The sequence below is a fragment of the Acinetobacter sichuanensis genome (assembly GCF_003024515.2).
Classification (GTDB): domain Bacteria; phylum Pseudomonadota; class Gammaproteobacteria; order Pseudomonadales; family Moraxellaceae; genus Acinetobacter; species Acinetobacter sichuanensis.
The window spans coordinates 115,343-173,013 of record NZ_PYIX02000003.1 but is presented as its reverse complement, the minus strand read 5'-3'; the positions used below and the strand labels follow the sequence as shown (position 1 = coordinate 173,013).

The 57,671-nt window shown below is 36.9% G+C and carries 48 protein-coding genes and 1 tRNA gene; 22 read left to right on the top strand and 27 right to left on the bottom strand.

Annotated elements, in window-relative coordinates:
* Positions 1-34: 34 nt before the first annotated feature.
* The 5 genes from cysT to C9E89_RS03690 all read left to right on the top strand — a co-directional run bounded on the left by cysT (position 35) and on the right by C9E89_RS03690 (position 5,209).
* Positions 35-868 carry a sulfate ABC transporter permease subunit CysT gene (cysT, locus tag C9E89_RS03710; protein WP_107007082.1) on the top strand — a complete coding sequence of 278 codons (834 nt, stop codon included), beginning with the start codon at positions 35-37 and terminating at the stop codon, positions 866-868.
* Positions 865-1,758, top strand: a complete 894-nt coding sequence (gene cysW, locus C9E89_RS03705; protein WP_107007081.1) for a sulfate ABC transporter permease subunit CysW — start codon at positions 865-867, stop codon at positions 1,756-1,758. Before cysT ends, cysW begins: the two co-directional genes overlap by 4 nt.
* 11 nt (positions 1,759-1,769) lie before the next feature.
* Positions 1,770-2,831, top strand: a complete 1,062-nt coding sequence (locus tag C9E89_RS03700) for a sulfate/molybdate ABC transporter ATP-binding protein (RefSeq protein WP_107007080.1) — start codon at positions 1,770-1,772, stop codon at positions 2,829-2,831.
* A 53-nt stretch (positions 2,832-2,884) separates the two neighbouring features.
* Positions 2,885-3,814, top strand: a complete 930-nt coding sequence (locus C9E89_RS03695; RefSeq protein ID WP_107007079.1) for a CysB family HTH-type transcriptional regulator — start codon at positions 2,885-2,887, stop codon at positions 3,812-3,814.
* A gap of 177 nt (positions 3,815-3,991) precedes the next feature.
* On the top strand, positions 3,992-5,209 hold the full coding sequence (locus C9E89_RS03690) for an outer membrane protein transport protein (RefSeq protein ID WP_107007078.1): 1,218 nt from the start codon (positions 3,992-3,994) through the stop codon (positions 5,207-5,209).
* Between the two features lie 81 nt (positions 5,210-5,290).
* On the opposite strand, the gene carO is transcribed toward C9E89_RS03690, so the two are convergent.
* Positions 5,291-6,034: an ornithine uptake porin CarO gene (gene carO, locus C9E89_RS03685; RefSeq protein ID WP_107007077.1), complete on the bottom strand. Its 744-nt coding sequence runs from the start codon at positions 6,032-6,034 to the stop codon at positions 5,291-5,293.
* A 299-nt stretch (positions 6,035-6,333) separates the two neighbouring features.
* Here carO and dapD point away from each other — a divergent pair, with 299 nt between their 5' ends.
* The 6 genes from dapD (at position 6,334) to C9E89_RS03655 (ending at position 10,428) form a co-directional block, all read left to right on the top strand.
* Positions 6,334-7,155 (top strand): 2,3,4,5-tetrahydropyridine-2,6-dicarboxylate N-succinyltransferase, encoded by an 822-nt coding sequence (dapD, locus tag C9E89_RS03680; protein WP_107007076.1) that lies wholly within the window; start codon positions 6,334-6,336, stop codon positions 7,153-7,155.
* A 115-nt stretch (positions 7,156-7,270) separates the two neighbouring features.
* Positions 7,271-7,981, top strand: a complete 711-nt coding sequence (queE, locus tag C9E89_RS03675; protein WP_107007075.1) for a 7-carboxy-7-deazaguanine synthase QueE — start codon at positions 7,271-7,273, stop codon at positions 7,979-7,981.
* A 119-nt stretch (positions 7,982-8,100) separates the two neighbouring features.
* A complete protein-coding gene (gene queC, locus C9E89_RS03670; protein WP_107007074.1) occupies positions 8,101-8,769 on the top strand; it encodes a 7-cyano-7-deazaguanine synthase QueC in 669 nt (222 codons plus the stop codon).
* Between the two features lie 16 nt (positions 8,770-8,785).
* Entirely contained in the window at positions 8,786-9,193 is a 408-nt protein-coding gene (locus C9E89_RS03665; RefSeq protein WP_107007073.1) for a hypothetical protein, read from the top strand.
* A 72-nt stretch (positions 9,194-9,265) separates the two neighbouring features.
* Positions 9,266-9,967 (top strand): Dph6-related ATP pyrophosphatase, encoded by a 702-nt coding sequence (locus C9E89_RS03660; RefSeq protein ID WP_213069626.1) that lies wholly within the window; start codon positions 9,266-9,268, stop codon positions 9,965-9,967.
* 2 nt (positions 9,968-9,969) lie between these two features.
* The gene (locus C9E89_RS03655) at positions 9,970-10,428 is read left to right on the top strand and encodes a peroxiredoxin (RefSeq protein WP_107007071.1); all 459 of its coding nucleotides are present in this window, start codon (positions 9,970-9,972) and stop codon (positions 10,426-10,428) included.
* A 51-nt stretch (positions 10,429-10,479) separates the two neighbouring features.
* Here C9E89_RS03655 and C9E89_RS03650 read toward each other — a convergent pair whose 3' ends face one another.
* From C9E89_RS03650 to C9E89_RS03615, 8 genes are all read right to left on the bottom strand, one after another.
* Entirely contained in the window at positions 10,480-11,721 is a 1,242-nt protein-coding gene (locus C9E89_RS03650) for an alpha/beta hydrolase family protein (protein ID WP_107007070.1), read from the bottom strand.
* A 125-nt stretch (positions 11,722-11,846) separates the two neighbouring features.
* A complete protein-coding gene (gene ubiA / locus C9E89_RS03645) occupies positions 11,847-12,734 on the bottom strand; it encodes a 4-hydroxybenzoate octaprenyltransferase (protein ID WP_107007069.1) in 888 nt (295 codons plus the stop codon).
* A 14-nt stretch (positions 12,735-12,748) separates the two neighbouring features.
* Positions 12,749-13,249: a chorismate--pyruvate lyase family protein gene (locus C9E89_RS03640; protein ID WP_107007068.1), complete on the bottom strand. Its 501-nt coding sequence runs from the start codon at positions 13,247-13,249 to the stop codon at positions 12,749-12,751.
* A 186-nt stretch (positions 13,250-13,435) separates the two neighbouring features.
* Positions 13,436-14,281: a diaminopimelate epimerase gene (gene dapF, locus C9E89_RS03635; protein WP_107007067.1), complete on the bottom strand. Its 846-nt coding sequence runs from the start codon at positions 14,279-14,281 to the stop codon at positions 13,436-13,438.
* A gap of 13 nt (positions 14,282-14,294) precedes the next feature.
* Entirely contained in the window at positions 14,295-15,539 is a 1,245-nt protein-coding gene (gene lysA, locus C9E89_RS03630; RefSeq protein ID WP_107007066.1) for a diaminopimelate decarboxylase, read from the bottom strand.
* A gap of 34 nt (positions 15,540-15,573) precedes the next feature.
* On the bottom strand, positions 15,574-15,792 hold the full coding sequence (gene lptM, locus C9E89_RS03625) for an LPS translocon maturation chaperone LptM (RefSeq protein WP_107007065.1): 219 nt from the start codon (positions 15,790-15,792) through the stop codon (positions 15,574-15,576).
* 118 nt (positions 15,793-15,910) lie between these two features.
* Positions 15,911-17,476 carry a hypothetical protein gene (locus C9E89_RS03620; protein WP_107007064.1) on the bottom strand — a complete coding sequence of 522 codons (1,566 nt, stop codon included), beginning with the start codon at positions 17,474-17,476 and terminating at the stop codon, positions 15,911-15,913.
* A 165-nt stretch (positions 17,477-17,641) separates the two neighbouring features.
* Positions 17,642-19,039 (bottom strand): amino acid permease, encoded by a 1,398-nt coding sequence (locus C9E89_RS03615; RefSeq protein WP_107007063.1) that lies wholly within the window; start codon positions 19,037-19,039, stop codon positions 17,642-17,644.
* Positions 19,040-19,457: 418 nt separating this feature from the next.
* Between C9E89_RS03615 and C9E89_RS03610 the strand changes: the two genes are divergently transcribed.
* The 3 genes from C9E89_RS03610 to C9E89_RS03600 all read left to right on the top strand — a co-directional run bounded on the left by C9E89_RS03610 (position 19,458) and on the right by C9E89_RS03600 (position 23,450).
* Positions 19,458-20,813, top strand: a complete 1,356-nt coding sequence (locus C9E89_RS03610; RefSeq protein ID WP_107007062.1) for an alanine/glycine:cation symporter family protein — start codon at positions 19,458-19,460, stop codon at positions 20,811-20,813.
* Between the two features lie 132 nt (positions 20,814-20,945).
* The gene (gene radA, locus C9E89_RS03605) at positions 20,946-22,334 is read left to right on the top strand and encodes a DNA repair protein RadA (protein WP_107007061.1); all 1,389 of its coding nucleotides are present in this window, start codon (positions 20,946-20,948) and stop codon (positions 22,332-22,334) included.
* 120 nt (positions 22,335-22,454) lie between these two features.
* The gene (locus tag C9E89_RS03600; RefSeq protein ID WP_107007060.1) at positions 22,455-23,450 is read left to right on the top strand and encodes a Tim44 domain-containing protein; all 996 of its coding nucleotides are present in this window, start codon (positions 22,455-22,457) and stop codon (positions 23,448-23,450) included.
* A gap of 71 nt (positions 23,451-23,521) precedes the next feature.
* Here C9E89_RS03600 and C9E89_RS03595 read toward each other — a convergent pair whose 3' ends face one another.
* Both C9E89_RS03595 and C9E89_RS03590 read right to left on the bottom strand, forming a co-directional pair.
* Positions 23,522-24,214: an aspartate/glutamate racemase family protein gene (locus C9E89_RS03595; protein ID WP_107007059.1), complete on the bottom strand. Its 693-nt coding sequence runs from the start codon at positions 24,212-24,214 to the stop codon at positions 23,522-23,524.
* Between the two features lie 134 nt (positions 24,215-24,348).
* Positions 24,349-25,524, bottom strand: a complete 1,176-nt coding sequence (locus C9E89_RS03590) for a S1C family serine protease (RefSeq protein ID WP_107007058.1) — start codon at positions 25,522-25,524, stop codon at positions 24,349-24,351.
* A 249-nt stretch (positions 25,525-25,773) separates the two neighbouring features.
* Here C9E89_RS03590 and C9E89_RS03585 point away from each other — a divergent pair, with 249 nt between their 5' ends.
* Together C9E89_RS03585 and C9E89_RS03580 are read left to right on the top strand one after the other, a co-directional pair.
* Entirely contained in the window at positions 25,774-26,532 is a 759-nt protein-coding gene (locus tag C9E89_RS03585) for a Nif3-like dinuclear metal center hexameric protein (RefSeq protein WP_107007057.1), read from the top strand.
* Between the two features lie 216 nt (positions 26,533-26,748).
* Positions 26,749-27,375 carry a superoxide dismutase gene (locus tag C9E89_RS03580; RefSeq protein ID WP_107007056.1) on the top strand — a complete coding sequence of 209 codons (627 nt, stop codon included), beginning with the start codon at positions 26,749-26,751 and terminating at the stop codon, positions 27,373-27,375.
* Between the two features lie 143 nt (positions 27,376-27,518).
* On the opposite strand, the gene C9E89_RS03575 is transcribed toward C9E89_RS03580, so the two are convergent.
* The 6 genes from C9E89_RS03575 to greB all read right to left on the bottom strand — a co-directional run bounded on the left by C9E89_RS03575 (position 27,519) and on the right by greB (position 35,367).
* Entirely contained in the window at positions 27,519-28,406 is an 888-nt protein-coding gene (locus tag C9E89_RS03575; protein ID WP_107007055.1) for a metal-dependent hydrolase, read from the bottom strand.
* 114 nt (positions 28,407-28,520) lie between these two features.
* Positions 28,521-29,702, bottom strand: a complete 1,182-nt coding sequence (locus C9E89_RS03570) for a lipid-transfer protein (protein ID WP_107007054.1) — start codon at positions 29,700-29,702, stop codon at positions 28,521-28,523.
* Positions 29,703-29,785: 83 nt separating this feature from the next.
* Complete coding sequence (locus tag C9E89_RS03565; RefSeq protein ID WP_107007120.1) at positions 29,786-32,809, bottom strand: peroxisomal multifunctional enzyme type 2; 3,024 nt, start codon at positions 32,807-32,809, stop codon at positions 29,786-29,788.
* A 278-nt stretch (positions 32,810-33,087) separates the two neighbouring features.
* Positions 33,088-34,263, bottom strand: coding sequence for an acyl-CoA dehydrogenase family protein (locus C9E89_RS03560; RefSeq protein ID WP_107007053.1), 1,176 nt, complete (start codon positions 34,261-34,263; stop codon positions 33,088-33,090).
* A gap of 429 nt (positions 34,264-34,692) precedes the next feature.
* Positions 34,693-34,782, bottom strand: a tRNA-Ser gene (locus C9E89_RS03555).
* A gap of 90 nt (positions 34,783-34,872) precedes the next feature.
* Entirely contained in the window at positions 34,873-35,367 is a 495-nt protein-coding gene (greB, locus tag C9E89_RS03550; RefSeq protein WP_107007052.1) for a transcription elongation factor GreB, read from the bottom strand.
* Between the two features lie 362 nt (positions 35,368-35,729).
* Here greB and C9E89_RS03545 point away from each other — a divergent pair, with 362 nt between their 5' ends.
* Positions 35,730-36,842: an MltF family protein gene (locus tag C9E89_RS03545; protein ID WP_107007051.1), complete on the top strand. Its 1,113-nt coding sequence runs from the start codon at positions 35,730-35,732 to the stop codon at positions 36,840-36,842.
* Positions 36,843-36,913: 71 nt separating this feature from the next.
* Here C9E89_RS03545 and C9E89_RS03540 read toward each other — a convergent pair whose 3' ends face one another.
* Both C9E89_RS03540 and ttcA read right to left on the bottom strand, forming a co-directional pair.
* Entirely contained in the window at positions 36,914-37,297 is a 384-nt protein-coding gene (locus tag C9E89_RS03540) for an SCP2 sterol-binding domain-containing protein (protein ID WP_107007050.1), read from the bottom strand.
* A 221-nt stretch (positions 37,298-37,518) separates the two neighbouring features.
* Positions 37,519-38,427, bottom strand: a complete 909-nt coding sequence (gene ttcA / locus C9E89_RS03535; protein ID WP_107007049.1) for a tRNA 2-thiocytidine(32) synthetase TtcA — start codon at positions 38,425-38,427, stop codon at positions 37,519-37,521.
* A 489-nt stretch (positions 38,428-38,916) separates the two neighbouring features.
* Here ttcA and C9E89_RS03530 point away from each other — a divergent pair, with 489 nt between their 5' ends.
* Both C9E89_RS03530 and htpX read left to right on the top strand, forming a co-directional pair.
* Entirely contained in the window at positions 38,917-39,798 is an 882-nt protein-coding gene (locus C9E89_RS03530) for a lytic transglycosylase domain-containing protein (protein WP_107007048.1), read from the top strand.
* Between the two features lie 255 nt (positions 39,799-40,053).
* On the top strand, positions 40,054-40,959 hold the full coding sequence (gene htpX / locus C9E89_RS03525) for a protease HtpX (protein ID WP_107007047.1): 906 nt from the start codon (positions 40,054-40,056) through the stop codon (positions 40,957-40,959).
* A 105-nt stretch (positions 40,960-41,064) separates the two neighbouring features.
* Here htpX and C9E89_RS03520 read toward each other — a convergent pair whose 3' ends face one another.
* The 3 genes from C9E89_RS03520 to C9E89_RS03510 all read right to left on the bottom strand — a co-directional run bounded on the left by C9E89_RS03520 (position 41,065) and on the right by C9E89_RS03510 (position 46,355).
* Complete coding sequence (locus tag C9E89_RS03520; RefSeq protein ID WP_107007046.1) at positions 41,065-41,655, bottom strand: DUF4112 domain-containing protein; 591 nt, start codon at positions 41,653-41,655, stop codon at positions 41,065-41,067.
* Positions 41,656-41,765: 110 nt separating this feature from the next.
* On the bottom strand, positions 41,766-43,118 hold the full coding sequence (gene mgtE / locus C9E89_RS03515) for a magnesium transporter (protein ID WP_107007045.1): 1,353 nt from the start codon (positions 43,116-43,118) through the stop codon (positions 41,766-41,768).
* 138 nt (positions 43,119-43,256) lie between these two features.
* Positions 43,257-46,355, bottom strand: a complete 3,099-nt coding sequence (locus C9E89_RS03510; protein ID WP_107007044.1) for a multidrug efflux RND transporter permease subunit — start codon at positions 46,353-46,355, stop codon at positions 43,257-43,259.
* 250 nt (positions 46,356-46,605) lie between these two features.
* Here C9E89_RS03510 and C9E89_RS03505 point away from each other — a divergent pair, with 250 nt between their 5' ends.
* Positions 46,606-47,760, top strand: a complete 1,155-nt coding sequence (locus tag C9E89_RS03505; RefSeq protein ID WP_107007043.1) for a glycerophosphodiester phosphodiesterase — start codon at positions 46,606-46,608, stop codon at positions 47,758-47,760.
* 128 nt (positions 47,761-47,888) lie between these two features.
* Positions 47,889-48,263, top strand: coding sequence for a diacylglycerol kinase (locus C9E89_RS03500; RefSeq protein WP_107007042.1), 375 nt, complete (start codon positions 47,889-47,891; stop codon positions 48,261-48,263).
* 373 nt (positions 48,264-48,636) lie between these two features.
* On the opposite strand, the gene C9E89_RS23750 is transcribed toward C9E89_RS03500, so the two are convergent.
* Entirely contained in the window at positions 48,637-52,539 is a 3,903-nt protein-coding gene (locus C9E89_RS23750; RefSeq protein ID WP_228198973.1) for a YadA-like family protein, read from the bottom strand.
* Between the two features lie 359 nt (positions 52,540-52,898).
* On the opposite strand from C9E89_RS23750, the gene C9E89_RS03490 reads away from it, so the two are divergent.
* A complete protein-coding gene (locus C9E89_RS03490) occupies positions 52,899-53,261 on the top strand; it encodes a hypothetical protein (RefSeq protein ID WP_107007041.1) in 363 nt (120 codons plus the stop codon).
* A gap of 331 nt (positions 53,262-53,592) precedes the next feature.
* Here the strand turns inward: C9E89_RS03490 and groL are convergent, their stop codons facing one another.
* The 4 genes from groL to C9E89_RS03470 form a co-directional block, all read right to left on the bottom strand.
* Positions 53,593-55,227 carry a chaperonin GroEL gene (groL, locus tag C9E89_RS03485; protein ID WP_107007040.1) on the bottom strand — a complete coding sequence of 545 codons (1,635 nt, stop codon included), beginning with the start codon at positions 55,225-55,227 and terminating at the stop codon, positions 53,593-53,595.
* Positions 55,228-55,298: 71 nt separating this feature from the next.
* Positions 55,299-55,589 (bottom strand): co-chaperone GroES, encoded by a 291-nt coding sequence (locus tag C9E89_RS03480; protein WP_107007039.1) that lies wholly within the window; start codon positions 55,587-55,589, stop codon positions 55,299-55,301.
* 203 nt (positions 55,590-55,792) lie between these two features.
* On the bottom strand, positions 55,793-56,551 hold the full coding sequence (locus C9E89_RS03475) for a metallophosphoesterase family protein (protein ID WP_107007038.1): 759 nt from the start codon (positions 56,549-56,551) through the stop codon (positions 55,793-55,795).
* The gene (locus tag C9E89_RS03470; protein WP_107007037.1) at positions 56,532-57,470 is read right to left on the bottom strand and encodes a diacylglycerol/lipid kinase family protein; all 939 of its coding nucleotides are present in this window, start codon (positions 57,468-57,470) and stop codon (positions 56,532-56,534) included. Before C9E89_RS03470 ends, C9E89_RS03475 begins: the two co-directional genes overlap by 20 nt.
* Positions 57,471-57,671 lie beyond the last annotated feature (201 nt).

Here is a 57,671-nt window from a genome sequence, read left to right as displayed (position 1 = left end):
ACTTCAACAAGCTTTCTCTCTTTGAGGAGTAGTCATGTCGCAGCGATCCCGAGTGCTGCCAGGATTTGGTCTTTCACTAGGCTTCACCCTTGCGTATTTGTCTTTAATAGTACTGATACCATTATCTGCTGTATTTATAAAATCATTAGGTGTAGGTTGGGACGGACTTTGGGAAATCCTAAGTTCTGAACGTATTTTAAAATCTCTACAACTCAGCTTTAGTACAGCAATTATTGCAGCCTTAATTAATGTTGTATTTGGCTTGTTACTGGCTTGGTGTTTGGTTCGTTACACCTTTCCTGGTAAACGCATTGTTGATGCTCTCGTTGATTTACCGTTTGCATTACCCACTGCTGTTGCAGGGATTGCCTTAACTTCTCTTTATGCACCTACAGGATGGATTGGTCAATATCTAGAGCCTTTAGGAATAAAAGTTGCGTATACTCCATTAGGTATTACTTTAGCATTGATTTTTATTGGAATTCCATTTGTAGTACGTACAGTACAACCTGTTTTAAGTGATTTTGAAACAGAATTAGAAGAAGCAGCTTCTGCTTTAGGTGCAAACCGTTTTCAAATTATTACTAAAGTGATTTTACCTGTGCTCTTTCCTGCACTATTAACAGGCTTTGCTTTAGCATTTGCTCGTGGTGTTGGTGAATATGGCTCTGTTATTTTCATTGCGGGTAATCAACCCTTTGAAACTGAAATTGCACCATTAATGATTATTTCTCGTTTAGAAGAATATGACTATGCAGGTGCAACAACAATTGCTGTGGTCATGTTAGTCATCTCATTTTTTATCTTGTTCTTAATTAACTTGATTCAAGCTTGGGCAAGTCGCCGTACAGGGAGAACTGCACGATGAGCTTAACAACAAATAGTCAGGCTTTAGCTGAAAAACTGCAGTCACGAGACGCAACACGTGAACCAAAATGGGTACGTTATACGCTTTTAACAATTGCCTTGGTTTTCTTCTTAAGCTGTCTTATTTTGCCATTAATTTTGGTTTTTGTTGAGGCGTTTAAACAAGGTCTCACGGTTTATTTTGAAGCTTTGGTAAATCCAGATACATTATCAGCCGTTAAATTAACCTTATTAACTGCTGCAATTGCAGTACCTCTTAACGTCATTTTTGGTGTTGCTGCTGCATGGTGTGTTGCGAAGTTTAACTTCCGTGGCAAAGCCATTTTAACCACGATCATTGATACACCCTTTTCAGTTTCTCCTGTGATTGCAGGTTTAATGCTAGTCTTGATCTTTGGTTCGCAAGGTTGGTTAGGTGGCTGGCTCATGGATAATGATATTAAAATTTTATATGCAACACCTGCCATTGTTTTAGCTACTGTATTTATTACCGTTCCTTTTGTTGCACGTGAGCTCATTCCACTCATGGAAGCACAAGGAACAGAAGAAGAAGAAGCCGCTATTGTTTTAGGTGCTTCAGGTTGGCAAACTTTCTGGAAAGTCACTTTGCCAAATATTAAGTGGGGTCTAATCTACGGTGTGATTCTATGTAATGCTCGTGCAATGGGTGAATTTGGTGCAGTTTCAGTTGTTTCTGGGCATATTCGTGGTGAAACCAATACGCTACCGCTTCATGTAGAGATTTTATATAACGAATATACCTTTAGTGCCGCATTTGCCGTGTCATCATTATTGGCTTTATTGGCAATTATTACCCTTATTCTTAAAACATGGGTCGAGTTCCGCCAAGAAAGACTCAACCAAAGTAAAGATGATTCAACAGTTTCTTAAGGAATGACCTCATGAGTATTCAAGTTAAAAATATTGAAAAACATTTTGGTGCATTCCATGCACTAAAAGATATCACTTTAGATTTTCCAGATGGTCAATTGGTCGCATTACTTGGTCCTTCTGGCTGCGGTAAAACCACTTTATTACGTATCATTGCTGGCTTAGAGTCCGCAGATCGTGGGCAAATTGTTCTTGAAGGACAAGATGCCACCAATGTTCATGTTCGTGAACGTCAAGTCGGTTTTGTATTTCAGCACTATGCGCTATTTCGTCATATGACTGTGTACGATAATGTCGCTTTTGGTTTACGTGTTCGTCCACGCGCAACGCGTCCTAGCGAAGCAGAAATTAAAAAACGTGTCACGCGTTTATTAGATTTAGTTCAACTTGGTTTTTTAGCTGATCGTTATCCTGCACAGCTTTCAGGTGGTCAACGCCAACGTATTGCTTTGGCACGTGCCTTAGCTGTAGAGCCTCGTGTATTATTACTTGATGAACCCTTTGGCGCATTAGATGCTAAAGTACGTAAAGAATTACGTCGTTGGTTGCGTACTTTACATGATGAATTACATATTACCTCTATTTTTGTCACACATGACCAAGAAGAAGCGTTAGAGGTTGCTGACCAAATTGTTGTGATGAATAAAGGTGATATTGAACAAATCGGTTCACCTCGTGAAGTTTATGAAAGACCTGCAACGCCATTTGTTTTTGACTTCTTAGGTCAAGCAAACCGCTTTGAAGGTGAAAATCGTCAAGGTGTTATTCATTTAGGTGAAGATACGATTCGACTTGCAGCAGCGCAAAATACAGCAAATGGCAAGATTATTGCTTTCGCTCGCCCTGATGAACTCATCATTCATACTCAACCTACAGAAAATGCCATCCAAGCAACATTTTTACGTGAGGTTTGGATTGCAGGAAAAATTATGGCTGAGTTACATGATCGTCAAGGTAATCTCATTGAAATTTCTCTAAATTCTGAAGAAGCTAAATTACACAAATTTCGACCAAATCAAACTGTTTGGGTCAGTCCGTCTACTTTACACTTATTTGAAAATCAAGTTGCATAATGCGCTATACGGGTGAGTGATCTACACTCATCCATGATTGAGGTATCCACACAATGAACTTTCAACAATTACGAATTATTCGAGAAACGGTTCGACAAAATTATAATTTAACTGAAGCTTCTGCTGCTTTATACACCTCACAGTCAGGTGTAAGTAAACACATTAAAGATTTAGAAGATGAACTCGGTGTGCAATTATTTGTACGCAAAGGTAAACGTTTATTAGGTTTAACTGAACCTGGACAAGCTTTACTGAGTATTGTTGAACGCATGCTCATCGATGCAGATAATATTAAACGTCTTGCTGATGATTTTAATAAAGTGGATGAAGGCACATTAACTATTGCAACAACACATACACAAGCACGTTATGTGTTACCTCCAATCGTTAATTTATTTAAAAAAGCTTTTCCTAAGGTTCATCTGATTTTACAACAAGCGAGCCCTGTTGAAATCTCTGAAATGTTACTTCTTGGTTTAGCTGATATTGGTATTGCAACTGAGTCTCTCACCACCGAAGATAATTTAGGTAGCGTTCCATTTTATGAATGGAAACACAGTATTATTACGCCACAAGATCATCCTCTGAGTAAACTTGACGCGAAAGAAATCACACTAGAAAAATTGGCAGAATATCCAATTATTACCTATCACGGTGGGTTTACAGGTCGTTCTAAAATCGACAAAGCCTTTCAAGATGCCGAGTTAGATGTTGATATTGTGATGTCCGCACTAGATGCTGATGTCATCAAAACCTATGTTGAACTAGGTATGGGTGTCGGTATTGTCAATGATGTCGCTTATGACCCAGAACGCGACCATCGTTTAAAACAAATTGATACCGATATTTTTGGAATCAATACGACATGGATTGCTGTACGTAAAGGGCATTTGCTACGTGGTTATGGTTATGAGTTTATTTCTCTATGCTCACCTGAAGCTGATATTAAAGCACTCAAGAAAATCGCCTACCCTGAAGACTAAATAGACGCATAGTAAACAGATTTATATAAAAGAGAGCACTATTGCTCTCTTTTTAATTTTCACATTCAAAATCATACAATTATTCATTCTAATTATTGCGCATTATAAAAAATAGACCTAAAATATTTGTATAAAAAAAAACCAATTTACTTTTTAAGATAAGGTCAAGGTCATTACATGAATATTCAGTGGTTAGGGACAGCTTCGTTAGGAATGCTACCTGTATTTTGCATGGCTGCTGGATTGGAAAAATCAGACCAATCTATTCATGCCTTTTTAGAAGGTGGTAACTATTTAGAATTATCTTACGCACAACTGCATGCCAATGTATCAGGTCAAGTCAGTCATCAAGAAGAATTACAAAAAATTGGCGTACAAGATTTTTCAACAGGTGACTTAATTCAACCTTATTCTATGCTCAATGCCGCAATCAAAATTCAATATCAACCTAAATTATCCTTGGCTTTTATTTATGACCAACCTTACGCAGCAAACTTAAAATATGATTATTCACCACATACAACACTTGGAAAACAGTCTTTAGAATCCGCTCAATTCGATGTTAATAGTCATAACCTTTCCAGTATTTTTGGCTATCAACCCACACCGAATTGGAATATTTATTCAGGCTTTGCAATTCAAGATTTTAAAGGTTATTTAAATCTAAATGGCTTATCCTATTCGGTGATGAGTGGTTATGAGGCTCAATTTAAACCTGATACAGCCTTAGGTTGGATTACAGGCTTAAGTTATCAGCGACCAGAATATGCCTTACAAGCAGCGATTACTTATCGTTCTGAAATCAAACATCAATCACATATTAATGAAAGTATTCAGGGGCAAACTTTGCTCTATACTCCAGAGCAATCAACAACAATTAAAACACCACAATCTATTAATATTGATTTTAGGTCAGCACTTAATAAAAATAACTTGCTCTATAGTTCATTACGTTGGGTTAATTGGAAAAATTTTGAAATCCAACCCACTCAATTTGACGCCATTTTAAATACAGTGGTAGAACAATATCCAGATTTAGTACAACATTTTAACTTAATTGATTATCAAGATGATCAATGGTCTGCGAAGTTAGGTATTGCGCATCGTTTTACTGAACAATGGGTCATGTCTACAGATGCTTCATGGGATTCAGGGACAGGAAATCCCGCAGGAACCTTAAACCCATCAGATGGTTATTATGCTTTTGCTTTAGGTGTTATGTATTACCCACGACCTAAGAGTTTCATCGCAACAGGTGTTAAATATTTTAAACTACAAAAAGCTGATGTAATGAATCAATCGACCTTAATTACAGGTAATCAAAATACCAACCTAAACACTGTCAATAACAATGATGCTATTGCCTATGGTTTACGTATAGGACATTTTTTTTAATTATCGAATATTTAAGATTGAATGCGTAAAAATCAAAAAACGAGCCGAAGCTCGTTTTTTATGTATGAAAGAAGGCTTGTTTTACCAGTGGTAACTCACACCAACTTTACCTACAGGCATCCATTCATATTTATCATCATTTGCAATTTTATTAGATTCATTTGCAAGTTCTTGATCTAAATTATGACCTACAGTTGAGCTAGCTGAACCAGATACTGCTTGAAGGTTTACTTTTGGATTACCTGTATAGTAAGCACCTACTTCACCAAAAACGCCAATGTTTTTAGTAATTTTTGGCGCAAAACCAAGACCAACATAAGGTGCTATATCATTATCATATGATAAATTACCTTTAATTTGTGTACCATTAGGACCTGCTTGGAAGTCTTTATGATTCACAGTAAAATTACGACCAGCGTTTACATTACGGTTTAGATCATAATCATTATCAACATAGCCTACACCCGCTGCTACATATAAACCTTGAGCCCATACATTTTGACTTGCACCCCAAGGGCGGAATTCAGCATTTAAATAAGCAAGGCTGTTATCCATATCCATATCATATGTTGAGCCATTTACTTTAACATCATCTGACCATGAAATATCACCGCCATTATAACCTAAAGCCAAACCTACGTATGGATTAGCAGTCCAAAGTAAGGCACCACCATAACCTGTTGTACCAACTTCAGCACGTACACCTGTTGGAATGAGTTGGCTTTTATCAAATGTATAACCACTATGTACAACTTGGTCATCAGCCATAGCAAAACAAGATGCAGATAATGCTGTTGCTACCGCTAATACTTTTAACATTTTCATAGATGTCTCCTCAGAAAGCATTTCTTCTTTAATCATTCGTATATTTTTGACTCAAATTTATAATATGTAAAAATTACCTATCAAAAAATATGCATATTGATTAACTTTTGTTAACTTTTGATACAATTATGCATAATTATTTGTTTTTAGGTGCTTTACATCTATACAAAACTAGTATTTTTATGCTTATGCAATACAACCTTTTTCCAGTATGATATTTTTCTATAAAAAGCTGTTTTTTTATCTCATTTAATCACTTTTGGTGTAGAATCTTCGACAAACTTTTTTGGAAAAAGATCATGTCTCAGCTTTCCACTCTTATTGAGCAAGCATTTGAAGACCGTGCTAATTTCACTGCTGCAACATGTCCAGCAGAAATTCGCCAAGCAGTTGAGGAAGCAATTGCAGGTTTAGATAATGGCTCACTTCGTGTAGCAGAAAAAATTGATGGTGAATGGGTTGTTCACCAATGGCTTAAAAAAGCTGTTTTATTGTCATTTAAAATCAATGACAATAAGCCAATTGAATCTTGTGATCTGCGTTTTTACGACAAAGTTGATACTAAATTTAAAGGCTGGACTGAAACACAATTCCAAGAAGCGGGTGTTCGTGTTGTTCCTCCTGCTGTTGCACGTAAAGGCTCTTTCCAAGCAAAAAATGTGGTCTTGATGCCTTCTTATGTCAACATTGGTGCTTATGTAGATGAAGGCACAATGGTTGATACATGGGCAACTGTAGGTTCATGCGCTCAAATTGGTAAAAATGTTCATCTTTCTGGTGGTGTAGGTATTGGTGGTGTATTAGAGCCACTTCAAGCAAACCCAACAATTATTGAAGATAACTGTTTTATTGGTGCACGTTCTGAAATTGTTGAAGGTGTTATTGTTGAAGAAGGTTCTGTGATTTCAATGGGTGTCTTCATTGGTCAATCAACGAAAATCTATGACCGTGCAACTGGTGAAATCCATTATGGTCGCGTACCAGCAGGTTCAGTTGTTGTTGCAGGTAGCCTACCTTCTAAATGCGGTACTTATAGTTTATATGCTGCTATTATTGTGAAGAAAGTTGATGCTCAAACTCGTTCTAAAACCAGCTTGAACGACTTACTTCGCGAAGACTAAGTTTCTATTCATTTTTAAATAAAATTTAGTCCTTCCTCATCTCTACGCTCAGTGATGAGCGTGGAGATTTTTATTTTGTAAGCTGTGGTACTCTTTGTAATCTGTGGTAAAAGTCATGAATTCTCTACGTTCTTCAACTATTCCTGTTTCTGATCCGTCTGCGGGGCTACGTATCACGGAGATTTTTTATTCTTTACAAGGTGAAGCCAATGCTGCTGGTTTGCCTACGGTATTTATTCGCCTCACAGGTTGCCCATTACGTTGCACGTATTGTGATACAACGTATTCTTTTGAAGGTGGCGAACGTCAATCTTTAGACCACATTATTCAAACCACTTTAGATTTTAAAACACCTTATATTTGTGTTACTGGGGGCGAGCCACTTGCTCAACCCAATGCACTTCCCTTAATGACTCGTCTTGCTGACTTAGGCTGTCATGTATCGCTAGAAACCAGTGGCGCCTTAGATGTATCTAAAGTAGATGCTCGTGTATCTAAAGTGCTTGATCTAAAAACACCAACATCAGGTGAAATGCAGCGTAATTTAATCAGCAATCTTGATCATTTAACCCAACTCGACCAAATTAAATTTGTTATTTGTAATCGTGAAGATTATGAATGGGCAAAACAGCAAGTGGCAGATTTTGCTTTAAACCAAAAAGTGAGTACTGTTTGGTTCTCGCCCGCTTTCGCTGTAGAAAAAGGTGCTGTCCGTTTACCTCAATTGGCACGTGACTTGGCACAATGGATTTTAGAAGACCATCTCCCTGTACGTTTCCAATTACAATTGCATAAACTGCTTTGGAATGATGAAACTGGTCGTTAATACCTTTATTTTTTGATGCATTACTTTTTCTGATGATTGTTATTTTTCAATAAATGTGTAATTTCATTTTGAAGTAATAATCTATCTTTTTGAAAAAGTTCAATATTTGGAGTTAAAATATGCGCTCTCGTGCCGTAGTCTTATTATCTGGTGGCTTAGACTCAACAACCTGCTTAGCTTGGGCGCAAGCAAATTATGACTGTATTGCGCTAAGCTTTATGTATGGTCAACGTTCAACAACCGAGTTAGATGCGGCTCGTGCCATCGCTCAACAAGCGGGTGTTGAACATCGTGTGATTAACATAGATTTAGGTAACTTAGGTGGCTCAGCCCTTACAGACCATAACATTGACATTCCAGATCATGAAACCGATGGTATTCCTGTAACTTATGTTCCAGCACGTAACACTATTTTCCTTTCATATGCACTCGCTGCCGCAGAAGTTTTCGACGCTCAAGCCATTGTCATTGGAATTAATGCTGTTGATTATTCAGGATATCCTGACTGTCGCCCTGAATTTATTGACGCTTTTGCTAACATGGCACGTCTTGCAACTAAAGTGGGTGTTGAAGGAAAACCACTTAAATTTGAAACACCTCTGTTACATTTATCCAAAGCGAATATAATACGCTTAGGCATAGAACATGGCGTAGACTATAGTCAAACGGTCTCATGTTATCAAGCAGATGACCAAGGACGTGCTTGTGGAATATGTGATAGCTGCCGCCTTAGAAAACAAGGTTTTAATGATGCAGGTGTTACCGACCCAACACGTTATATACAGTAATAACAAGGTACAGTTTATGAAAAACTTAAAATCGGGTCTCATTCTTTCAACTTTATTTTCTACAGTAGCATTGTTTGGTACTACGGCTCAGGCAGACAATAATGCATTACAACAAGCATATAAAAGCAGCAACGTAAAGTCTGCATTGATTGGTGTATGTAAAACTGAAACTGCAAAAGGCGGTAAGTTAACCAGTGCTGAAGTCAGCAAATATTGTTCTTGTGCAATTGAGTCCGATGGTAAATTAACCAATGACCAAAAATGGCAAATTCAAAGTGCCATCAATCAAAAGAAAAGCCCATCAACTTTAGCTTTTGTTCAAAAACAAAATCAAGAACTTCAATCATGCTTTGGTCCTCAGTTAACAGGTAAATTAAAAACTTTAACTGAAGCTGCAATGAAAGCTGCTCAAGCACAAAAATAAAATTTGGTATGTGTAAAAGCCTGCTTTATGCAGGCTTTTTTATCATTTGGAGTCAATCAATTAGATCATATTATGCACAAATTTATTCCAAAACCCTTGCAACAGCGTAAATTTGTTGCTTCTTATAGTGGTGGTAAAGACAGCAGCCTTGCGCTTTATCATGCAATGCAAACAGGTACGCCTGTTGCCTTAATGATCATGCTAGAAGAACAAGGTCTACGTTCACGCTCCCATGCAATGCCTCTTGAGATTATTGATGCGCAAGCTGCAGCATTAGGTTTGCCTATTTTAAAAGCAGCTGCCACATGGGAAAATTATGAGCATGAATTTTTACACATGCTAGATGAAGCAAAACAATATGGCGCTGAGATTTTAGTAACAGGAGATATTGATTTACTTGGACATGCACAATGGAATCAATCTATTTGTGACCGTCAAGATATCGAGTTATGTATGCCTTTATGGCAAAAACCACGTCTTGAGGTTGTAAAGGAACTTATTTCATTAAATTTTAAATGCATTGTGGTTACTATTAACTTAAATCTAGGTATGAAAGTTGAAGACCTTGGGCGTGTTTTAGATCAAAGCTTTGTTGATGAGTTATTAGCACGTCATATCGACCCGTGTGGTGAAGCAGGTGAATTTCATACGACTATGATTGATGCACCTATTTTCAAACAACCACTTTCTGTGGTTAAAGGTGATATTCTGTATCATGAAAATTATGCTTTTTTAACATTGAAACTAGAGCATGAACAACATTTTAAGGAATGAGCATGACTGAAACGATTCAACTCCCAACACAAAATTTTTTAAGTACAACAGGCGAAATTAACCTTTCTGAACAATCAACGGATTGGTTAATCATTTATTTTTATCCAAAAGATAATACGCCAGGTTGTACGACACAAGCCGTTGGATTTTCTTGTTTAAAAGATCAATTTGATGCTTTAAATACTACAATTATTGGGGTTTCTCGTGACTCAGTAAAAACGCATCAGAACTTTACTGAAAAACAGGCTTTAACGATTGACTTGATTAGTGACAAAGATGAAGTGTTATGTCAGCATTTTGATGTCATTAAAGAAAAAAATATGTATGGTAAAAAAGTCATGGGTATCGAACGCTCTACTTTTATTTTCCATAAAGGTCAATTGGTTAAAGAATATCGCAAAGTCAAAGCAGCAGGACATGCTGAAATTGTTTTAGAAGATTTAAAAGCTCTACAGAAGTAGTTTTTAAAAGGGCTTAAAATAAAATTTTTAAGCCCTAACGCCCTTAAATGATTATTTTGCAGGCATTTTTTCTTTAATAAATTTTACAAGTTCAGGATTCATTTTTACAATCGCTTCTGTGTGGCTCGCACCTTCTACAGGCAAGAAAGTAACATCTGTCCCTAATGCTTTTAGATTTTTTTGCAATTGATCTGTAACTGCATAAGGTACCGCCCTATCCTGTGTTCCTTGGATAATCATGACAGGCGTATTAATTTTTTTGGTGGCTGGTTGGTTATCTGCTAAAAACTGTTTAACAGTAGCATTATTTTGAAAATCTTTTACTAAGCTTGGATAATCAAGCACAGTTTTTGTCGGATTACTTGATAAATAAGCTTTAATATCATCTGCAAATTTATTATGTAAATCTATCAAACATAAGCCATTTTCACCAGTTGTTCCTTCTGCAAATTCTGCTACTGTACGTGAGCGTTCTTGGAATAATTCACGATAATTAAACTTAGGCTCATATGCAGTAATACCTACCGTTGTATACGCCGCATATGCTAATAACTCTGCTTGAATATCAATCGCTGTGCCTTTAGGAACTGCACCTACAGCTTCACCTAGTAATACTTGTTGAATTGCTTTTGGTGCAACTTCCGAAATAATATAGCCAAGACTTGAAGCAGGTGCACCTGCGACTGCACCTTTATAATTAACATCATCAGCAGCAAATTCAGCCGTACCTAAAGAAGCATGCCCTCCTTGAGATTGACCAACAGACATCCATTGACCATTTATACGATTTGTATACTGTTCTTTATATGCCTTAACTGCATAAATTGCTGAATTAGCTGCACTCTTTAAATTAAGATATGGATGTATACCTGCTGTACCAAGACCTTCATAATCAGGTGCAACGATTACATAGCCTTCTTTTAATAAACTTTCAGCCATTGTTTTAAAACGTGGATTAAAAGCATTATTACTTGGTGCACAACTGTCTCCAATACCTACTGTACCATGCTCCCAAACAACGACACGCCAACCATCTTTTGGTTGTGCTGTATTAGGCACAAAGACCATTGCTGTAGCTTCTTTTGTTTGTCCTGAGGCTGTTGGCATTTTATAAGACATAACCTTCACAGAAGCCGCATTTGAAATTTTATCTAAGTTATATGTCTTTTCTGAAACATATGTTTTATTACTTGACCATGAATAATCATCGTCATCATCGTCATTACACCCCGCAAAAAAGAGAACCGAACTACAACTCAGTGCGATAAGTGATTTTTTAAGTAAGTGTTGCATAGTTACATCCTCATTGTTGTTTTTTCGCCCTTCATGAGCACTTACCTAATAAAACACAAAAAAAAGTACCTTACTAGGGTACTTTCCATGAAAATGTAATGTTTTCATCGTTTGTCTTTAAATTTTTAATTTTTAAAATATAAAGCAATAAATATACCGACAAAGATAATAAAACCCACCCAACGATTATGACGAAATGCCCAAAAACAGCGTTGTGGGTCGCGGTCATTGGTTTTTGTCCATTGATAAATAAAATCTGCAACAACAATAATTAAAGCAATCAAGCCATAAGGAAATAATAAATTTTCTAAATATAAAGTTGCACCAATTAAAAGTACGCTGATTGCTTGTAATAGTGAAATAATTTCGATGTCATATTTACCAAATAAAATGGCTGTTGACTTCACACCAATTTTTAAATCATATTCACGGTCAGTAATCGCATATTGTGTATCATAAGCCACTGTCCAAGCCAAATTACCAAAATAAAGTAACCAACATGACCAATCCAAAGGCTTGCCCATCGCTGTAAAAGACATTGGAATACCCCATGAAAATGCCATGCCTAAAACCACTTGTGGTAAATGCGTATAGCGTTTCATAAATGGATAAATAAATGCCAATACCAAACCTGCCAATGCACAATAGAACGTTGCAATCGGTAAGAAAAACAATGTACAAGCACTTGCAACCACCAAAGCAATAAAAACCCAAATTGCTTCTTTGGCTGAGATTACACCTGTGGCTAAAGGTCTATTTTTGGTTCGTTCTACATGCGCATCCACCTTGCGATCTGCAAAATCATTAATTGCACAACCTGCTGCACGCATGAAAATCGTACCTAATACCATAGCAGTTAATGTCACAAGATCAGGAATTCCCCCTGCTGCAATCCATAACGCCCACATCGTTGGCCAAAAAACCAACTCTGTACCAATTGGTTTATCAAAACGGCACAAATAATAATAAGCTTCTAAACGATCACGCCATGAGGTTTGTTGCAGAGTTCTCATGAAAATATAACACCTTATTTCAATGACTTACTTTCAATAAACTGCTCAAAAGTAGGTAAAAAAGTTTCTTGCACAATAAATTTACAGCCATGCCAAATATAACAACTTTGACGTGTCCAGCCATCTTCCAAAAATAACACTCGACGTTCACACGCTGGTTGTGTACGTTGAAATAAAAATCGACCTATAGGTTGTCGCCCAATATGCTGAAATAAACGAGCACGTTTTTGTAAGCTTAAAATCGGGAAAATACTTTTTGCTTTCACCCAAGCATCTGCATCACAACCATATAAAAGGCTTTCACGTACCCATGCTGTATGTTGATACGGCATCTGCATCCATTGACTATCAATAAATGTTAAACGTTGAAAATGTTCCTGAGTAGGCACAACCTTAAATACACCACCTGCAAATTCAGTCAGTTGTTGTGTAAGCGAACCTTCAGCATAAAGCCATTTTTTTAAATGTTCAGGAATATCAGAAATCTGTTTGGGACAGGAAGCAATCAATGTCATTTCCTTGAAATGTTAAATAAAGAAAAGCATCATTTAGAATAATCACAAAATAATGTCAATTTTTATAAAGTATATCAAGATGGTGACAAGCTGTGTTGTTATTGCCCGATTCTCATAAAAAATCTAGGCAATAACACAGTTTTGTAGGGTTAAATGATCTTTAACCTAAAGAAAAATAGATAAAACTTAACCTTGGAAATAACGTAAATCTAAACGACCTTCATAAACATTTGCAGTTGGACCTGTCATCCAAACCACATCGCCTTCTTTCCATTCAATGTGTAATGTACCGCCTGCAAGCTCAATTTCCACTTGATTAGACAATAAACCGCGACGTATGCCCGACACTGCTGCAGCACAAGCACCTGTGCCACATGCCATAGTTTCACCTACACCACGTTCAAAGACACGCAAACGCGCATGTTTTTCATCAATGATTTGCATAAAGCCTGCATTTACACGCTGAGGAAAACGCGCATGTGACTCAACTTGACGACCAATATTTTCAACATCAGCCGTTAAAACATCAGAAACCACGGTGACTGCGTGCGGATTTCCCATGTTGACAACATCAATCGTCAACTTTTGTTCATTGGCTAAATCGATGTCATATAAAGCATCTGCTTCTTCCGCAACAAATGGGATTTCCACAGGTAAAAACTTCGGATAGCCCATATTGACACGTACCCAACCATTTGCACCAATCTCAGGCTCTACAATTCCTGCACAGGTTTGCACCTTAAATTTGGTTTTATTGGTTAACTGACGCTCATGTACAAAACGCGCAAAACAACGTACACCATTACCACACTGTTCGACTTCAGAACCATCTGCATTGAAAATACGATATTTAAAATCGACATTTGGAAAATCAGGTGGTTCAACGATCAATAGTTGGTCAAAGCCCACACCAAAATGACGGTCAGCCAAACGACGAATTGTAGCGGTATCAAAAAAAGCACGTTGGCTGATCAGGTCAACCACCATAAAGTCATTGCCCAAGCCATGCATTTTAGTAAATTCTAATAACATCTTCATTTACTCCTTAAGGCAATAACTGTTCATTTTCCCAAAGTGATTCAATGGTTTCACGCTGACGAATCACATGTGCTTGATCGCCATCCACCATGATTTCAGCAGCACGTCCACGACTGTTGTAGTTTGAGCTCATCACAAAGCCATAAGCCCCTGCACCCATAACTGCCAAAATATCATTTTCTTGTAATGCTAAATCGCGCTCTTTTCCTAAGAAATCACCCGTTTCACAAATTGCACCGACAAGATCCCATGTTTTTGTTTCAACATCGGTATGAGGTGTAACCGCTTGAATGTCCATCCATGCTTGATATAAAGACGGACGAATTAAGTCATTCATTGCTGCATCAATAATTGCAAAATTACGATGATTGGTCGGTTTCAACAAATCAACTTTGGTCAGCAATACACCTGCATTGGCAGAGATACTACGACCTGGCTCCATATACACTTTTAAGCCAAGTTTTTCTAAAGCAGGACGCATTGCATTGGCATATTCAGTCACTGTAGGCGGTGTTTCATCTTTATAGGTCACACCTAAACCACCACCAATGTCGATGTGTTTTAGATTGATGCCAAGTTCTTTTAACTGTTCAATCATGGCAATCACACGATCAAGTGCATCGACAAAAGGCTGCGTTTCTGTCAACTGTGAACCAATATGACAGTCGATGCCCACAACATCAAGATTTGGTAAAGACGCTGCATATTGATAGGTTTCAAAAACGACATCTGAAGGAATACCAAATTTATTTTCTTTTAACCCTGTTGAAATATACGGATGTGTTTTCGCATCTACATCTGGGTTTACACGTAAAGAAATCGGCGCTTTTTTGCCAAGTTGTGCTGCAACTTTTTGAATACGATCAAGTTCAGCATAAGATTCAACATTAAAACAAGCAATGCCCACTTCTAAGGCTTTTTGAATGTCTGCTTCTTGTTTACCTAAACCAGAAAATACGATTTTTGAAGCATCGCCACCTGCGGCTAACACACGTGCAAGCTCGCCACCTGTCACAATATCAAAACCTGAACCTAGTTTTGCCAGTACATTCAATACCGCAAGATTTGAGTTTGACTTCACCGCAAAACAAATTTGATGATCGATAAATTCAAAAGCTTTATCCATATCTAAATAATGTTTTTCAAACGTTGCTTTAGAGTAGACATAAAGCGGTGTGCCAAATTGCTGTGCAAGCTGATCTAAAGAACATTGCTCTGCATGCAATACCCCATTAATGCGGGAAAAACTCATGAATGTATCCTTTCAATAAAAAACTATAAAAGCTTTAGTTAGTGGTGACTTCTGATGCAGCAGCAACATCGACTGAATCTGTCACCTTACGATCTGAATGAGATGCCTTAGGCGCTGCATTTGGATAAAGCAAATATTTTGCACGTTGATCGTAATTTGGGTCATTTGGAAGTTGTAAAGCGCCTGATTGACCACACGCTGTTAATAAGAGACTTATTGACAACAAAGCGATTTTGTTTGAAATAGCGCGCATCTGTATATCCAATACAATGTTTGACCAAAGTATAGCGTGATCATTCAGATGATAAAAGTCAAAGCCTATGATTTACTCATCGGCTTTTAACATAAGTGAAATTGATAAATTTGCTAAATTATTCTGTATGCTCTCCAACACTGTCTAATGCTTTTTGAATCGCATTTTTAGCAATGTCATAAGATAAATGCCCGTATAAATCATGTAAGGCTTGTCTGCCACTTTCACCATGCTGTAATAATATATAGATGGCTGTATTTGCTAAATTGGTGCTATTTGCACCGATCCCCGCAATTTTACGATAACCAATCTGTACAACACGACTTAATAATGCAATCACTTCTGGTTGTGTAGGCAATAACAATAAAAACCACAACACGCCTTTCAAGGTATTTTCATTTTTACTGTCAAATATACGCATATTTCGCGGTGAATTTTGCTCAATCAATGTCATCCATCCTGACACACGCTGTACATAAGCATCCTGAATGGATGACTGTAAAATTTCTTCGGCTTTTTTTAACCATTTTTGACTGGGTTTTTTCGCACCTACATTGTCTACATGCTGCCAAAATATCTGCCAATCTGCTTTTTTGTGTGTATCAAAAGCTGAAAATTCTTGTTGTAAAATATCCACCCAAACCAAAGGCATCTCACTATAAAATGCCCTGCTTGGCGTCACCGCAGATAACGGTAATTGATATTCGATATCTGCATTTTGCGCAGAACTGAGTGTATTTTGCTGCGTAAATGCTACTGCCAACTCACTGACTTTGTGTTGAATTTGTTCCAAACGGCGCATAGCTATAGATTGGGTACTATGTTTGGTAAACTGAATCTGTACCATCGCATCTACAATGACACGATTCAATTGTTGCGCTTTGGCAACTTTTTCAATTGAAAATGCTAAATGTAAAATAAAAGGTTTGGCATAAATCATTTTTTGAATAATTAAATCAAAATTTTGCACTAATTTTTCTAAAATTTCAGCTTGATTTAAACGTTTGTCTTTTTGCTCCATTAACACAAAAAATAACTGCTTACTGACCCAATAGTGAAAATACGCTTCTTTTTCAATCGCAAATAAAAATAAATTTAAAATTTCTTCAGGATATGTTTTCACGATCTGCAATTGTAAGTCTTTGATTAAAGGCTCACGCTCATCATAATTCAAAGCCTGATAAGGACCTAAAAGGTCAATATATGCATCCAATAAATCAAGTAAGCCTGCTGGAAAATGAAAATCCCCCTGATGATAAAGCTGTTGTAAATCCCATAATTCTTGTGTTTTTTCTAAAATCTCTTTGAGATTTAACAGACCTTTTACCAAATATTCATGATAGGTATGCTGCCTTACAAAATAGGGTTTACCCAAATCATATAATTCATTCAATAATGCAATGAGTTGTTGCCTTTGCTCAGGATGATCTCGATAAAAATTCGCAATCGCTTGTGCTCTTGGTACATAATGAATTTTATATTCAGAAATCGGCAAAACTGCTTCTAAACTTTCGATATAGTCAACACACAATGCCAACAATGCTGAAGGCTGCTGCTGATATTTTTCCTGAATTAAGCTTAACCATGTTTGATATCCTGCTCTAATTTCATGATTATGTGCCAGTCCATGCACACGTTGTATGTCTTGCAAATGTCTTTGTAAATATTCTTGATCATGACTCATGTTTATTTTCCCCCTTTTTATTTTGAATCAATATTTTAATATAGAGATTTGTTACCTTCTAGAACAAAAAATAAATCATAAATAGTATAACGACATTCTTCATCGCATAAAAAATACCCTATGAAAACATAGGGTATTTTAAAATTTCATTACGAAGAATAAGCACTATTTTTTCTTATAAAAAAAGAAATAACCGATGGCTAAAATCACCAACCATATTGGACTAACACGTAGAGCTTGTGCAGTAACTTCATCTTTTGATAGGACATAAATCATTCCAATAAAGAATAAAATCACCACATAACACGTTAGAGGACCACCGGGTAATTTGAAAATAGATTTTTGATGTAATTCTGGGCGAGTTTTATAATAAACCAAATAACTCCACAAAATAATAATCCAAACCAAGATAAATAAAATTGTAGATAAGGTTGTTGCTAAGGTAAATGCTTTCACAGTATCAGGTACAACATACTGTAATCCAGCACCTAACAATAAACATACACCAGAGAAATACAAAGCATTCGCAGGAACAGCACGACCATTCAACTTGCCAAAAGCTTTCGGACCTTGTTCTTCACGAGATAAACCAAACAACATTCGACTTGTAGAAAAGACACCGCTGTTCATTGATGACATCACAGATGATAACACCACTAAATTCATAATAATTGCGGCTGCGGCAATACCAGCTTGACTAAATAAATTAACAAACGGGCTGACTTGCGGATCAATCAAATCCCATGGCGTTACTGACATCACAATAACCAACGCCAATACATAAAAAATAATGATACGGACTGGAATTGAGTTCACTGCTTTTGGTAAATTTTTCTCTGGATCTTTGGTTTCTGCGGCTGTAGTCCCGACTAATTCAACACCAACAAAAGCAAAAATTGCAATTTGGAAACCCGCAAGAAAACCATCAAAACCTTTAGGGAACATTCCACCATGATCCCATAAGTGTGTAAATGAAGCGACATGCCCTGTTGTAGATGTAAAATCAGTAAAAATCATCCACAGACCTACAGCAATCAAAACTAGAATGGCGATAATTTTGATTAAGGCAAACCAAAACTCTAACTCACCAAAAAGTTTTACTGTCACCAGATTCAGCCCCATAATGAAGAAAATTGCAGCAATACTGATCATTGCCCCTTCAATAGGTGAAAATGCTTCACCACCATTAAAAAATTGTAAATAATAAATAATGGCTGATAAGTCTGCGATTCCGATTGTGATCCAGCACAACCAATACGTCCATCCAACAAAATAACCTGCCCAAGGACCAATTAAATCAGTGGCAAAATCAATAAACGACTTATATTTCAAGTTAGAAAGTAATAATTCGCCAAGCGCGCGCATGACAAAAAACACCATCAAACCAATGATCATATAAATAAATAAAATCGAAGGACCCGCTTTACTAATGGTCGAACCAGAGCCCATAAATAGCCCCGTACCAATCGCACCACCAATTGCAATCAACTGCAAATGACGGTTGGATAAACTCCGTGCGAGCTCCCCATTTTCATTGGAGGAAGTGTAATTTCCGTTTGACATTTTTAATTCATCTTTCGTGTTAACTCGCACAAATTAGCTTAATTTTGCAAAAAAATAAAAAAAAATATTCGACTTGATTACTTATTGCACATCTGGTTTTTAAAGTGTTTTCCATTTTTTACCAATCAATAATTTACTGATTTTATTTCACTTTACGAATTACTATAAAAATCAACCATTAAAACTGACTGCATTTCTACAAAATTTAAAATCTGAAATGACTTGTAACTTAAATAAATCTATGTCAAAAAAGAAATCATTGGAAAAAACAATATGTCCTTATGCGCTTGTTTTATAAAGTTCATATTATTTCAGTGATATGAATTCAAAGATAATAAGTAACAAAACACGGATGGCATAGCTTTTGCTTTTTAGAGCTAAGCTAAATTCAGAATGGAAATAACAAAGAAGAAGTATTATGCAAAATTTACAATCCCTGATGGAAACACTTAGCGGCTGGGTATGGGGTCCATACATGCTCATTCTTATTGTGGGTACAGGTATTTTCCTGACATTTCGGCTACTGTTTTTACAATTTCGTTTATTGCCTTTGGCATTCAAACAAGTTTTTGGCAAACATGACAAAGCGAAAAGTGCAGATGGCGACATTTCTCAATTCGCCGCCTTAATGACCGCATTATCTGCCACTATCGGTACAGGTAATATTGCAGGGGTTGCAACTGCATGCGTACTTGGTGGACCAGGCGCGGTTTTTTGGATGTGGATCACTGCTTTAGTCGGTATGGCAACAAAATATGGAGAAGGTGTTTTAGCTGTTAAATATCGAATCAGCAATGAAAAAGGCGAAAAATCAGGCGGTCCAATGTACTACATTGAACGTGGCTTAAAATGGAAATGGTTGGCTTTAATTTTTGCACTATTTGGTACTTTAGCTTCATTTGGTATTGGTAGTTCAGTGCAATCGAATACTGTCGCTTTAGCTGTAGAAAATAGCTTAGGTATCCAAACATGGATCACGGGTATTGCCATCACTGCTTTTTCTGCTCTTGTGATTTTAGGAGGAATTAAATCCATTGCTAAAGCAGCATCTTTTATTGTGCCTATCATGGCTATAGGCTATGTACTGGGTGGTTTAGTAATTATTTTATCCAATCTTGATTTGGTTATGCCTGCTTTAAGCCTGATTTTTCGTGATGCATTTACAGGTGAAGCCGTTGCTGGTGGTGCAATTGGTGCTGTGATTCGTTATGGTGTTGCCCGTGGTGTCTTTTCCAATGAAGCAGGTATGGGTTCTGCGCCTATTGCTGCTGCTGCGGCAAAAACTGATCATCCTGTACGTCAAGGTCTAGTTTCAATGACAGGTACATTTATTGATACCATCATTGTATGTAGTATTACAGGCATCGTGTTGGTCATGGGTTATATCATGGCAGGCAACAGTTTTGGTGCTGAAACAGGTGCTGTACTCACCACACAGATTTTTGACCGTCTTCTACCGGGTGTTGGTGGTTGGATCGTGACATTTGGGATTATTTTCTTTGCTTATTCGACTATTTTAGGTTGGTGCTATTATGGTGAAAAATGTGCGACCTATTTACTTGGTGAAAAATTTGTTCTGATTTATCGCATTATTTATATTGCCAGTGTTTTCGTGGGAACTGTGGCTACACTCGATCTGGTTTGGCTATTTGCAGATACATTTAACGGTTTAATGGCTGTACCGAACTTAATCGCATTACTGTTACTTTCTGGTGTGATTGCCAAAGAAACCAAAGATTTTATTGCTAAACGTAAATCGGGTGAGTTGTATTAAATACTTCAAAATTTAATCCCCTATTTCCACATAAGAGCGACTTAAATAGTCGTTCTTTTTGATTGGCTGACTGTGGAATCAACAAAATCTATTGTATAGTCAAAATAATTTTCATGTGTACTGAACTTATTTATGGCTAAAGTTAAAACTGTTTATCGTTGTGAACAATGTGGTACAGACCATTCTAAATGGGCAGGTCAATGTTCAGACTGTGGTGAATGGAATTCTTTAACTGAAGTACGTATTGAACCTGCTGTAACACATCGTGCCAAACCAATGGGCGGTGGTTATACAGGACAAGCGGCAAATGTTACTTTACTCAATAAAATCACAGTATCTAATGAAACACGCTTAGCAACGGGAATTAGTGAATTTGATCGTGTTCTTGGTGGTGGTCTGGTCACAGGTTCAGTGGTATTAATTGGTGGTGATCCTGGTATTGGTAAGTCCACCATTTTATTACAAACAGCAACCCACATGGCGGCTGTAAATAACTCTGCTTTATATGTCACAGGTGAAGAATCACTCTCTCAGGTTGCCCTGCGCGCAAACCGTTTAGATTTGCCTACAGATAAATTACAAGTCATGGCAGAAACCTGTGTAGAGCGTATTTGTGAAACCTTGGCGCAACTGCGTCCATCCGTTGCAATTTTAGACTCAATCCAAACTTTATATACTGAAACGCTACAATCTGCACCTGGTGGTGTTTCACAAATCCGTGAATCTGCCGCACTCCTCACTCGTTTTGCTAAAAATAGTGGAACTGCTTTATTTATTGTGGGTCATGTCACTAAAGAAGGTTCTCTTGCAGGTCCTCGTGTACTTGAACATATGGTTGACTGTGTCCTGTATTTTGAAGGTCAGTCTGACTCACGTTATCGTATGATTCGTGCCGTGAAAAACCGTTTTGGTGCGGTGAATGAACTCGGTGTGTTTGGTATGACAGACAAAGGGCTAAAAGAAGTTGCCAATCCATCAGCAATTTTTCTTAGTCGTTATGATGAAGCCATTCCTGGTTCTGTAGTCATGATCAGTCGTGAAGGTACACGCCCACTTTTGGTTGAAGTGCAAGCCCTAGTAGATGATGCTCACGGTCAACCCCGTCGTGTCGCCTTAGGCTTAGAGCAAAACCGTTTAAATATGTTACTTGCTGTGATGCACAGACATGGTGGTGTACAAACTTCAGGACAAGATGTTTATGTCAATGTCGTCGGTGGCTTAAAAATCACTGAAACAGGCTCTGACTTGGCTGTATTACTGGCATGCGCTTCTAGTTTACGTTCCAAAGCACTTCCCCAACAATTAGCCGTATTTGGAGAAGTTGGCTTATCAGGTGAAATCCGTCCTGTACCGAATGGTCAAGAACGCTTAAAAGAAGCCATCAAACATGGCTTTAAATTTATTATTGTGCCACGTGCCAATGCACCACAAAAACCTATTGCTGGTGTACAGATTATTGCTGTTGCTCGTTTACATGAAGCTTTAACTGAAGCGATTCAATTAAGTGATGAACATAGTTAAAGAAATCGTTGTTTTTATGTGAATAACTGTGCAAAAAACTGTCGATCATTCTTGATATTTCTCCTAAAAGGCGTCATATATAGAAGTTATATTTCTCGTTATATTGAATAGGAAAACGCAATGGAAGTTCGACAGCGTAGTTTAATGGCTGGTGTATTAATGGCAGCATTGGTGGTTGCACCTTTAGCAGAAGCTAAACGAGCAGGTGGTGGTAAAAGTCATGGCATGAGCCGTTCCGCTACGCCAAGTCAGTCTTATTCACAACCGCGACAAGCTACGCCTGTACAACAACCGATGCCTGCTCAAAATACTCAACAGAAGTCAGGTTCTGGTGTAGGTAAAATGGTTGCTGCTGGTGTTGCAGGTGCAGCAGTCGGTGCAATTGCCGCAAATGCAATGGCGGATGACAACAATACAAATCCTCAAGCACAAACCAATGATGCCGAGTTAGCAAAACAACAAGCTGCTGCTCAGCAAGAAGAGGAAAAAGGTGGAATCCCAAGTTGGATTTGGCTCATTCTCATTGCGGGTGGTGCTTTCTTCTTGTTCCGTAAATTTGGTGCAAAAAAAAAATTAGCAGCAACTAATCCATACGCACCAAATAATGCAGGTTCAACAAACGCTCCTTTTGGTAAATCAACTGCACCAAATCACCAAGACAATACCAATATTTTTGGTCAGTCGGTGGCAGGTGGTGCAGCAACTCAAGCACCGTTTGGTTCTGCATCAACACAAAGTGGCAATCAACTTCCAGATGGTACTGAACCTGCGGCATTTTTACGTATCGCACGTCAACGCTTCAACCATATTCAGTCTATGAATACAGCAAGTAATATTAGTGAGATTCAACGTTATTTAACACCTGATCTTTATCAGTCTATGTATAGCGATATCATGGCAAATCAAGATCAAGACGTTGCTGAATTCTCTAATTTAAATGCAATGGTGACAGATTCTGCGACTGAAAATGGACAATACATTGTCAGTGTTCGTTTTACAGGTACAGTGAGTGAAGACTTAAATAGTCAACCTGTGCCTTTTACTGAAATTTGGCATTTTGTTAAACCAGCAGGTTCTACACAAGACTGGCTCGTTGGTGGTATTCAACAAGCATAATTTTAATTTTCCAATCAAAAAACCAGTGCTCGCCACTGGTTTTTTATTTTTAAAACAATCATTTATAAAAATTAATTCGATAAAGAAAACTCAACCAAAGCATCAACATGAATATGTGTAGTATCAAAAATAGGAACTTGCAAATCTTGTTGTTGAATCAGTAAACCAATTTCTGTACACCCCAAAATAATACCTTCAGCACCTTGCTGTAACATCGTTTGAATGATCCTTAAATATTCATGTTTAGATGATGCATTTATTTTGCCACGACATAATTCCTGATAAATGACATCATGAACAATCATTTGATCGGCAAGTGTTGGCGTTAAAACCTCAATGCCTTGTGCAATGAATCTAGCCTTATAAAAATCTTGCTGCATAGTGAATGCAGTGCCCAATAAACCCACACATTGAATATTTTGTTTTTTGATGACCTGAGTGGTTGCATCAACAATATGTAAAAAAGGGACTTGAACTGCACTTTCGATTTGTTCAGCAACTTTATGCATCGTATTGGTACATAGCGCAATCACCTCTGCGCCAGCGAGTTCCAACTGCATTGCGAGTTGTGCAAGATATTGCCCTGCTTCCTCCCAACGATTTTCTCTTTGTAATTGTTCAATTTCATGAAAATCAACACTACTTAAAATCACTTTTGCAGAATGTAAACCACCATATGACTGCTGAATTTTACGATTGAGTTGTTGATAATAAATATCTGAAGATTCCCAACTCATTCCACCAAGTAAACCAATTGTTTTCATTTTCAGTTCATTCATCGCATTTTATGGTTAATTTTTTAACATAAATGCTTTAGAAGACCAAACAAATCGTGAGACAGTAATTTAAAAGCCAACAAAAAGCCCTGAAAAATCAGGGCTTTTTAGACTATGTCATGTTAGCGTTTAGGCAAAGGAATATATTGTGAATCAGTTTGCTCAATCTGACGTTCACCCACTTTCACATTTAAATCAAGTGTTTCTTGTCCACGTACAACTTCAACTTTGATATGTGAATTTGGTGCTTGTAAAGCAACGTAATTAATTAAATGTGATGTTGAAGTAATCACTTCATCATTGACTTTAACAATGCGATCGCCAATTTTTAAGCCAGCATCGGCAGCAGGTCCTTGTTTCAGTACGTCTGCAACCACTACACCTGTTTGACGTGGAGCAAGAACATCGACTTGCGCTGGTGGAACTAAACTAATTCCTAACCAACCACGAATTACTCGACCATCTTTTAAAATAGAATTTAAAACTTGTTGACAAATTTTTGCAGGAATCGCAAAACCAATGCCTAAAGAACCACCTGATTGTGAGAAAATCGCAGTATTTACCCCAATCAAATTACCTGCAACATCAATCAATGCCCCACCAGAGTTTCCAGGGTTAATAGCTGCATCTGTTTGAATAAAGTCTTCATAAGTGTTAATTCCTAAGTCAGAACGACCTGTTGCAGAAATAATACCTTGTGTGACGGTTTGCCCCACCCCAAAAGGATTACCAATCGCAAGAACAACATCACCAACTTCATTACCACTGAGTTTAAACGGTAATACAGGCAAACTCTCTAATTCAATTTTAATAACAGCCAAATCTGTATCAGGATCAGTTCCAATGACTTTAGCCTCAGCCCGACGACCATCTTGCAATGCAACCACAATTTGATCTGCTTGTGCAATCACATGATTATTCGTCAAAATATAACCATCAGGACGAACAATCACGCCTGAACCTAAACTATTTTCATTTTGCCCTTGAGACTGTTCAGGAATTTGATTACCAAAAAACTCACGGAATGCAGGATCATTTAACAATGGATGATTTTGTTTTACTTTTTGTGTTGTAAAAATATTAACCACTGCTGGCGCTGCGACTTTTACCGCAGCATTATAGGAAACCACACCACCCGTACGAGATGTATCAACTAATGGTTCAACCTTTTCAGCTGGCATTTTTACACCATCTGATGCAATTGGTGCTTTTGGTTGTTGTAATTTTTGCCATACAGCAAAACTAATAATTACTAGGATGAGTAACACCCAAGGTAGCCATGTAAAGGTGCGGCGCACTTTTTCGCTCCTCTTCAGAATTTTTTAATTCATTGATGTGAAAGTATTTTCAATATTGTAATCTAATTCAATAAATAAACCTAAAAAACACAAAGAGTTTTGTTCAGCTTTAGTTACAATTTACAGTTAGGTTTAACCTTATGTTTGTTTAGTCATGATTTATATTTCATATAATCAAACTCAGCAATGTACATTCCCATATCATCTAAGTTAAAAACTTTAATTTTCACTCAATTTAATCAGAGTCATATGGCAAATTTAAATGAAATAATCCAATGGTGTAACCAAACTTTAAAAACGCATGAATTTAAAGACTATGCTCCTAATGGTTTACAAATCGAAGGAAATATCGAAGTCAAAAAAATTCTTTGTGCGGTTACTGCATCACAAGATGCCATCAATGCAGCAATTGAACAAAAAGCTGATCTTCTCTTGGTTCATCATGGCTATTTTTGGAAAGGTGAACCTTACCCAATTACGGGTATGCGTGGAAAACGAATTAAAACATTGATTAAAAATGATATTTCTTTATTGGCTTATCATCTTCCTTTAGATTCACATCCAACACTTGGCAATAACGCAGCAATTGCTGAAATTTTAGATTTAGAAAATTTAGAAGCACTTGACCCAACTGAACGCAACCCAATAGGTAATATTGGTGATCTAAAAACTGCAATGTCACCAGATCAATTTAAAAATTATGTTTCTGAAAAATTGGGTTTTGATGCGATTCATTTGCCTGCTGAAAAGACCCAAATTCAAAAAATAGGCTTTTGTACAGGTGGCGCGCAAGATTTTATCTCTAAAGCCGCGGCAATGAATTGTGATGCTTATATTTCAGGTGAAGTGAGTGAACGTACTTTTTATGAAGCACAAGAATTAAATGTACATTATTTTGCCTGTGGACATCATGCAACTGAGCGTTATGGCGTACAACGATTAGGCAAAGCTATTTCAGAACACTTCAATATTGAGTATAGTTATTTCGAATTAAATAATCCGATTTAATGGCGGCTCAAAAGTTAAATTTGAATGAACATAAAAACATTCAAATAGAAAGCTTTTTTGCCAAAAATAATGGCTGTTTTTTAACATTTTCTTTATACGTATTAAATCGAAATAAATTGTGTATTGTTATTTAACAAGCTGCGCAATTATTTGAAGAATCTATTACAATAAAGCCACTTAATGTTAAAACCCAGCAAAATGCAAGGAATTTAAAACATGACAACCATTACTTTACCTGCGCTTCCATACGGTTATGATGACCTCGCTCCGCACATCAGCAAAGAAACTTTAGAGTTTCACCACGATAAACACCACAACACTTATGTTGTTAACTTAAACAACCTCATTGCTGGTACAGACCTTGAAGGTAAATCTTTAGAAGAAATCATCACTGCTGTTGCAGGCGATGCATCTAAAGCAGGTGTTTTCAACAATGCGGCTCAAGTTTGGAACCACACTTTCTACTGGAACTGTATGGCTAAAAATGGTGGCGGTAAAGCGACTGGCGCTTTAGCTGCTAAAATTGATGAAGCTTTCGGTTCTTACGAAAAATTCGCTGAAGAATTTGCTGCTGCTGCAACAACTCAATTTGGTTCAGGTTGGGCTTGGTTAGTTGCTGACAAAGTAAATGGCGACCTTTCTATCCTTAAAACTTCAAATGCTGATACTCCACTTGCTCATGGTAAAGTTGCTGTACTCACAATTGACGTTTGGGAACACGCTTATTACATCGACTTCCGTAATGCACGTCCTAAATATATCTCTACTTTCCTAGAAAGCTTAGTGAACTGGGACTATGCAAATGCTAAATATGCTGGTCAAGAAGCTGGTGTAGAGAAATAATTTACTTTTTTATAAAGTAGATAAAAAGCCAGTCGGTGCAAACTGACTGGCTTTTTTAATGCATTTTTACATCTGTGGATTCAAAAGTTCAGTAAACTTGATTTAAGACTTAGAATGTCTTTAAGATCTTTGTGTTGAACGCATTAGACCTTTTTATTTTTCACTGATTCATCAGCCAATTTATAAATCAGATCTTGCATTGCAAGCATTTTGTCACGATTAGCATGATCCCAAGGATGAAAATTCGGACGGAAATAATCAATATAATTACCCAATTGCTTTCTTAAAGCACCCACTTCACCAAACGTATATTTGTACGCTTTACGCCAACTAGAAAGGTCAGTCAATTTTTTCTCATCCATCACGATCTTGGTAAAGACAGGTAGTACAAGCCCCCAGAATACAATTGTTGCAAGTACTAAACCTAAACTACGGACTGCGTAGGCATAAGGTCCATGTCCCATAGCAGTATTCCATACATCGAAAGCAACGGCTTTATGTTCAGTTTCTTCAAAGGCATGCCAACGCCAAATATTGGCATAATTTTCTTCAGCACCATCAAAGAGTTCAGGAATTTGCAACACAGAATCTGCTAATAGTGCAGTAAAATGTTCTAATGCAATTGTCGCACTCAGCCAAAAATATTCTGGTGTATGCTTTTTGATTAAACCAAAAATATCCAAGACAAAAGCTTCAAATTTTGGTGCAATGGTATTTCGGTCAAACAAGGCACTATTATAGTCTTCATGCTCACGACCATGCATCGCTTCCTGACCAATAAAAGCAGTCACTGCTTTTTGCAAATCAGGGTCTTGCACTAGATCTCGATGCGCACGCACAGCATCAATAAAGAAACGTTCACCGATAGGTAGAACAATTGAAAACGTATTTAACAATGCGGTAAAAATTGGTCCCGCAGAAGTATGCCAGTCCGCAATACGATCGGCTGGTAAATCAAATCGTACATCACGACGAATGGGTAATGGCTCATGATATACGGTGGATTTTATAAGTTTCTGTAAAATGCCCATAGCTTCATCCTATCTATTTATTTGAATAAGTGTGATGTCCTAAACAAAATTGTACTCTTTTGAGCACAATCTTCTATATCATTTCAACTCAATTCCATGTCATATCAACTCATTTCAGTCACGGCGATACATGGTGATGACGCAGGCACCACCTAAGCCAAGATTATGCTGTAAAGCAATTCGAGCATTTTCTACCTGACGGTTACCTGCTGTGCCACGGAGTTGCCAAACCAGTTCGGTGCATTGCGCCAAGCCTGTTGCACCAAGTGGATGACCTTTGGACAGCAAGCCACCAGATGGATTGGTGACATATTTTCCACCATAAGTATTGTCAGCATCCCAAATGAATTTTTCCGCTTCACCCTCAGGACATAAACCCAAAGCTTCGTAAGTCAGCAATTCATTTGCCGTAAAACAATCATGTAATTCAATAATATCGACATCTTCCACACCTACGCCTGCTGCTTCATAGACTTGTTTCGCAGCTTGCTTGGTCATGTCATAACCGACCATTTTAATCATACTTTTTTCTTCAAAACTTGAGGCATAATCTGTGGTCATCGACTGCGCTGCGATATAAACAGGGTTGGAAATACCATGTTTTTTGGCAAATTCATCTGAACAAAGAATCGCTGCGCCTGCACCACACGTTGGTGGACAGCATTGGAAACGGGTTAAAGGATCAAATACATCATCCGAAGCCATGATTTCTTCCAATGACAACACTTGCCCAAATAAAGCATACGGATTTTGACTCGCATGTTTACGTGCTTTCACGGCGATTTGCCCAAAAGTTTCTTTTTTGGTGCCGTGCAACCAACGATATTCACGACCTGCGCCACCGAACATTTGCGCAGCAGGCGGTGCAGAATTGAAGCCTTGTACATCCAGCATGACTTGAGCATGTTGTCCCATTGGCGGTTCACGGTCATTGAATTTTGCACCCAACGCGCCCTTTTCCATTTTCTCAAAGCCCAATGCGAGGACACATTCAGCCAAACCACCTTCAACTGCCTGACGGGCTAAATACAAAGCACTCGAACCTGTTGAGCAGTTGTTATTGACATTGACAATGGGTACGCCTGTTAAGCCCAATTCATAAGCAGCACGTTGTCCACAGGTCGAGTCTCCATAAACATAACCTGCAAATACTTGCTCGATTTCGTTATAGTTGATGCCTGCATCTTTCAGTGCATTTTGCCCTGCTTCTTTTGCCATTTCATAATATTCAGCACTTGCACCCGGTTTGGCAAACTTGGTCATCCCAACACCGATGACATTGACACGTCTTTTCATTTCTTATTCTCCAATGTATCGCATTTTCCAAATTGTCCTTTTGAAGAAAATGCGATGACTTTATTCATTGATAGTTTGATGGATTAATTGCTTAAACCTTGTAGGAATTGCATCTGATGAACCAATCGAATATCACCATCCACTTTGACCTCACCATGCTGATACAAGTCTCGAATCTCACGCTGATTCGCCACCAACTCCGCCAAATGATGATCGCTCAATGTTAAGGTCACATCGGCATTGGCATCATTGCCCTGCGTGACACTGCCATTGGCTAAATTCACCGTCCAAGACTCATTCGGTTCAGTGATATTGAACTGATAAGAATGGCTGCTGTTACTTTCGCCCTGCAAACGATTTTTCAAAGCATTGAAAATTTCAGGCGCTTTTGCCACTTTAGGCGTTGCATTGCTCGTTGAGGCAGTCGTTGTCGTTTCACCTGAAGCCACACGTGCATCACGCGCTTGATCAACCAACTTCTTATCCATATCCTGCAACACGGTTAATTTGTTGGAAGCCATAACATTGCCACCAATTTTCAACTGACCACCGAAGAATAACTTTTGTACAGAAGCAAGATCACCTCCAAACACGGTTGGAATATGTTCTTCATCCAATTCAAGCGTCACATCAGGATTGGCAATGTCGCCTGCACCTGCACTGCCCGCACCATTTTTCAGGTCAATAAACCAGACTGAGTCAGGATTTTTAATCTTGAATAAGAATGAAGTTTTGGTTTTATCGACAAGATCTGCTTTAGATTGAATATGTTGATTCACCGCAGTAAAAACATCCGCAAGGGTGATTTCTGTATTGACCGATGGCGTTGCATCAGTATTGGCAGATGCTGAATCTAAACTGCCTGCACTCGTAAGGCGTTGATTTTTTGCTTCGCTAAATAATTTAGAATCAATCTCTTGCAGGACGATCAACTTATTGGAAGCCATGACATTGCCACCAATTTTGAGCTGACCGCCAAAGAACAATTTCTGCACATCGGCAAGTGAACTGGTCACGACCGTTTCAAGATGTTCTTCATCCATTTCTAAAGTCACATCGGCATTGGCAATTTCACCTTGCGTACATGAGCCTGCACCATTCTTCAAATCCAAAGTCCAAACTGAATCAGGATTTTTTAATTTAAATAAGAATGAAGTCTTGGTTTTATCCACTAATTCAGGATGTTGTGCGACATATTCGCCAATCACTTTAAATACATCTTTGGCAATGAGACGATCAGGTTCATTCGACGCTTGAACTTGCGTAGATGGTGCTGAATCCTGCGCTTCTTTCGGCTTGGCTTTTGCCGTTGGAATTTCTTTATACAATTCAATGGCAGCGTTTTTAATCACCACCTCATTGCGTTCTTTGACCCAAGTTTCAAAAATGATTTTAGTGTCGGATTCCTTCCACATCTTGGTGACCAAGGTATCGCCCGGATAGACGCTCTTGGCAAAACGCACCTTAATGCTCTTGAAATAACGACCATCGTTATTGCTAAATGCTTTAATTACATGGCGACCACTAAAACCAAAAGTACATAAACCATGTAAGATTGGACGATCAAAGCCAAAGGCTTTAGCAAATGCAGGGTCAGCATGCAGTGGGTTCCAATCACCAGACAAACGATATAAAAGCGTCTGATTGACATCGGTTTTTTCTTCAATCACTGCATCAGGTTCACGGTCAGGTGCAACATTCATTTCAGTTGAATCACCACGCTCACCGCCCCAACCACCTGCGCCACGTACAAATGCCGTCATTTCGTTGTAAATGAGCTCTTCCCCATTTTCATCTTTGGACGAAATCGCGAAAGTCACCACCGCATTTGGGTCTTTGTCAAAAGCACTTTTTAAGGTGAATGTATGTTGTAACTTGGCATGTGGCGGTAAAGGTCGTTTAATTTCAGTATATTGCTCACCATGCAAAACACGGTCAAAACCATAATTCATTCCCGGAAGTGTCACACCTTGTTTCGCCATTTGCAGCATGGCATTCATTTGAGGCATCACACCATAGGTCGGAAATGCTTGGAATTCACTGCCTAATTCATAGACATACGCCAATTCTGAACTGTCGAGTGGATTTTGCGCTGCGCCAATACCCAAAGCATATAAGGATAAATCACGCTCATCGTAGGATGATTCAATTTCAAGTTTAGCTTTTGACGCCACATCCAAATCGATAAATTCATTACCACCTAAGTTAGGATGATTGATCCCTTCAAGAATTGGCGTGAATGATTCTGTAGTCGAAGTCGGATGGGTGGATTCTGTGAAATCAGTGATTTTGTCCCAATGACGAGCGACATCATCGATATTGAATGGGCGTTTATTGGGGAAAATATAACCTTCGGTACGCTCCCAACGCAATTTGGCGATAAAGCCTGCGCCAACTTCAAATAAGCCTTTATTTTCCTTACAGTCTTCATGTGCAAGCCAAGCAACAAGTGGACTGACCGCTTCAGGTTTGAGCAGTGCCAATAAATCAGGTGGCATCACAGTTTCAGTCAGTCGTGAAGCAGCCAAAGGCGCAATGGTATTGACGAAAATGTTTTTACTGCGTCCTTCTTCCGCCAAGCAATTGGCGAGTCCAAGAATGCCCAACTTTGCCGCACAGTAGTTGGCTTGCCCGAAGTTACCGTAAATCCCTGCCGCTGACGTGGTCATGATAATGCGTCCATAACCTTTTTCACGCATGATGGACCAAGCCGCATGGGATACGCTTTCCGTACCATTCAAATGCACCCGCATGATCAAATCCCAATCTTCTTGGGTCATTTTGGCAAAGCTGACGTCTCGTAAAATGCCTGCATTATTAATGACAATATCGACCGTACCAAAATGATCTAAAGCGGTTTGGACAATGGCTTGACCATTTTCCACTGAGTCATAGTTAGCTACCGCTTCACCGCCAGCGGCACGGATTTCTTCCACGACTTTATCGGCTGCTGAGGACGATTGTCCTGAGCCATGCGCACCACCACCTAAGTCATTGACCACCACTTTACAGCCTCGTGCGGCAAGCGTTAGCACATGTTGGCGACCTAATCCACCGCCTGCACCTGTGACTATGGCAACTCGTCCATCAAAACGTAATTCTGACATTTTCAATCCTTTTTCTAAATCTTGTTGTTTTATTTGAGTTTTAAACTCATGACTCATTAAATTTATTGCATGATCAAAAATGAATAAAAAGTGAGTGCAATTATATTGAAAATTCCTTCTTCCTTTGGGATGGGGAGCATGCTCCGCAAGAGGATAAGGGGATTCATTAATAAAATCCTCACCCTGAGCAGATCACTGCGCAAGTATCCTTAAAAAGGAGAGGGAATTTTCATTGTGAGTTTAATTTTGTACATAAAATGATTTTTTAGATACTCAAATCAAATCGTCCGTGAAATCAAATCTTTCATGATCTCATTGGTTCCACCATAAATACGGTTCGGACGCATATCCAAATATGCGCGCGCAATTGGATATTCCAACATATAGCCATAGCCACCATGCAATTGCACACATTCATCGACAACTTTACACGCCAAGTCAGACACCCAATATTTCGCTGTACATGCCGCCTCAATAGATAAGCTATTGGTCAAAACCTGTTGCATACACTGATCTACAAAAGTACGAGCGATTTGCACTTCAGCACGCATTTCAGCCAGTTTAAAACGTGTATTTTGAAACACTGAAATAGGCTTACCAAATGCCTTACGCTGTTTGGTATATTCCACTGTGTTTGCTAAAGCATTTTCAGCACCTGCTGCACAGATAATCCCAATCATCATGCGTTCCCAAGCCAGTTCTTTCATGAGCATGATAAAACCCATACCTTCCATACCAAGCAAATTACTTTTTGGTACACGCACATTGTCAAAAAATAATTCACAGGTGTCCTGACCATGCATACCGACTTTTTTTAACGGCTTACCTTTAGTAAAACCCTCTCGATCAGCTTCAATAATGATTAAAGAAACATTTTGAGCAGCATTTTCACTTTTACCTGTTTTGACTGCAACGACAGCAATATCACATAGATAACCATTCGTAATAAAAATCTTGGAACCATTAATAATATAATCGTCACCATCTTCCACTGCTGTGGTGCGGATGCTTTGTAAGTCCGAACCTGTACCCGGTTCAGTCATTGCGATTGCACCTACTGCTTCACCTGTTGCCATTTTTGGCAACCAGTGTTGCTTTTGCTCTTCATTACCAAAATTATTTAAATAGTTTGCAACAATGTCTGAATGTAAGGAAAAACCTGACGAAGAATCTCCTACACGAGCTTGTTCTTCCATTAAAATCATCGAATACAAGCGATCTACACCCGAACCTCCATATTCTTCTGGCATAGTGCAACATAAAAGACCTAACTCACCCGCTTTATTCCAAAGATGACGATCAATGTGCTGTTGTTCTTCCCATTTTTCACGATGTGGTGCAATTTCAGTTTCAAAAAAACGACGTGCCGTTTGACGAAATTGTTCATGCTCTGCATTGAATAAAGTGCGCGGAATCATTGCAGGAATAGCTTGTGGAATATTTAAAACAGACATGATCTTTCCTTAATTTAACGTTATTTTTCTAGCATGTTAAGAAGTTATGAGTTTTTAAGATATAGATATAACTTCATCTTCTACTTTTAAAATGAGATCAAATATTCGTCAATTGTAATAAACATAGTCTACTGATTAAAAATGATGTTTTTTGCCAAAAAATATTTTAAGCAATACCTGTAATTTTTATAAAATTATGATAAATCGTGTTGTTTTTTATCGTTACAATCATACTGATTTAGCTTAATAAAATGAATTATTTCAACTTTAGCTCTATCTCATCAGAGTTATTTTTACTTTTTAAAAAACATGGAAAAAATAAGGAAATTAAGTTTCTAACATTAAAACTTCAATTGTAGAAATTTTTATTGATTAAATTTTCACAATAAAAAAAGACCCTTGAATGATCTCAAGGGTCTTTTAAATATTTGGCGGAAGCGGTGAGATTCGAACTCACGGAGGACTCGCACCCTCGTCGGTTTTCAAGACCGGTGCATTAAACCGCTCTGCCACGCTTCCAATGGCGGCTATCATATAAATAAAAAATCAATTTGGCAAATGTTTTTATAAAAATATTGAACCAAGTGTACAAAATAAAATCAAATACCACTATTTAGATGATTTTTCAGGCTTTTCATATTCAATTGAGTTGATATACCAATTTTTTTTGCCTGATGGGGTTAATACTTCAACTTCATCATCCACTTGTTTAGCAAGTAGTGCCCTTGCCATAGGTGAATCTATAGAAATATTTTGAGGATGATGGTCATAAATTTCATCGACCCCAACAATTCTAAGCTTTTTCTTCTCTCCTTCATCATTCTCTATTTCCACCCAAGCTCCAAAATAAACTTTGCCCTCTTGTTCCACAGAAAAATCAATTATCCTTAATTCTTCCAAACGCTTTCCTAAATATCGAACACGTCTATCAATTTTCCTAAGTATTTGTTTATTATATTGATAATCTGCATTTTCAGAACGATCACCGAGACTCGCAGCCCAATTCACTTTCTGGGTAATTTCAGGACGTTCTTCATGCCATAAACGTTGTAATTCAGCAACTAATTGATCATGTCCAGTTCGGGTAATTAAGTTCGATTTCATGATGTCATCCCTTTACTTCAACAGCATAACTTTACATTTTGAAATAGGAAATTCTCGTTTTCCACACAAAATAAGTATATAAATTTTTTTCACTAACTAAATCAATCCATTATGTTACACAAATTAAATAATCTCAGTACAAAATTTGACATTTTAAATTTTCAACTTTATTATTCGCACATGTTTTAGGTTGCCTATTTTTTATACGATGTAGTTTTTCTACATAATCCTAATTTCCCATATGTCATTTTTTGAATGACGTCCATGCCTGCCCACCCTTATTGAATTTATCAACTTAAGAAAGTCTTAAGTCGTACTGGCTTTGTCTTTTGAGGGCATAAATTACTAGTAGCGGAGACAACATGCACAGTAATTCAACATCTGGATCGAGGTTAAAGCTCGATTCTTTTTTTTCCACTCTCCCATTAAAAGCCTTGGTTCTGGCTAGTGCATTTATTCCATTTCATAGTATTAATGCCACTAAAGTTAACCAATACAATAGTGTTGTCAACAGCAACAAATTGACTGTTGTAGCCGTATCAATGCCAACAATCGTGTTTAAAGATGGTCAATATAAACATGGTTTCGGTTATGATTTAGCGCATAGCTATGCACAAAATTTAAATGTGCAATTAGATTTTAAGACAGTTGCAGACAATGCCACAGCTTTAAAAATGATTGCGCAAGGAAAAGCAAACTTTGCCATTACAACAGCATCGACTGAACGTATTGAAGCAAAGAAATTAACCTCTTTTTCTGCCACTTGTGGTGACTTAAATAGCTTAAAAAAGAATGGTTTAAATACCGAAATTAATTGGGTTTTTAAACATGCTGATGACCCTTTGACAGAAGCCGCAAGTGGTTTTGTTTGTCAAAGTAAGCAAAATGGTTCTATCCAACAACTGGCTTCATTTTACAACCGTAATTTTTTGAAAAAAGATGATTGGAATATTATTCAACGCGATTTAAGCTCTCGACTTCCTATTTATAAAGCCAGTTTTCAACGCTCAGCACAACAATATGGTCTAGATTGGCATTTGCTCGCAGCCATTGGTTATCAAGAGTCATATTTAAAACCAAATTCTGTTTCTCCTACAGGAGTTCGTGGTTTAATGATGCTGACTCATGCAACGGCACGTGAAATGGGTGTTTCTAACCGAACTGACCCAAGTCAGAGCATCCAAGGTGGCGCAAAATATTTTAACCAAATGTTGAATCGTTATAACTATATACATACTCCTGACCGTCATTGGTATGCATTAGTTGCCTATAATATGGGACCGGGTGCTGTTGATGCTATTCAAAAACGTATCAAAGCTCAAGGTAAAGATCCTAATGATTGGATGAATCTTTATAACTATTTAACACGCCACCAAACACGTAATGGTCGTTACAAGCAGGCGCTTCAATATGTCACACGTATCCGAGCGTATTTAGAACATATTAAAAATACACCTGACTTGATGACAATTTAATAGTTCAGAGTATATTTATCTCAAATAAAAAAAGCTTACATCAATGTAAGCTTTTTTTGCTTTAAAGCAGCTTAAGCTGTTTGCTCAAGTACACGCTTGAATAAATCTTTTTGCTCTTGGCTTGGTTTAGCCGTTTGTAATGCCATCAACTGAGACATATCACCTTGAACTTTGATTTTACCAGTCATGAATGCTTGCATTGCAGCAGCCATATCAAACTCTAGGAATACTTTACGAAGTGTTTCGCCATCCATATTCAAAGTTGTTTTTGCATTTGGAGATAAATCTTTTACAATTTTACCGCCATCTAAAGATAATTCAGTATTACCACTATCATCAGCAACCACAAGGTTAATTGCAAGGTTTGCCAATGCAGGTGGTAAATTCAGATCACCAGCTTCAGCAGTCAATTTTTCTACAGTTGCAAACCAATCATCAGTTAAAAATGCAGGCATGTTCATTCCTCAAAATTATTTATTCATTTATCGTGTTGTCTATCCAAACAACATCATGAAGCATTTCGCTTGCTAAAGGTTATAACACGATAATTTCTATTTGGGCTAAAGTTTTTTGTACTGGTTATTCTATTTTTATTGATTTTATCGTTTTATTTTTATAAATCAGGCACTCAAATAAATATGAATGCCCTTTTCGATCAATTTATTAGCAAAAAAGATCAATCAGCAGCAAAGCTTAAATTTACTACATCCAAACGGTTTTTCATTTCTTCAGTGTCACATTTCATATCAAACTCACGCTCTTCATCTAATTTTTCGAAATCAAATAAGTCACGATCTGCAAGTTGTGATGGCGAAACGTTTTGTAAAGCACCAAAAATACTATGTAAACGTTTTGGATATTTTTGATCCCAGTCACGTAACATATCATTTAAAATGGCACGTTGTAAGTTTTCCTGTGAACCACATAAGTTACATGGAATGATTGGGAATTTACGCATTTCTGCATATTTAATAATGTCCTTTTCTTCAACATAAGCCAAAGGACGAATCAAAATATTCTTTTTGTCAGATGACAATAATTTTGGTGGCATAGCTTTTAAACTACCACCATGAAAGAGGTTCAAGAAAAAAGTTGCCAAAATATCATCACGGTGATGACCTAATGCCACTTTTGTTGCACCAATTTCTTGTGCGAAGCCATATAACGAACCACGACGCAAACGAGAACATACTGCACAATACGTTTTACCTTCTGGTGTTAAACGTTTTGTAATGCTGTAAGTGTCTTTTTCCAAAATATAATATGGAATGTTATTTTCTTCCATATAACGTGGTAAAACATCTTCAGGAAAGCCCGGTTGCTTTTGATCTAAGTTGACCGCAACCACATCAAAATTAATCGGTGCAATACGTTTAAACTGCAACAAGATATCTAGTAATGTGTAGCTGTCTTTTCCTCCAGATACACAGACCATGACCTTATCACCTTCTTCAATCATTTTAAAATCACGAATGGCGTGACCTACCTGACGACGAAGTTTTTTTAATAAACGATAATAAGCTGAACTTGTAGGAAGCTCTGGTTTGAAATTAAATCCTTGATCAGACTCAATTGGCGAGTACATAGAGGAAAATTACCCATAAAAAAATGCTGCCTGATTTTAGCCGATTTGCGTTTATATAACATCTAAAGATTTTTGTTTTTTACAATTATGCGATTTTGTCATTCATCTGTCTTATAGCAAGGTATAAAATAAGCAGTCATGGTTAAATATTCGCCCAAACGCTTATCTTTTGGACTTTTCCACAGTTTTCCACAAAAGCTGTGGATAAAACTGTGGATTGTTTAGGACTTGACAAAGGGTAGCGCCGAATAAATGGAGCTTTTATTTAAATTGATCATTTTTTAAACAACTATTTTTTTGAATATTTTTCAATACCTTACAATAGTCAAGTGATCTTTAAATAAAAAAAATTAATTTTTTTTTTGCTTAAATGCAGATCAAATAGCACTTGATTTTTTCTATTTGTCTTGATAAAAATCAATTCAAGGTTTTACTTCATGATGAACTTTGTTAAACTCCAAAAGAATTGGGGAAAAATATAATATTACAATGAAAAATTTCATCCGCAGATCTACTTTTTTGTTAGGTTGCATCAGTTTTAGTGTATTTACGTCATCAAGCTTTGCTGGGCAAATTTATATTTATAAAGACCAACAAGGAAGTACTTTACTGACCAACAAAAAAAGTTCAGATAGCTCATTACAAAAAGTGAAAGTCACTTATTATCCAGACAGTAATATTCACAGTTATAGCAACTGGGGAAGCTCTGAAGCATCCGTTTTACCAAGCTATAACCGTAATAAAAATGCATATGACCATATTATTCAACAAGCCGCAGCAACACATGGTGTTTCTGAAGGTCTAATTAAAGCCGTCATGCATACTGAATCAGGCTTTAATGCAAATGCACGCTCACCTGTAGGTGCTCAAGGCTTGATGCAATTAATGCCAGCAACTGCACGCCGTTTTAATGTTTCTAATTCTTATGATCCTCAACAAAATATTTTCGGTGGTGCTAAATACCTCAGTTGGCTGATAAAACGCTTTAAAGGCAATACCAATTTAGCCCTAGCAGCCTACAATGCTGGTGAAGGTAATGTTGATAAATATGGCGGTATTCCGCCATTTCGTGAAACACAAGATTACGTAAGACGTGTTTCAAGTCGTTATAATAATTTGTATTCAAATGGAACGGGGTTAAGTGCTAGCACGAGTTCAACCAGTAATAGCAACAATAATACAGCACCTCAAGGTCAAGTGATCGCCCAATCCAACAACTACAATTCAAACAGTGAAACAACCGTTACAACACCTAAATACCCACAACGACAGATTATTGTTGCAAGTGATGGTACTTTTACTGATGCTCCTGCGGGTTCTTATTCGACCAATAATGCAACAGCTTCTGCACGCATCTATATATCCAATTAAAAACTACGTTTACAATGATTTCTTAAATAAATAATCTAAAAATAAAAGTATTTCTCTTGATAAGAGAAATACTGAAAAATAGTCGAATTATTTTGACTATTTTACTAACTTCACTCTACTCATTGCAGAATCAAAGCAAATTAATGGGTATAGATTTTTTCAATTCTTCTTGAATTTTCACATATTAATCCTCATATTCCCCATAGGTTTATAATTTATAAATCACATTATTTTATTATTATGAGGATGTTCTCGATGATGCGGATTGGTTTGTTTTTGCTTACCAACCTCGCGGTACTGGTTGTAGCTGGCATTATCCTATCTGTTTTAGGTGTTGGTAGTTACCACGGCGCTGGCGGTCTAAACTTAGGCAACCTAATGGTTATCTGTTTTGTCTTTGGTATGGTGGGTTCTCTCATCTCACTGTTCATGTCTAAATGGATGGCGTTAAAAACAACAGGTACAGAATTAATTGATCCTAATGCTCCACGTAATCAAGCTGAAGTCTGGTTACTCCAAGAGGTTGCTCAACTTTCTCAACGCGCTGGTATTCAAATGCCAGATGTAGGTATTTTCCCATCTTATCAATCTAATGCTTTTGCAACAGGTTGGAACAAAAACAATGCGCTTGTTTCTGTTTCATCTGGTTTATTAGAACGTATGAATAAAGATGAGTTACGTGCTGTTATTGCACATGAAATTGGTCACGTTGCAAATGGTGACATGGTCACTCTATCTTTAATCCAAGGTGTAGTGAACGCATTTGTCATGTTCTTTGCTCGTGTTGTTGGTGACTTTATTGACCGTAATATTTTTGGTCGTGAAGATGGTGAAGCACCAGGAATTGCATATTTTGTCATTACGATTGTATTAGATATTGTCTTTGGTATTTTAGCATCTGCGATTGTGATGTGGTTCTCTCGCCACCGTGAATATCGTGCGGATGAAGCAGGCGCACGTTTAGCAGGTAAAGAAGCAATGATTTCTGCTTTACTTCGTTTGCAATCAGAATCAGAAATGCCTGATCAAATGCCTAAAGAAATGAAAGCCTTTGCCATTACTGAAGGTAAAGAACAAGGTTTTAGTTTAGCTGCGTTATTCCAAACACATCCTAGTATTGAACAACGTGTCGCTGCCTTACGTCAGTTGAATGTACCGTAATGTAATCACTACGTTCCAAAATTTAACAATAAAGCCTTAAATTTATTAAGGCTTTATTTTTCAACAACTCAAATATTTTCCAACCTATTCGATCTATTTAAGATTTTATGCTGAATGCGCTTTCCACGCTTGATACCAATCCCACAACATGGTTAAACCCAACCACATTGCCAAGCCAATCATGATTAAGACAAATATGCCTAAAAGATCAGGAATATGTAACCAAAACCAAGCCACGACAGGATTACGCCAAAATGCCGAATTTTTTTGTTTTTGTTCTAGACGTTCATGTAAAAATGGATGAATCACATGATCTTCTGTTTTAATTTGATATTCAGTCTGAATATGCTCATGCACAACATCTAAAGCTTTACGGCTAGGACGAATAAAAATATCAAATACTGTCCCCACAACTGGCACAAAACCGACAACTGCATCCATTACAGCCAATTTCATCACACCATTTAATTTTGTTTGTGGTACACCCAATTGTTTGGCTTTATAAATCGCATAACAGGTCAATACAAACCCAGCAACATCACCTGCAACAGGAATTGTACTGAGTGCTGCGTCAGCTCCTACCCCCTGCTTGGTAAATGGAATACGTACAACAGAATCCATCATATTGGCAAATTTGGCTAAATCACGTTCAAGTCGAATGACTTCTTGAGTCGATAGTTTTTTTTCTGTGCTCATATTTGAGTAATAACCTAATCCAAATCTTACATTAAAATCATAACGATTAAATTCCGTATATTGTGTATGAATTTAATATTTAACTTTCAATTTTATCTATGTTTCTATGCTTATGCAGCAACTTGCCCCAGCAAAATAGACGCTATAAATAAGTAGACAATTACACCTGTCGCATCACAAATAGATGTGACTAACGGTGCTGAAGCACTTGCAGGATCAAGTTTTAAGCGATTTAAAATAAAGGGTAAACTCATTCCAATCAAACAGCCTAATAAGACAATCCCCATCATACTCAATGCTAGAACCAATGCGACCATTGCATCACCTCGGATATAACCCAAAATAGACACAGCAAATGCCATCGTGCCGCCTAGACATAGAGCCACTAAAGTTTCGCGTCCAATTAAATACATCCAATCCTTTAATTGTACATCTCCCATTGCAAGCGCACGTACCATTAAAGTTGCTGATTGAGAGCCTGCATTTCCTCCACTGCCCACCAATAAAGGCAAGAAAAACACCAAAACAATATTGGCTGAAATAATATCTTCAAAGTGTGAAATCCCAATTCCAGATAACAAACTACCAAATACCAAAATCACCAACCAAAATACGCGTTTTTTATATAAGAAAAAAATGGGAGCGGTTTTAATGCTCATTTTGGGTGAACTACTAACCGCGCTAGATTTTAAAAAATCCTCCGTCATTTCTTCTTGTGCGACATCCATCGCATCATCATAGGTGACGATTCCTAATAAATGTTGCTCATCATCTAAAATAGGCAATGCAATAAAATCATAATGACTAAGTTTTTGCGCAATACTCTCTTGATCTTCATGTACTGCCCCCACCACCAAATCAGTCGTCATAATATCTGCTATGCGCTTTGTAGGTTCCGCTAAAATAATTTCACGTAAAGACACCACGCCCAACAACTTTGAGGCTTGATCTACAATATAAATAAGATATAAGGTTTCACGGTCAGACGCTTGCTGACGAATCTGTTCAATGGCTTGTGGTATAGTCAAATTTGGTGACAAAGCCACAAAATCCGAACTCATTATTGCCCCTGCTGATTCTTCAGCATATTGAGCAAGTTTTTGAATTTGTTGTTGTATCTGAGGGTCTAATTGAGCATATACTTCATTTTTTAGGTTTTTAGACAATGCTTTAAATAAATCTGTACGATCATCCGAATGCATTTCAGAAATTAATTGTACTAACTGAGATGTCGGTAATTGCTCTGCAATCTCAAGCTGCTGCGCTAAACTTAAAAATTCAAAAACATAAGCTGCATGTGGTAAATATTCAATTAATTTTACTTGAACATCAAAGCTCAATGTTGCCAATACATCAGCAAGATCCGCATGATTGACCTGTTTAATTAAACGCTTAATCTCCTCAATATTATGATCTTGAATGGCTTGTTCTAAATTAACAATAAGTTGAGAAGATAATTGCATACCGATAACACTCATTATTTTGCTACATCATAAAATGCTCGCTTTTAGTAAAGCAAACAAATTCACATAAATTGACGATAAAAGCAAAAATTGCCCATTAAAGTGAGCAATTTTTAAAATTTTATCGTGAAAAATTGATTATGTTTTTGCTTTTAACTTAAAAATTGAACGTACCATAACATACATAAATGGAATAAAAACAAGAACTAATACTGTACCAAAAATAACACCACCTAAAACACTCACACCAATTTCTTGGCGACTTGCTGCACCTGCACCAAAAGCAAAAACCAGAGGTACAATACCCGCACCAAATGCCAGTGAAGTCATTAAAATTGGGCGTAAACGAAGCCCTGCTCCTTCTAAAGCAGCTTGTATAACACTTTGCCCTTTTTCTTGGGCTAATGCAGCAAACTCAACAATTAAAATAGCATTTTTACACGATAGACCGATTGTAGTGAGCAGTGCAATTTGAAAATAAATGTCATTTGGAAAGCCAGCAAAATAACTAAATAAAATATTACCGCCAATCCCTAAAGGAATAGCACTCATCACTGCTGTTGGAATAGACCAACTTTCATAAAGTGCTGCTAAGCATAAAAAAATAAAACCAATCGAGACTAAATATAATAATAATGCCTGATTACTCGTTTGCTTTTCTTCAAAAGCAACACCACTCCATGCCAAATCTACACCCGAAATTTGACTGACTTGATCATCAATTTCTTGCATAGCTTGACCTGTACTTGATGCTGTTGCCTTATCTGCTTCTAGCTCCAATGCAGCATAACCATTAAAACGATTAACGACTTCAGGTGCGCCTGACCAACTGACCTCAGAAAAGCTACTGAATGGCACCATTTCATTCAAACTATTACGCACTGACCAATACTGTAAATCTTCAGGTTTGGCACGATAAGGAGCATCACCTTGCATAATGACTTTTTTAATCCGACCTCGATCAATAAAATCATTAATATACTTACTTCCCAATGCTGCTGACATGGTGCTATTAATATCAGTAAGCGACAAATTTGATGCCATTGCTGATTTTTGATCAATTTTAACTTGTAAATTTGCTTTATCAGGTAAGGCTTTTTTATCTAAATTTTCATAATGCATCACATGTTGTGATGTTTCTTTTAAAGCATTAAATTTCTGTGCTAAAGCATCACGACCTTGCCCATCAATATCACGAAACCAAACTGCAATGCCATTGGTATCCCCTAAACCATTCACCACAGGAGGCATATTGATCATCACTGAAGCAGCTATACTGCTTTTACGAAAATATTGACTTGCACGCTCACGAATAGCCGTTGCACTATTTGCTTGACCTGTACGCTCATCCCAAGGTTTTAACTTAACAAAACCTTGTGCTAAATGTTGTCCCGTTCCTGCACGATTACGCCCATAACGTAACATCACCAAATCAACATTTTCTTTTTCATGCTCTAAAAAATAACGTCGAACATTTTCACCAACCTCAATCGCTTTAGACATTGGTGCATTATCTTGTAAAGTAATTTGTAAGCTCAGTGTGCCTTGATCTTCACTGGGTAAATAACTCGTTGGTAAAGCTTTATAAATCAATGCAAAAGTGCCAATTAAACCTATAGCAACGACTAAAGTGATTAATTTATGTTGAATCGTTACTTGTGCAACAGCAATATATTTATTTTTTATAGTCTCTAAGAAATTATTAAAACGCACCGCCCAACGGTAAGGTTTTGCAGTCGGTTTTAACATCAAAGAACATAAAGCAGGTGTTAAAATCAATGCCACAGCCAATGAAATTGCCATAGCGGTCACCAGCGTCACTGAAAACTGCCGATAAATTACACCTGTAGAACCGCCAAAAAATGCCATTGGAACAAATACAGCTGTTAAAACTAGTGTGATCCCAATCAAAGCACCACTGATTTCCTGCATAGACTCAATAGAAGCTTGTTTGGCATCCAAACCCTTTTCATGCATTAATCGCTCAACATTCTCAACAACAACAATGGCATCATCAACCAACAAACCAATCGCCAAAACCAAAGCAAATAAAGTTAAGGTATTGATACTCATCCCAAAAACATATAACACAGCCATCGTGCCTAACAACACAACTGGTACAGTCATTGCTGGAATTAAAGTCGCTCGCCAATTTTGTAAAAAGAGAAACATCACAATAATGACCAGCAAAATCGCCTCAAATAAAGTTTTAACGACTTCTTTGATGGACTCTTGCACAAAAGGTGTGTTGTCACGAGGATAGACCAGTTTATAGCCTTGTGGTAATTGCTTAGATAAATGCGTAACTGTTTGCTCAATCAATTTCGACGCTTCTATCGCATTCGCCCCTGAGGCTAAAGAAATTGCCATTCCAGCAGAAGGAAAACCATTAATCGTGTTATAAGCTTGATAATTTTCAGCACCAATTTCAACACGTGCTACATCTTTTAAATAAACAAAACCGCCTGATTGAGTCGATTTCACAATAATGTCATTAAATTCTTCAACCGTTTTTAGGCGTGTCCCTGATGTGACTTTAGCACTTAAATACTGTGTTTCTGCTGTTGGTAAATCACCAATCCCTCCTGCTGCTACTTGAGTATTTTGGGCTTCTACAGCTTTTTGAATATCACTAGGAATTAACTTATATTGTGTGAGTTTATTAGGATCTAGCCAAATACGCATCGCAAATTGTGAACCAAAAACATCTACTTCACCTACCCCTTCGACTCGCGCTAACTCAGATTCTAAATGTGCAGATAAATAATCTGATAACTCAATATTATTACTACGACGACTTTCATCATATAGCCCAATCACCATATGAGTATCGCCTAACGATTTAAAAACATTGACACCTTGCCGTTGAACATCTTCTGGCAAACGATTAATCACACTATTAATCGAGTTTTGAACCTGAACTTGTGCTGTATCGGGGTCTGTACCATTTTCAAAACTAATATTGATTCGACTGCGCCCCGTCGAATCACTACTCGAACTAAAATAAAGTAAATGATCTAAGCCTTTGATTTGTTGCTCTAAAACTTGCGTTACACTTTCTTCAACTGTTTCCGCATCTGCTCCCGAATATGTTGTACTAATCGCAATACGTGGTGGAGCTATGTCAGGATAACGCTCAACAGGCAAATTTAATAATGCAAAAAAACCAATTGCCATCACGAAAATAGCAAGAACAAAAGCAAAAATTGGACGAAAAATAAAAAATTTTGAGAGCATCAGATTAGATTCTGTATCAGATAAATATAAAGGTGTAATGTCTTTATAATGAAATCCATTTATATGGATATTCTGTGACTTAACTAAAAAAAACAAGAACTAATAACAGAAAAACTGCGCTTAAAGTGAAATAAGAAGAAAATATGTAGAAACTTAAAAATTATCTTTTGTAACTCAAAATACTTTTTCATTATTCTGCAAAAAAGATCGAGCACATTGCAATGATACAAACAAAACAATAGAGCGAATCATGATTAAAAAAACTGTACTGAGCTTCAGCCTTTTAGCAGCATTAACCGCATGCAATGATGACAATGATGATGACTATTCATCACCTCCTAAAACCGAGTATCAAGAACCTAAAATCATTATTGTAGGACATCGTGGCGCAAGTGCTTTACGTCCTGAGCATACTTTAGCTTCATATCAAAAAGCGATTGATGATGGTGCAGACTTTATCGAACCTGATCTCGTATCAACAAAAGACGGTGTTTTAGTTGCTCGTCACGAAAATGAAATTGGTGGCACATCAAATATCAGTACACTTAGTCAATTTGCCGACCGTAAAAAAACCAAAATTATTGATGGTACATCACTGACAGGTTGGTTTACCGAAGATTTTACTTTAAGTGAATTAAATCAAATTAAAGCACGTGAGCGTATTCCTAAAGAACGCCCAGCAAATACTCAATATAATGATCAATTTGCCATTCCAACCTTAGAGCAAATCATTGAACTTGCTGATCAAAACTATAAAAAAACAGGTAAAATTATTGGTTTATATATAGAAACTAAGCATCCAACTTATTTCCAAAAACAAAATTTGGCGATGGAAGATAATTTACTCAAAACATTAGCAAAATATGAATATACACGTGATATTGCCCCTATTTATCTACAATCATTTGAGGTCAGTAATCTAAAATATTTAAAAGACCAGCTTACATTACATAAAAGTTTAAAACATGCAAAAATCATCCAACTTTATGATGACAAAACTGCACAACCTGCTGACTTTAAAGAACAAAAAAACCAAACTACTTATGCAGACATGGCAACAACACAAGGTTTAAAAACTGTCTCTTTATATGCAGATGGTGTTGGACCATGGAAACCTTATATTTTTAATGACACATTTACTGCACCTTCAGACTTTGTTAAAAATGCGCATGCTGTCAACTTAAAAGTTCATCCTTATACCTTCCGCCCTGAAAATCATTTTTTAGCACCAAATTTAAAATGTAGCCAAGCAGAAACTGATGCTGCTCAGCGTTGTGAATCTGGTGCAGAAAAAGAGTTTGAAATGTACTTTAAAGCAGGCGTTGATGGCGTATTTACTGATGATCCTGCTTTAGGACGTAAAGCCTTAACGAACTATCAAAAAGCGAATCCATCTCTCAAATAATCTATTTTGCTCAATACATCAAATCGTATTGAGCAATTTTTTCTTTTAAAAGCCAGTAAAATTCAAATTAATGCTCATTTAAGCTTAAACTATGATAATTCAAACTATTCTTATTATTTTCCAAACTTATGAGTCTCTATTCTCCCCAAAAAGGTAAAACTGGTTTTAAACGCATCCTAAATGCAACGGGCTATTCTTTAGCTGGATTTAAAGCTGCTTACCAAAATGAAGCTGCTTTTCGGCAAATTATTTTTTTAAATATTATTCTTATTCCAATCACTTTTTTTTTAGATATTAGTGCTATTGAACAAGCATTAATGGTTGCTGTATGTCTCTTTGCTATTATTGTTGAGTTATTTAATTCGGCACTAGAGGCTGTTGTAGATCGTATCTCTTTAGAACAGCATCCACTTTCAAAAAATGCAAAAGATATGGGGAGCGCAGCACAGTTTGTTGCTCTGTCTATTATTTTTAGTACATGGTGTATTATTTTATTTTTATAAAAATTTTGATCCCATTTTCCATTAAAATCTAAAACTTCAGATAAATTTAAAACTTAACTAAACAGCACTATCACATAAGACATGGATGTCACCGTTGAGCGAAGCTGATCTAAATATCCTACAAAACTTAGCCTTTCATTTTTAATAAAGAATTTTTTATTGTCTTGCAGAATATCTTCTTTCTTTAAAATGAGGCACCATCTATACAAATGAATGTGAACCTTGCAATATAAATTGAGAAAATACCAAACAATAGTCTTACCCAATTTATTCGCCAACAAAAATATATTAAAAAAAAATCAATAAATTATTTTTATCCATAAAAAATCCCCGCATGAAGCGAGGATTTTTTTATTTTAGATGAACAACTTAATTATTTGCCACCAAATACGTAAGATACACCAATTCGACCACCAACTTCGCTACCACCAGCAACACCGATTGCACCACTTAGAGATGTACGACCATCACCAAATACTGTAGTTACACCCAAAGCACCTGCTGATTCACCTTCATAGTGACCTACACCACCAAACACAGCAAACTGACCTGGTTGGATATTAGGAACTGGTTGTTGAGCAGCTAATGCAATTGCAATACCACGATAAGCGGTTGATTCAACATCATCTACACGACGATTCAAATCAGATGCAAATGAACGAACTTGCCCCATATTTGCAGCATCAGAGTCAACAACACCATTTGCAACATTACCAATTACTTTATTACCAGCATTTAAGCCTTTATCAGCATTGATCGTAACATCACCAACTTTGATTTCACCAGCTTTAATTGAAGTAGAACCTACAACTGTAGTTGTTGCTTTACCAGCAGCATCTGTTGTAATTTTTTCTTCAGTTAATGTAATACCTTGAACATTATCTACACGAGTTTCAGATTTTGCTGTAGAAGTTTTGTCCGCTGCAACTTTAGTTTCAGTACGGTTTAACGTATCTGATTCAGTAGTTCCAAACTTATCTGCTACCGAAGTTTGTGTTTTAGCAACTACAGTTTTTCCACCATCTGCTGCCGTAATCGTTTCAGAACCATACTGTTTATTAGTTAAACTATAATCTGTACGTCGAGTTTCATCACTACCACGCGTAATACTAACATCTGTCGTTTTACCATCAGTACCAGTTTGTTTTAATGATTCTGTATCTGTAACAACTCGTGTGCTCTTCACATCTTGTGATGCCAACAAGCCCATATCTGTATTATTTACAACATCATTTGTTTTTGCTGCATGCGTATATGTATAACCAGACTTGTCTTTGTTACTTACTACAGTTTCAAAATTAGACTCAGCTTTTTTCTCTGTTTCAATTTTTTGATCTGCTTGATATACAAGATCTTCATCTTTAGCAGAACCTTTAGATACTGTTGTTCTAGCATCTGTTACAACTTTTTCAGTTCCATTAGACTCTGTAATTGTTGAACTAGTTAATGCATTTTTACCTTCTTGGTAATTTACAGCAGTTGTTTTTGCATTGTCAGTATATTCATACGTTTCCGCAACAACAGCTTCACCTTTTGCATTTAACTCGTAAGTTTTTCCACTGCCTTCTTGTGAATTTGTTTTTACAGAATCACGATATTTATCACTTTGACCATGATTATAAAGTGTTACATCATCTGTAGACTTATTCGTTTGAGTAACAACAGTACCATCTTTATAAGTATCTTTTAAGCTAGAAGAAGATTGTTCAGATTTTTTATAAGCTACAGCACCTGTTTGGTAAACATTTTCATCTACCTTTTTAGCACCAGTTGTTTCACGAACAGCTTCAATTGATGCAGTTTTAGGTTCTTGACGTGAAACCACATCTCGACCTAATTCGTCTTTAGCAAGAACACCATTCGTTGCTGATAAAGCTTTACCATCTTCGTCTACACCATAATATGGTGTATTTACAAGATCAATAAGACCTGATTCTTTTTTAGATGCGTTTGCATTCGTTGCAATTGTACGATCAAGAGTATTCTTACCTTCAGCATATTGTGTTGCTGCAAGCGAACTATCAGATTTGTCATACGCAGTAACATTACCCTTCGCATCTGTAGACTGATTGTTTTTTGCTGCTGTAGAAGTAGAACTCCACACTTTTTCTTGACCAGCTTGATATTGCTGTAAAGATGCTTTACCTGAACTTGACTCAGTATCTACACCCAATACAACTACATTACCTTTTGAATCTAGTTCATAGTTCGTATGTGTACTTTCTTTATTATATGCTTGTGTTGTTTCACGATCTAAAGCATTTTTACCAGTCGCATATAACTTAACAGTTTCTTCTTTTGATCCCTTGCTTGAATCATAAACGATTTTGCCATCTTTTGATGTCGTTGCACTTTCATTTGATTCTTTTGCATTTAAATCATAAACAGTAGTATTGCTATGATCTACATTTTCTTTATAGTCATGAGATGATTTGCTAGTAACAACTGTAGCTACTTTGATATCTTGTGTTTCATCACCTTTACCATTCGTAAACGTAACTTCACTACGAATATCATTACCATCTAGATCTTTACCAAGTACAACATAATAACGTTGCTTACCATTTTCATCTTTCCAAGATTGAATCTGGTCTTCTGTAATCTCTTTACCTTGGTTAAGTACAATGTGTCCATTTATATCATTAATTTGGATATTATTAGTTGAACCAATTTGGTCATTAATTGAATCTTCAATAGTTAGAGCAACAGTACCCGCTTTAAATGTCGACTCACTGCCTGGCTTAGTTACAATTGAACCAACATTTTTAGTTCCTAACTGCTTGCTGTCAAACGTTGCTTGATCAACTAACACACGGTTAACTTCAATATTTTCTTGTTGGCTACGTTTATAGTCAGCAGAATCATTTGAAGTCGTTTTAGTATGTGCTACGAAACCATCAGCATAAGTTTTAGTTTCGCTAGATGATGATTTATCAACAGATTTTTGTACTGCTGAATCTGTATAACGTGTAGAGCCGCCATTATTCAAGATTTCATAATCTTTACCTTGGTTTTTACCAGCCGTATATTGTGTTGGCTGGTATTCTGAATCAAAACTTTCATTTGATGTTTCAGTTGCTTTTGTATACGCAACTGTAGGCTTACCATTGGTTAAAACATATTCACCATCAGCATTTTTAACAAATTCACGATTTGTTGATTTATTCGTATAACTTGAAGAACGCTCAAAAGCTAAATTACTTAAACCATCTTTATATTCTTTATTAGAACCTGTAACAGTCGTATTATTTATATAATTAAAGTTATCAAGTAATGAAGTTGACGTTTGTTCTGTTTTAGATGTAAAGCTTGTATCAACATCTAATGCAGCAACATCATCATAGCTTGTCTTTTTGTCTGCAAATGCTGTTTTAGTATTAACAACTTTAGATTCATCTAAATACTTCTTGTTAGCACTTAAGCTATAACCTGCAACTTCACCTTTCTCATTATGTGCATAATCAGTATTTACAGTTTCAGAAGTTCCACTGTTTTCAGAAACTGAAAGACGACCAGCTGTATCTTGGCTTACAGTTTTTCCAGCTGTATTAACTTTTGACTTAAAGTTAATATTACTAGTATTTGTTTCTTCCGCCACAGTACCAGTACTAATAAACTGTCCTGCGATTTCTTTACCATTCGCATCACGTTTTGCTTCAGATTTTAAATTTGTAACTTTAGTTTGTGATTCACGAGACGTTGCACGTGCATCAGCCGATGTATAAGCTGTATTTACAGTTTTATTATAATAACTTTGTTTGATCGCATTATTTACTTTAGCTAAGTCATCAGCACTGAACTCAAAAGAACTATCTTTTGTACGTTGTTCAGAATCTTTAACCTCTGCACCTTTATCATTTAACTGCACACGTGTATTTGCAGTACGAGTCACTAAACCACTTTGTTGAGTATTTTGTGAAATCACTTCTGAACGGCTGAGTTGAGTATTTGCATCAGTAACTTTGTCATTGGTTGTCGTACTTGATGTCGCTACTTCACCTTTACGTGTTTCTGTATAAGCATATTGTTGATAATTAACACCATTATCTTCAACTTTTTTACCAGCTACTTTTGCAGTAGCAGATTCAATTTTATCACTATTCGCTATTTCAGTTGTTAGTGGATTGCCTTTGGTATCTACAGTACCACTTGTTTGATCATACGCCCCTAGTTTTGTATCTGTTGCCGGACGATAGCTATAATCGGCAGCGATTGTTGCGCTAGATAAAGTTGCAATTGCAAGTGCAAGTGAAGTTTTTTTCATTACTAATTTCATATATAAATCCTGCTGAATACTTTTATATCAACGTTGTTCAAGCACATATAACTTCTAATAAGTATTTATTGTAGAAGTTAGACATTTTTTGTTTCCCATGGAGGATTCTAATATTGCTTTATATTTTTATCAATCAAAACTTGATGGAATATTTAAATATTACTTGATATGTGGTTTTTATTTTCTTATATCTTTATAAGTTAAATATCTAATTAACAATAAGTTAATATTTTTAAATAGTTTTTTATCTTTTTGTATACAAATCTTGGTTTTTTAATCTTATGTTCTTATAATTAAAAAAGTTTTTATTTCACCAAATATCTCCTAACGTATATTTTTAAAGGATTTTTCACTTGATTATGGATAAAATTAATGAAAAAAAAGCATTTAGTGAACGACTAAAATCAAGTCTAGAGAACCTTAATTATTCTTGTGGTCCTACTTTCTTATGCAAAGAATTTAATCTACGTTATTCAGGCTCACCGATTAGCACACAAACAGCGCATAATTGGTTAAATGGAAATGCTATCCCTAGCCAAGAAAAACTACAAATTTTAGCAGTATGGTTACAGGTGAGTAGTGAGTGGCTAAGATTTGGACAGCAATCTTCTGAATTTTCAGGTAGCCAACACATTTACCTTTCATCTATTGATGCTAAATTTCAGAGACTTGCTCCAAAACAACAGCAGCTCATTATGGACTTAATTGATAGTTTACTGTAAGACTTTCTATTTTTGATTCCCCTAGCTGTAACTTTAAGTACATATTTTCCGACTCCAATTTCTTAATTTTATTTAAGTTCTCAACAATCATTGCATATAAATGCTTTAATTCATCTTTATGAATTGTGGTTAATTGATCATTATCTTTAAGTGAGTTCAAGTGGCACCTCTCTTTTTTATTATTAAATTAAAAAATTCTTAAAATTTCCTCTACAAATTAAATCAAATTTTGATTTACTTCAAGCTTTTTTATTAAACAATACCTTTTAAGTATGCATAAAAAATCCCCGCTAAAAGCAGGGATTTTTTAATCAATGGTTGCGCTGATGAATTACATCATGCCGCCCATACCACCCATGCCACCCATATCAGGCATAGCTGGTTTATCTTCTGGAATGTCAGTGATCATTGCTTCTGTAGTCAACATCAAACCTGCAACAGATGCTGCATGCTCAAGTGCAGAACGCGTTACTTTCGCTGGGTCAAGAATACCCATTTCAAGCATATCGCCATACTCAGAAGTTGCAGCGTTATAACCGAAATTACCTTCACCATTTTTCACTGCATTGATCACAACTGAAGGCTCATCACCTGCGTTTGCAACGATTTGACGAAGTGGCGCTTCGATTGCACGACGAAGGATATTTACACCTACGTTCTGATCATCATTTGCACCAGTTACACCGTCAAGTGCTTTTGCTGCACGTACAAGTGCAACACCACCACCAGCAACTACACCTTCTTCAACCGCAGCACGAGTCGCATGAAGCGCATCGTCAACACGGTCTTTCTTCTCTTTCATTTCAACTTCAGTTGCAGCACCGATTTTGATTACTGCAACACCGCCTGCCAATTTAGCAACACGTTCTTGAAGTTTTTCTTTGTCGTATTCTGAAGTTGATTCTTCGATTTGCGCACGGATTTGAGTTACACGCTCAGCAATTTGATTTGCATCACCTGCACCATCAACAATTACAGTGTTTTCTTTAGAAACTGTGATTTTGTGTGCTGTACCTAAATCTTGAAGAGAAGCTTGCTCTAAAGTCATGCCCACTTCTTCAGAAATCACAGTCGCACCAGTCAAAATCGCGATGTCTTGAAGCATAGCTTTACGACGATCACCAAAACCAGGCGCTTTAACTGCACATACTTTGATAATACCGCGCATGTTGTTCACAACAAGTGTTGCCAACGCTTCGCCTTCAACATCTTCAGCGATGATTAAAAGCGGTTTACCTGTTTTTGCAACAGCTTCTAAAACTGTAATCAATTCACGGATATTGCTTACTTTTTTATCAACAAGCAGAATGAACGGATTTTCAAGTTCAGCAGTTAAAGTATCTTGTTTGTTTGCGAAGTACGGGCTGATATAACCACGGTCAAACTGCATACCTTCTACAACATCAAGCGCGTCTTCGAAGCCTGAACCTTCTTCAACAGTGATCACGCCTTCTTTACCAACGCGTTCCATTGCTTGAGCAATGAGTTTACCAACAGTTTCGTCAGAGTTTGCAGAAATCGAACCCACTTGTTCAATCGCTTTGGTATCTGACGCAGGTTTAGCAGTTGCTTTGATCTCAGCAACCAATGCTTTAACAGCAAGATCGATCCCGCGTTTTAAATCCATTGGGTTCATACCTGCAGTTACAGATTTGATCCCTTCGTTTAAGATTGCTTGCGCAAGCACAGTCGCTGTCGTTGTACCGTCACCCGCGATGTCATTGGTTTTGCTTGATACTTCACGAACCAATTGAGCACCCATGTTTTCGAACTTGTCTTTTAAAGTGATTTCTTTGGCAACTGTTACACCATCTTTAGTGATGTGCGGCGCACCGAAAGAACGGTCAATTACAACGTTACGACCTTTAGGACCTAAAGTTACTTTTACTGCATCTGCAAGTGTATTTACACCCGCAATCATTTTTGAACGCGCTGAATCACCAAATTTTACATCTTTAGCTGACATGCTAAACTCCAAATATTTTTAAATTTTTAACAATTTGATTTGTTTAAAAAAGCCACAATAAACTGCGTAAATTAGCCTTCAAGTACCGCTAAAATATCTGACTCTTTCATGACTAGAAGTTCTTCGCCATCTACTTTCACTTTAGTACCAGCATATGCACCAAATAATACGTTATCGCCTACTTTTACATCCAAAGCACGTACACCATTGTCAGTAATTTTGCCGTTACCTACAGCAATGATTTCACCTTGAGCTGGTTGTTCAGCAGCTGAAGTACTCAAGATTAAACCACCCGCAGTTTTAGTTTCCTTTTCTACACGGCGAATGACTACGTTTTCATGTAAAGGACGAATCTTGCTCATTTCTAACTCCATAGACATTAAATAATGTCATTGATTACGAGGTGAAGATGACTTCTTATTCCTAGGTCATCGACAAATTTTTGATATGACACTTTTGTGGGGATGGAAATAATTGCTTCAAGGGGAAAGCTAAAAAAAATTTCAAATTTTGTATTATTTTTAGGCAAGCACATGCATTTTTATCATTCATCAAGCATAAACAATTATTTTTTGGGCACAAATACCTGCCTCATTTCATCAAAAAAATAATGTTCAAATGAGCCATCACAATGAATCACATTAAAACTATTTGGCATATTTTTATGCAATCGCTTAGAAATCGCTGTTCCTGCATGTACTTCATAAACAGGTTGTTGCAAATCTAGTTCAAACTCTTGATTAAGATCGTAGACTGCAACTAAATGTAAATGCCCATGTAATAAAGCATAGAGTTGATGTTGTCCCCATTCCTTAATGGCAAACTTTCCTAAGCTTGGACAATCTTTTAAATGATGATTTTCATTTGAAGTATAAAAGGGTTGGTGACTAACAATAATTTTTAATTTGTTCTGTGGTGCTTTTTGTAAGATTTCATCCACATGTTGAATTTGTTCAAGTGAAATATGCCCACGGGTATGATAACGACGGCGAATACTATTCATGCCTATCAAATAAAAATGTTCCGTTACTAAAGTATTTTCTAGGCTACCAAAAAATAATTGATATAAACCAAATGGGCTAAAGACCCGATTCCACAGTTGATAAAGTGGAATATCATGATTACCAGGTACAACGAAATATGGAATTTTTAAACCATCTAAAAACTGGCGACAAGCTAAAAATTCTTTAAATTTCGCCCGTTGGGTTAAATCCCCACTGACGACCACAACTTCAGGTCGTTGCTCTTGGCAAAAAGTTTGAATTGCTTGAATACATTCCTGCCGCTCAGTGCCAAAATGTAAATCAGACAGATGCAATAACATGAGGCACCATAATATTTAATGCATTTTTTTCAACATGTAATTTTAACGGAGTTGACATACTCACAATCTCACCATCTACAGCAACAGTCAGTTTAGGCTTTTTTGAATAGACAATGACCCTTTGCGCACCAAAACTATACACATCAGCTGCTTGTTCTAATTTACCTCGTATGGTTTGCAATAAAGTTTTAAATAAAGCGACCTTATCGCCCTTAGCAAGAACAACACCTGCGATTTCTCCAACTGCTGCACATTTTGAGATTTTTAAATTCAACTCTTTAAGCTGCAACTGATTATTTCCAAAGAAAATTAAAGGTGTTTTCACTGGATATTTTTGCCCATCCACCTCTATTTCTAGTTTTAACTCTTTACGATCTCGAATTAAAACATCTAAACCTGAAGTATAAGCATTTAAAGGAAAGCGCCCAAAACGACGATTGTATTCTTCACGTTTTTTAATAAATAAGGGATACAGTCCTAAGCTTGCATTATTTAAATAAATTTGATCATTAATACACGCCACATGCGATGCTCGTGGTTCACCTGTGACAACGACCGTTGCAGCTTCAAGTAAATCAAGTGGAATGTTTAAAACTCTTGCCACATAGTTGAATGTTCCCATGGGTAAAATTCCCATCGGAATAGTTTGGTGCAACATTTGTGAAGCAACGGCATTTAATGTGCCATCTCCTCCTGCCGCAACAATCACACCTTGATACATATATTGCTGATGACGCTGAAAGACTTTTTTCATTAAACTTTGAATGTTTGGCTCAGATGAAATATCAAAAACTTGGATTTCAAAGCCATGTGATGTCCAAATTGTCATCATTTGTTCATAAATATCTTCTTTTTTATTCGCATGAAACCCAGATTTTTCGTTATAAATCATGGAAAGTGGTTTAAGTTCAGTTGACATAAGTTTGATTATTTTGAAGTATTTATTCTAATTTCGCTGATTTTATAAACAATTAAAAGCAGCTTTATGTAAAATTCAAATTATGATCATTCATTTAATCAATAACAATTGAAAGTTGAATAAAATTCATAAACATTTGTTAATTATTACTATTTAAAATAAAAATAATATACATAATTTTAAAAAATGTGTTTAGATTAC

What these genes read in the sequence shown, in the direction of transcription:
- C9E89_RS03700 (WP_107007080.1), top strand. Translation starts at nt 1,770, where the DNA reads ATGAGTATTCAAGTTAAAAATATTGAAAAACATTTTGGTGCATTCCAT.
- C9E89_RS03640 (WP_107007068.1), bottom strand. Translation starts at nt 13,249, where the DNA reads ATGACATTGATTGCTTCCTGTCCCAAACAGATTTCTGATATTCCTGAA.
- mgtE (WP_107007045.1), bottom strand. Translation starts at nt 43,118, where the DNA reads ATGCAATTATCTTCTCAACTTATTGTTAATTTAGAACAAGCCATTCAA.
- C9E89_RS03540 (WP_107007050.1), bottom strand. Translation starts at nt 37,297, where the DNA reads ATGCCTGCATTTTTAACTGATGATTGGTTTGCAACTGTAGAAAAATTG.
- groL (WP_107007040.1), bottom strand. Translation starts at nt 55,227, where the DNA reads ATGTCAGCTAAAGATGTAAAATTTGGTGATTCAGCGCGTTCAAAAATG.
- queE (WP_107007075.1), top strand. Translation starts at nt 7,271, where the DNA reads ATGAATTCTCTACGTTCTTCAACTATTCCTGTTTCTGATCCGTCTGCG.
- C9E89_RS03650 (WP_107007070.1), bottom strand. Translation starts at nt 11,721, where the DNA reads ATGCAACACTTACTTAAAAAATCACTTATCGCACTGAGTTGTAGTTCG.
- C9E89_RS03585 (WP_107007057.1), top strand. Translation starts at nt 25,774, where the DNA reads ATGGCAAATTTAAATGAAATAATCCAATGGTGTAACCAAACTTTAAAA.
- C9E89_RS03470 (WP_107007037.1), bottom strand. Translation starts at nt 57,470, where the DNA reads ATGTCAACTGAACTTAAACCACTTTCCATGATTTATAACGAAAAATCT.
- C9E89_RS03660 (WP_213069626.1), top strand. Translation starts at nt 9,266, where the DNA reads ATGCACAAATTTATTCCAAAACCCTTGCAACAGCGTAAATTTGTTGCT.
- cysT (WP_107007082.1), top strand. Translation starts at nt 35, where the DNA reads ATGTCGCAGCGATCCCGAGTGCTGCCAGGATTTGGTCTTTCACTAGGC.
- ubiA (WP_107007069.1), bottom strand. Translation starts at nt 12,734, where the DNA reads ATGAGAACTCTGCAACAAACCTCATGGCGTGATCGTTTAGAAGCTTAT.
- C9E89_RS03475 (WP_107007038.1), bottom strand. Translation starts at nt 56,551, where the DNA reads ATGTTATTGCATCTGTCTGATTTACATTTTGGCACTGAGCGGCAGGAA.
- C9E89_RS03505 (WP_107007043.1), top strand. Translation starts at nt 46,606, where the DNA reads ATGATTAAAAAAACTGTACTGAGCTTCAGCCTTTTAGCAGCATTAACC.
- greB (WP_107007052.1), bottom strand. Translation starts at nt 35,367, where the DNA reads ATGAAATCGAACTTAATTACCCGAACTGGACATGATCAATTAGTTGCT.
- lptM (WP_107007065.1), bottom strand. Translation starts at nt 15,792, where the DNA reads ATGCGCGCTATTTCAAACAAAATCGCTTTGTTGTCAATAAGTCTCTTA.
- C9E89_RS03665 (WP_107007073.1), top strand. Translation starts at nt 8,786, where the DNA reads ATGAAAAACTTAAAATCGGGTCTCATTCTTTCAACTTTATTTTCTACA.
- C9E89_RS03655 (WP_107007071.1), top strand. Translation starts at nt 9,970, where the DNA reads ATGACTGAAACGATTCAACTCCCAACACAAAATTTTTTAAGTACAACA.
- C9E89_RS03695 (WP_107007079.1), top strand. Translation starts at nt 2,885, where the DNA reads ATGAACTTTCAACAATTACGAATTATTCGAGAAACGGTTCGACAAAAT.
- C9E89_RS03690 (WP_107007078.1), top strand. Translation starts at nt 3,992, where the DNA reads ATGAATATTCAGTGGTTAGGGACAGCTTCGTTAGGAATGCTACCTGTA.
- C9E89_RS03595 (WP_107007059.1), bottom strand. Translation starts at nt 24,214, where the DNA reads ATGAAAACAATTGGTTTACTTGGTGGAATGAGTTGGGAATCTTCAGAT.
- cysW (WP_107007081.1), top strand. Translation starts at nt 865, where the DNA reads ATGAGCTTAACAACAAATAGTCAGGCTTTAGCTGAAAAACTGCAGTCA.
- C9E89_RS03490 (WP_107007041.1), top strand. Translation starts at nt 52,899, where the DNA reads ATGGATAAAATTAATGAAAAAAAAGCATTTAGTGAACGACTAAAATCA.
- dapD (WP_107007076.1), top strand. Translation starts at nt 6,334, where the DNA reads ATGTCTCAGCTTTCCACTCTTATTGAGCAAGCATTTGAAGACCGTGCT.
- C9E89_RS23750 (WP_228198973.1), bottom strand. Translation starts at nt 52,539, where the DNA reads ATGAAATTAGTAATGAAAAAAACTTCACTTGCACTTGCAATTGCAACT.
- C9E89_RS03600 (WP_107007060.1), top strand. Translation starts at nt 22,455, where the DNA reads ATGGAAGTTCGACAGCGTAGTTTAATGGCTGGTGTATTAATGGCAGCA.
- C9E89_RS03610 (WP_107007062.1), top strand. Translation starts at nt 19,458, where the DNA reads ATGCAAAATTTACAATCCCTGATGGAAACACTTAGCGGCTGGGTATGG.
- C9E89_RS03500 (WP_107007042.1), top strand. Translation starts at nt 47,889, where the DNA reads ATGAGTCTCTATTCTCCCCAAAAAGGTAAAACTGGTTTTAAACGCATC.
- C9E89_RS03565 (WP_107007120.1), bottom strand. Translation starts at nt 32,809, where the DNA reads ATGTCAGAATTACGTTTTGATGGACGAGTTGCCATAGTCACAGGTGCA.
- dapF (WP_107007067.1), bottom strand. Translation starts at nt 14,281, where the DNA reads ATGTTATTAGAATTTACTAAAATGCATGGCTTGGGCAATGACTTTATG.
- C9E89_RS03520 (WP_107007046.1), bottom strand. Translation starts at nt 41,655, where the DNA reads ATGAGCACAGAAAAAAAACTATCGACTCAAGAAGTCATTCGACTTGAA.
- carO (WP_107007077.1), bottom strand. Translation starts at nt 6,034, where the DNA reads ATGAAAATGTTAAAAGTATTAGCGGTAGCAACAGCATTATCTGCATCT.
- htpX (WP_107007047.1), top strand. Translation starts at nt 40,054, where the DNA reads ATGATGCGGATTGGTTTGTTTTTGCTTACCAACCTCGCGGTACTGGTT.
- radA (WP_107007061.1), top strand. Translation starts at nt 20,946, where the DNA reads ATGGCTAAAGTTAAAACTGTTTATCGTTGTGAACAATGTGGTACAGAC.
- C9E89_RS03480 (WP_107007039.1), bottom strand. Translation starts at nt 55,589, where the DNA reads ATGAGCAAGATTCGTCCTTTACATGAAAACGTAGTCATTCGCCGTGTA.
- C9E89_RS03510 (WP_107007044.1), bottom strand. Translation starts at nt 46,355, where the DNA reads ATGCTCTCAAAATTTTTTATTTTTCGTCCAATTTTTGCTTTTGTTCTT.
- C9E89_RS03560 (WP_107007053.1), bottom strand. Translation starts at nt 34,263, where the DNA reads ATGTCTGTTTTAAATATTCCACAAGCTATTCCTGCAATGATTCCGCGC.
- C9E89_RS03570 (WP_107007054.1), bottom strand. Translation starts at nt 29,702, where the DNA reads ATGAAAAGACGTGTCAATGTCATCGGTGTTGGGATGACCAAGTTTGCC.
- C9E89_RS03580 (WP_107007056.1), top strand. Translation starts at nt 26,749, where the DNA reads ATGACAACCATTACTTTACCTGCGCTTCCATACGGTTATGATGACCTC.
- C9E89_RS03575 (WP_107007055.1), bottom strand. Translation starts at nt 28,406, where the DNA reads ATGGGCATTTTACAGAAACTTATAAAATCCACCGTATATCATGAGCCA.
- ttcA (WP_107007049.1), bottom strand. Translation starts at nt 38,427, where the DNA reads ATGTACTCGCCAATTGAGTCTGATCAAGGATTTAATTTCAAACCAGAG.
- queC (WP_107007074.1), top strand. Translation starts at nt 8,101, where the DNA reads ATGCGCTCTCGTGCCGTAGTCTTATTATCTGGTGGCTTAGACTCAACA.
- C9E89_RS03545 (WP_107007051.1), top strand. Translation starts at nt 35,730, where the DNA reads ATGCACAGTAATTCAACATCTGGATCGAGGTTAAAGCTCGATTCTTTT.
- lysA (WP_107007066.1), bottom strand. Translation starts at nt 15,539, where the DNA reads ATGAGTTTTTCCCGCATTAATGGGGTATTGCATGCAGAGCAATGTTCT.
- C9E89_RS03615 (WP_107007063.1), bottom strand. Translation starts at nt 19,039, where the DNA reads ATGTCAAACGGAAATTACACTTCCTCCAATGAAAATGGGGAGCTCGCA.
- C9E89_RS03530 (WP_107007048.1), top strand. Translation starts at nt 38,917, where the DNA reads ATGAAAAATTTCATCCGCAGATCTACTTTTTTGTTAGGTTGCATCAGT.
- C9E89_RS03620 (WP_107007064.1), bottom strand. Translation starts at nt 17,476, where the DNA reads ATGAGTCATGATCAAGAATATTTACAAAGACATTTGCAAGACATACAA.